The organism is Nostoc sp. NMS8, assembly GCF_017115045.1.
In the GTDB taxonomy this organism is placed as follows: Bacteria; Cyanobacteriota; Cyanobacteriia; order Cyanobacteriales; family Nostocaceae; genus Nostoc.
Genome location: NZ_JABXKK010000096.1, coordinates 57,672 through 115,342 on the forward strand (window position 1 = coordinate 57,672; position 57,671 = coordinate 115,342).

Here is a 57,671-nt window from a genome sequence, read left to right on the forward strand (position 1 = left end):
GCAGCTTGTGTAGTCACGGCTCCTTGCTTTTGAAGTAATTGCCAACGTTGCCAAGTTTGACGTGCTAGTTCTAGGTTAGTACGTGCTTCGGCTAATTCTGCCTGTCTAGCTTTTAAGTTAGCTTTTGTTTGAGAAAGATTACTTTGCTTTTGTGCTAAATCTGCCTGAACTTGAGCCAGATTTGCCTCAGATTTTGCCAATTCTGCACGAGCTTGCTGTATATCTTGGTCAGTTTCCGGGGCATCAATTATAGCGAGTAGCTGTCCCCTATTTACACGTTCGCCAATATCCACTAATTTTTTTTGTAAATATCCACTGGTACGGGCATAAATTGTGGTTTCTTGGCTGGCTTGAATACTGCTAGGTAGAACTAGTTCGGTGAAATTAGCAGCAACTTTTGGTTTAACTACATTGACTGAAGAGACTTTTTTTATTGTAGATTTAGCGAAAGCATTTAATTCTGATTGCTTTTGTAAGCGAGGTATAATACCAAGTGCTAAAAGTCCAGTAACAATTAAAGTAGTCGTAGCAATAATTGTGATAGAAGTGAAACGACTTTTTTTAGTCGTTGCTGCGATATCAGAATTATCAACTTGGGTATTTTCTTGAGTATCCATATTATAGAATTCTATTTGATTTGTTGATTTATCAAAATTCTTTCAAATCCCCGACTTCTTAGAAAAGTCAGGGATCTAATTATTCACGAATTATTTACCGATTAGCTACAGTTAATTTGATAGTAGAGGATAGTTCTTCCTCCAACTCTAAATTTTGGGGTTGTTTTCGGCGCAAAATACTATAAATTACAGGTACAAAAATTAAAGTTGCCACTGTTGCTGCTAATAATCCACCAATTACAGCACGTCCTAAAGGAGCATTTTGTTCACCACCTTCTCCTAAACCAAGAGACATTGGTAACATCCCCATAATCATGGCCGCAGCAGTCATCAATACTGGACGCAAACGAGTATAACCAGCAGCTAAAGCCGCTGAAACAGCTTTCTCCCCTATCAGACGTTGCTCATTAGCAAAGGTGACAAGCAAAATACTATTAGCAGTAGCAACCCCAATACTCATAATTGCACCCATCAAAGAAGGTACGCTAAAAGTCGTGTTAGTCACAAACAATATCCAGACAATTCCTGCTAAGGCATTTGGTAGTGCCATCATAATAATGAATGGATCAACCCAAGATTGAAAATTGACTACTATTAAGCAATAAACTAATCCAATAGCAAATATCAATCCTACTTCTAATCCTAGAAAAGATGAATTCATCGTTTCTACTTGACCTTTCACCATAATTGACGTTCCACGTGGTAACTTCTGCTGAAATTGTCCAACTATTTTATAAATATCGCTGGCTACACCACCTAAATCACGACCTTGAACATTGGCGTAAATGTTAAATACAGGCTGTACGTTGTAATGATTAACAACAGCAGGAGCTTTACCTCGTTTAGCAACAGCAATATTGCTCAAAAGTTGTGACGAGCTAGAACCGTTAGCAATAGGAGTATTCTGAATTTTTTCTAGTGAGTTAAGTTTGTATTGGGGAACTTGTACTGCTACTGGATAACTCACTCCTTTGATAGGATCAAGCCAAAAGTTGGGTGATGTTTGACCACTAGAACTTAATGATGTGAGTAGATTATTGGCAACATCTCGTTGAGTTAAACCGTTACGTTGTGCTTGATCGCGATCTACATTAATACGTAAGTCTGGGGCATCAACAACTTGATGTAAATGAACATCAACTGCTCCCGGAATTTGAGCTATTTGGGTTTTGATTTGTTTTGCAATCTTGTAATTATCCCGACGATTTTTAGCTGGGCCTATTACCTGAATATCAATAGGGGCTGGTAAACCGAAATTGAGAATTTGAGTCACTATATCCGCAGGTTGGAAAAAGAAGGTTAGTTCAGGAAATTGGGCGGTTAATGTTTGGCGTAGTTGTCTAACATATTGCCAAGTAGAATGATGTTTACCTTCTTTAAGACCGACAAGAATTTCTCCATCACCAGCGCCGATAGTTGCTGTGTCGCTAAAAGCTAGGTTGACTCCACCTACAGGTAAACCAATATTGTCAAGAATAATTTCTAATTCTTGCTCAGGAATAACCTGACGAATCTCATTTTCAACTTGAGTAAAAATCTGTTCTGTCTTTTCAAGTCGTGTTCCCGCAGGAGCGCGGACGTGCAGCCGAAACTGACCTGCATCTACTTGAGGAAAAAAGTCTTGACCAACAAAAGGTAGTAAAACTAAAGCGCTTACCCAAAAAGCACCAAACATCGCAAAAACTACACCCCGATGATTTAGAGCTTTAGCTAAAGTATTTCGATAGTTTTGCCGAAATTTCTCAAATTGGCGGTTAAACTGCTCATGAATCCGCCAGAAAATATCTTTTTTGGGAATGACATGACCATTACCGTTATTACTTAAATTTTCATGTTCAGTATAAAGATGTAGTTCCTTTCCAAGGAGAAACTTTGCCAACATTGGTACTACTGTCCGCGAGAGTAGATAGGAAGCAAGCATCGCAAAAACAACTGCCATCCCCAAAGGCATAAATAGCGATTGTGCTACTCCTGTTAAAAAGACAATTGGGATAAAAACAATACAGATTGCTAAGGTTGAAACGAAAGCCGGAACAGCTATTTGTTGTGCGCCATCTAAAATAGCTTGTTGCAGAGGTTTTCCTTGTCCCAAATTGCGGTGAATATTTTCAATTTCTACTGTGGCATCATCAACTAAAATCCCAACTGCTAGAGATAGACCTCCCAAGGTCATAATATTCAGAGTTTGTCCGATCAATCGCAGAGCAATGATAGAACAAAGAATTGATAAAGGAATGGAAATTGCCACAATTAAAGTGCTGCGCCAACTGCCTAAGAATAATAAAATCATGGCGGCAGTTAAACAAGCAGCAATCAATCCTTCGATTAATACTCCGTGGATGGAAGCTTTAACAAATATGGATTGATCGAATAAGATTTCTAAATCTAATTCTTTGGGTAATGTAGCTTGAATTTTTGGTAGTCTTTCTTTGACTCTAGCGACAACATCTAAAGTTGAAGCACTACCACTTTTGAGAATAGTTAATAAACTAGACCGTCGCCCATCTCGACGAACAATATTATTCTGTACTGCAAAGCCATCATGGACTTGGGCAACATCACGTATATAAATTACAGTGCCGTTGATCTGTTTGATGGGTAAATTGTTTAAGGCGTCTAAGACTTGGGGACTGCTATTGAGTCGAACACTGTACTCGCGATCGCCTAATTTGGCATTTCCCCCAGGTAAGATCAGATTTTGGGCGTTGATTGCGGTTGTGACATCTGTAGCTGAAAGACCTTTGGCAAATAGTGCCTGCGGGTCAATGTCTACCATAATCTGCCGAGGTTTACCTCCATAAGGTAACGGTACAGATGCACCTTGAACAGTCGCTAGCTGAGTCCGCAGAAAATTATTGCCGTTATCGTAAAGTTCTTGCTCTGATAGTGATGTGCTGCTAACACTTAGCTGAAGAATTGGCACATTAGAGGCATTGTAGCGAACAATTAAAGGAGGTGTGATTCCTGGAGGTAAACCTCGAAGAATTGTTTGAGTATTAGAGGTAAGTTGAGCTACTGCTGCCTCAATTTTTGCTCCTGGTTGAAAGAAAACCTTAATGACGCTAAGACCATTGAGTGATTGCGATTCGATGTGTTCAATATCATTAACAGTGGTTGTAAAAGAGCGTTCGCTCGCTGTCACGATACGCTGTTCCATTTCTTCTGGTGAGACACCACTATAAGACCAAATTACACTGACAACGGGAATATTAATTTCTGGAAAAATGTCCGTTGCCATGCGTGTAATAGTAACTACTCCTAAAACAAAAATAAGTATGGAAGTAATTACAAATGTATAGGGGCGACGAAGAGCAAGTTTAACAATCCACATTGTTTTTTAGTCTAAATTATTCTTTCTTCTTCAGTTTGTTAGGTGATTTACACTAAAGTAAATTATTATTTAGATTTTAGTTATTCATTGCCAAATAAATACTCGCTGAATGCCTTCACTTGCAATCAGCTACATTTAAAAGCATTAAGCCCCAATTAATCCGGCAACTCGATAGATTTACAGTATTTTGTAAAATTATCTTTGCATACAGATGTGTAAAATGCAAGACTCTTGTACCTCACCAAGGCAAATGTGTAATATTTCATACGTAATTGCGGTAGTACATTTTCAGGGTTTGTAGTCAGCACTTTAGTGCTTAGAAAAGTCTTCTTAAACTTGACAAAAGCTGATTTCTAGAGGTGAATTATAAACTCAGCTGATAAAAGTAGAGCCAAGGATCAACCGAAATCAGCTAGATAGCTAACCCTGGTAGAGGATTTGGTCATGGTTCATCAGATATATACAGCTGATGTCTTAGTTGTTGGTGGAGGAACTGGAGGGACTGCGGCTGCTATCCAAGCGGCGCGACGGGGAGCCAAAACCATTTTAGTGAGTGAATTTCCTTGGTTAGGGGGAATGCTTACGTCGGCTGGAGTATCTGCACCCGATGGCAATGAATTAGAAGCCTTTCAAACGGGGTTATGGGGTGCGTTTTTGCAGGAATTGCGACAACGACAGCCAGGAGGATTAGATAACAGCTGGGTAAGCTTTTTTAGTTACGATCCCCGGATTGGGGCAGAGATTTTTGCTGATTGGGTGCAGGAATTGCCCAATTTGCACTGGATTTCGGGACAAGTACCTTTAGAAGTCTTCCGACAAGGTGATTCGATTACTGGTGTGCGCTTTGCTGATTTTGCTGTCACAGCCAAGGTTATTCTCGATGGCACAGAGTTAGGAGATTTATTGGCTTTAGCTGACATACCTTACCGTTGGGGTTGGGAATTGCAATCGCAGTGGGGAGAACCCAGCGCCCCAGTGACTTTTAACTCTTTAACCCAAAGATATCCTGTGCAAGCGCCCACTTATGTAGTCATTATGCAGGACTTTGGTGAAGCCGTTGCACCAGAAATTCCGGCTGCTCCTAACTATAATCCATCGCAGTTTACAGGTGCTTGGAATAGCTATGGAGCAGAGACATTTTTAAATTATGGACGTTTGCCTGGTGGCCTATTTATGATGAATTGGCCAATCTGTGGCAATGACTACGGCGAAGGAGTAGGGAGGTTGATAGAGTCAGATGTATCCAGAGGTGAATTCATCCAAGAATCTTGCTGGCACAGCCAAAATTTTGCCCATTTTATCCAAAAACAGCTTGGTAGTCGCTATGGTTTAGCAGAAAAAGTATTTCCTCACACTCCTACAGCTTTTGCACTGCATCCTTATTACCGGGAAAGCCGCCGCTTAGTGGGGCTAACTACTATCCGCGAACAGGATATTTTGCCGATCGCAAAAGGTAGAGTTGCATCTATATTTAATGATGCGTTCGCCCTACAGCCCTTCTCTACGAGACGCTCCGCGAACGGGCATCCTACGGCAGGCGTTTGCGAAGCAATCGCAGTTGGTAATTACGCCAATGACCATCATTATCCTGGTGTTCAATTCCCACTGCAACCTAAATCGATCCGTTGGGGGGGGCGTTGGACTGGAACTCCTTTTACAATTCCCTACAGTTGTTTAATTCCAGCTACAACAGATGGTTTCTTAGTCTGTGAGAAGAATATTTCTGTCTCTCACATTGCTAATGGTGCTACTAGATTACAACCTGTGGTTATGGGCATTGGTCAAGCAGCAGGGATGGCGGCGGCGATATGTGTTGAATTAAACTGCCAGCCGAGGGATTTACCTATTAAAAAGCTGCAAACGGCTTTATTAGAAGATAATCGCTCAAAAGCGCTAATTATTCCTTTGTTTAATCTTCCACCCAATCATTCGGATTGGCGGCACTGGCAACTGTATTACTTAGATAACCCACAAGCCTATCCAGTTAGTGGCGATTGCCCTGAATCTGCTTTTGGCAAGTCATTAATTCAGGAAAGTAACTGTTTCAAAGGGATTTTTTACCGCTTGGAACAGCAAGAATACAGATTCACTGTCACAGCACCAGCCACATATCAAGGGCAAAGCTGGCAGATCGTGACTTTGCGATCGCACATTGACGAGCAATTACGCGCTTATCCCGACGAACAATCAGTTACATTGTGGGGTCGTTACAATCACTCTGGCAATTGGTTATTAGTCGAACATTTAAATGGAGGGTAAGAAGAGTTTATTTTCAGTAAAACAGAATACTTTTTGATGAATTGTCCGGATATTAATCAAAAAGCTAAGTATCAGTGAAGTGGAGAGTTCCAAAATAGACATTTGCTATGCGTGCTGCCATTTCACTTTTAATATCGAGTCTGGTGTTCGGCCCCTTAGCTTTTAACCGCCAAGCAATGGTCAATCACTTATCAACAGGGCTGTCTTCCACGCCTGCTTCGGAACACTGGCTGGTAGCATCTGAACAAAGTACAGATGATGTGCCACGTCATCGCGGTAGTGGGCGTAGGGAAGTGACACAAAAACTCAGAAATATCTATGCTGTGGTTTGACTAATGTAGGTAATGCCTCTTTTCCCAAAGGAACAGAATTACCAGAAAACAGGACGTTATGCTAACATCTTTCACACAGCTTTTCTGGCAAAAATATATACAGTTGACACACGGAAATCTTCAGCGATCGCTTAGTATTTCAACTGCAAGCTTTATATAGTTGGCATCAATCCTGCCGATCAAAACGCAAATCAAATTCAGTGCCTTGATCAACAGCATTACCAACTCCTCAAAAGCTACACAACTGTTGCTCATATTTCTGGGAAGCTTTGCGTCTTAATCCTCAACGGTAGAAATAGATGTTACTAGGACTTACGCACTGTAAAAAAAACTATCTTGTGTATTAACGTAAATACGTTGTTTAAGGCTTTTGGCGGTCACTTTTGATTGCTGGCGATCGCCAAAATATGACTGAAAAACCTACCTAGAAGCCTTGAAAACTATACCTCTTATTTTGGCTTTTCTGTCAATGCGTAAGTCCTAGTTACTTAGGCTATCAGTTAATCTAAAGCACATCCAATTCAGACATTTTGCTTGTTGAGGAAACAGCCTTAAGGCAACTTCACTTTATTCCCTAATAGATTTTCTTCTCATACATTGAGTAGCCAATTATCTACATCAGCTAGAAATTGATCTTTGCTCCGACGCTTGTTTAGCGTCCTTTCCCGAAGCATAAAATCTCTTTCGTTTCATCTCTTGCTTGTCTATCGGATAGATTTGTAGATGTAGTATAGGTTTATTGCACTTGCTAACAAATCTTACTATTCTTGACTTATTCTTGCTCCCTGCTTCGTTCTCCTCGCAGATGGCTCGCGATGAAATAAATATTTAAGAAGTATTTGCCAGATTATCTTAGTCATTGTTATTATTCTACACCCAAGACCAGATGCAAAATTTTGCATCTGGTTTTTTTTGATGAATTTTACTTAAAGAAAACGTACTGGGGACTGGGGAAGAAGCAAGGGGGTACGGAGCAGGGAGCAGGGGGAAAATTCCTCTCCTCTGCACCCTTCCCCCTGCCCCTCTGCCTCTTTTCAATGCTCAATGCACTTTTAAACTTTTGTTTTCTTACGGTTATTTTCTCTTCCCTGAATGCCGTTGAGGAACATTGGCACAAACTTCTCGATAAACGTTTGTGGATCGCGCTGCCAAGCTCTTTGTGCAGCCTGAATCCTAGTAAATTGCAACTCAGGCGCTAGCAATGTTTGGGGTAAGCGTTCCATCAGGTATTGGGGACGTTGCCAAAAGGGCATGGTATTTGCCACTTCCACCAGGTTGGCAACTCGCCGTAGTTCTGCACCCAAGGTGATATCCATTCCTGATTCAAACGCCGCTTGTTCAATCGCGGTATATTTTTTCTTGGCTTGTTCTACCTTTTGCTGATGTTCTGGACTCTTACGCGCAAGTTCTCCTAACCAACGATTACCCCACCGGACGTGTCCCACTTCCTCTGGGAGAATTTTTTCAATGGTTTCCCGGATTTTGATGTTTTCTGCGGTTTGTGCCCCTTGCTTGAGTGCATAAATGTGAGCAGAAAAATACTCACAACCCCGTTTTTCGGTGACGTTAATTGCCGCAAGGGAAGAAATCACAAAATCATCAAGGTTTTCGACTGGATCTTGTTGTTCGCTGTCGAGTAGGCGTTCAAATTCATTGATATAGGAGGAACCGGGTGGTTTGCCAATATCTGTTTCCAGTTCTACCAACAAATCAGTTAGCCACATGGCATGACGAGCTTCATCTGAGATGTGATGAGACAAATCCCGCACTAGTTCTCGTGGCTGTCCATTCAGTTGTTCACTTAGCTCTGTGAGGTCTTTGCAACTGCGTTGTTCGCTGTAGCGGTAGCGATTGAGGGTAATAAGATGGATTTCGCGATCGCATACCACCCGTTTTAATACATCTCTAGCACTCAAAACATTCTGAAATCTACGTGGATAAGCAACTGTCATAGATTTTGTAAACTTGTGTAAATCTTTGTAAATCTTTATTTCATAGTAACTTAGTTTTTGCAACTGCTGTTTTTGTGCCGCTTCACGAAAAAGAGTAGAAGTTACAAAAATTAATCACTTGAGTTGAATATATTGTGAGCAGAAGCAAATATTAACTTTTGTAAAAAGTAGCTTATGTTACAGAATTTTTGTTATATTAGTCTAGTGGGAAAAAAATTATATATTCACCAAATAGAGAGGGCTATGGTTATGTCTATCGCAGATAAATCTCGTGCATTAATGGCGCGTGAACATCAACAAGTCAAGAATCGCCAACAATCAATACTGATGCGGGCTGCTCAAGAACTTGGTCTTCCTGAAGAAGCATCTCACAACTGGAACCCTATTCAAGGGAAGGTAGATGCTAACGCTCGGATGATTTATGGGCCTAGTCATGCTTCCATGAGTTAAGTTTTAAGGTTGATTTTTTGAGTGAATGTCTCAACTGACAGCTCTGGAAAAAAAAGCCACCCTCTACTCTAGGGTGGCAAAACTTATCAACTTAGTTAGATACGGTACTTAATTAAGCATCGTAGTAGAGGTAAAACTCGTAGGGATGAGGACGTAGCTGCAACTGCTTGACTTCGTTGCCCAGCTTGTAATCAATCCAATTTCCGATAAAGTCTTCTGTGAAGACGCCTGATTCTGTCAAGAAGGCGTGATCTTTTTCCAGTGCTTGCAACGCCAATTCTAAAGAACCTGGTGTTGAAGGAACCTTCGCTAGTTCTTCTGGAGAGAGTTCATAGATATTCTTATCTAAGGGTTCGCCAGGATGGATTTTGTTCTTGATGCCATCGATACCAGCACAAAGCATTGCAGCAAATGCCAAGTAGGGGTTAGATGTAGCATCTGGACAACGGAATTCTAAGCGCTTGGCTTTGGGGTTAGTACCAGATAGGGGAATACGAATAGAAGCAGAACGGTTACCTTGGGAGTAAGCCAAGTTAACGGGTGCTTCATAACCAGGCACTAGGCGCTTGTATGAGTTGGTACTAGGGTTGGTAATGGCCAACAGGGCTGGTGCGTGTTTGAGCAGACCACCAATGTAATACAATGCTGTTTCACTCAAACCAGCATACTTATCACCTGCAAATAGAGGTTGTCCGTCTCTCCAGATGGACTGGTGACAGTGCATTCCCGAACCGTTATCGCCAAAAATCGGTTTTGGCATGAAGGTGACGGTTTTGCCGTGTTTCTTGGCAACGTTCTTGATGACATATTTGTAAATCATCAACCAGTCAGCCGCTTCGATCAACTTGCCAAACTTGAAACCTAGTTCGCACTGACCACCAGTAGCAACTTCGTGGTGATGCTTTTCAATAGGCACACCTAATTCTGCCATCGTCAACAGCATCTCTGTACGGATATCTTGGAAAGAATCCGTCGGTGCGACTGGGAAGTAACCTTCTTTGAAGCGTGGTTTGTAACCTAAGTTTGGTTTGTCAGCTGTACCCGCTTTACCGGAATTCCAAGCACCTTCTTCGGAGTCTAAGAAGTAGTAGCCTTCGTTAGCGGTTTGGGCAAACCTAGCACTATCAAAGATAAAGAACTCAGCTTCAGGGCCAAAGAAGACTGTATCACCAATACCAGTGGAAACCAGGTAATCTACTGCTTTTTGAGCAATAACGCGTGGGCAACGGTTGTACCATTCGCCTGTACGGGGTTCCTTAATACTACAAATTATACTTAGTGTTGGCACTTCCATGAATGGGTCGATCCAAGCAGTGTTGGGGTCGAGTACCATCGTCATGTCCGATTCGTTGATCGCTTTCCAACCTCGGATACTAGAACCGTCAAAAGGTACGCCATCAGTGAATGCAGTCTCATCGATTTGGTTTTGGTACAGTGTGAGGTGCTGCCAAGTCCCTACTGTATCGATGAATTTGAGATCAATCAGTTGAATTTTTTCATCTTGAATTCTCTTCAAGAGTTCTTGCGGTGTTGTCATTGTTACTCCTTCTCTACCAGTTTCCTAAAGTAATACCAGAATCTTCCAAAGCATCCTAACCCTGCTGATCTCAATCCAGCCGTGACACACCTGAAATATCTTAAATACTAGACATTAGTGGATTTTGTAGTCTGTGCTACAGATATCTGGATTACAGGTTATATTAACCTTTCCGCGATCATCTGTACAAAACTGGAAAGTTCATCACATAGGGGTCAACTTTGGCATAAAATCCTTAAATAGTGGATAAATTGTTTTTGTGCCAAATCTATTTTAAATAGCACAAAAATTTACTGGTGCCCAAGTGCAGCCAAATAAATATCAAACCATAAATAGCAAGGATTGGGAGAAGAAGGAATGCGCGATGCGGTAACAAGTTTAATTAAGAATTATGACTTAGCAGGTCGGTATTTTGACCGGAATGCGATTGATAGCTTGAAGTCTTACTTTGACAGTGGTACTGCAAGAGTACAAGCAGCGGCAGCAATCAATTCTAATGCGGCTGCACTTGTCAAGCAAGCTGGTTTGAAGTTATATGAAGAACTACCAGAATTAATTCGTCCTGGTGGAAATTCTTATACGACTCGTCGTTATGCCGCTTGTCTGCGAGATTTAGACTACTACTTGCGCTACGCCACCTATGCGCTGGTTGCAGGTAACACAAACGTATTGGATGAGCGTGTGTTGCAAGGGCTGCGGGAAACTTACAATTCTCTAGGAGTACCTATTGGGCCTACGGTTCGCGGTGTCCAAATTCTCAAGGATTTGATTAAGGAACAAGTAGCAGCAGCAGGTGTGCTTAATACTGCTTTTGTAGATGAACCATTCGATCACATCACACGCGAGTTGAGCGAGACAGATATTTAGCATCTAGTCCTGATGACTACAAATCGTAGAACTATACAAACAAAGTTCGCGTAAATAGACTTAATATATATCGCACTTTGGCTTGATTGGCAAGGTGCGTTTATTTTTATTAATGTTTAATTATGATGAGGATGAATAGGCAATATTTTGAATTTGCGATCGCGCCTCTGTAAAATAACTTTGCTAAATTAAAGCTGTGTTTTTGGAGCTATCTTTATTTAGCAGTTCCTAAGCAGGTTTACGAAGGTATATTTTCCGAACGCTTTGGTCAGCTAATTCTTAATAGTAAACGCATTAGCCTATCTTATCTGGACTAGAACCGCTATAAGCCATAATAGAAGTTGCTGATGCTTGAAGCGCTAATTATGGAAGAATTATTAACCCTGAAAAACTTACTTGTTAAGGGCGATGTTCAAGGAGCGTTAACTATAGTTGAAGAATTAACAGAAATGAGTCGAAATGACATCATCAAGACGATTCGTAGCTATGCAGTGATTTTGCTGTTGCATCTGATTAAACAACAAGCTGAAAATCGCACGACTCGCTTTTGGGAAGTCTCAATTCGGAATTCGGTTCGGGAAATTCAACGAGAAAATAAGCGGCGTAAAGCTGGGGACTATTATCTCACGCCAGAAGAATTGTTAGAAACCTTAGCAGAAGCCTATTTAAATGCCATTGATGAGGCTTCCTTAGAAGTAGAAGAAGGTCATTATGAAGCCCAAGAATTAGAAAAGCTGGTTAACCGAGAAGAAATTATCAATCGTGCTTTGGCTTTAATCTTACCAGGAGAATCTAATTAATTGGCTAAACAGCGACTCGACACACTATTAGTAGAGTTAAATTTATGTGCTTCTCGCGCCTTAGCACAGAGGTTAATTCAGGCGGGGGAAGTTACTGTTAATCAGCAGTTAGTTGATAAGCCTGGTACTGAAGTTGATATTGCAGCTCAAATAAATATTAAAGAGCGATCGCCTTTTGTTTCTAGAGGTGGCGAAAAACTCTCCAAAGCTTTGTCAGTATTTGCCATTCCCGTAGTCGAGCGCATTTGTTTAGATGGTGGAATTTCTACTGGTGGTTTTACTGATTGTCTGTTGCAAGCTGGAGCAAAAAAAGTTTACGGTATTGATGTCGGTTACGGACAAGTTGACTGGCGGTTGCGAAATGATCTACGAGTGATTTTGCGGGAACGCACCAATCTACGCCAACTACAACCAGATAATTTATATGGCGAGGATGACGCGATTCCTGATTTGGCGGTAGTTGATGTATCGTTTATTTCTTTAACTAAGATTCTGCCTGCTTTGTGGCAACTCACTCAAGCTAACCGAGAAGCTGTGCTGTTAGTCAAGCCACAGTTTGAAGTTGGCAGATCCCGTGTGGGTAAAAAAGGTGTTGTGCGCGATCCAAACGACCAAGCTGATGCCATTTTCCAGGTGTTGCAAACAGCCTACGAATTAGGATGGAAATACAAAGGCTTAACTTGGTCGCCGATCACTGGCCCTGCTGGGAATATCGAATATCTTTTGTGGTTGGGAATGGAAAGTGAAACACTACCACTTGATCTAGAGGCAATTAAGCAGATAACGCAATCAGCAACAACTGATTTACGGAAGAGTTAAAGAAGAATTCAGAATGCAGAATCAATTAGTGGGAGACTTCAACCCAGATATTCATCTGCACTCGGACTCAAATTCATACTGAATTCTGACTCCTGAATTCTTTCTTGTTAAACGTCGTAGATTAGACATTCTACAGATTCTGGATGGCGATCGCAGTAATTTTCCAAAGAGGTTTTCTTTGATTTTGCTTGCTGTTGATCGGCTTTTTCAGCTTGTAATTCTTCTACAATGTCCCAGGCTACGGCACAACCAGCCGAATTACTGCCATCTAGCTCACAAGTTGTCCGCGCTTCAGTAATGGCTTCAATAATAGCTTCTTCAAGATTTGCTGCTCCAGCAGTTTCAAATGAATTTAGGGTTGTTGTCATGATACTTTCACCTTTAATTTACAGAGATAGATATTGACTGTGAGCTTTTAATGACCCCAGGAAGCTTACTTACCCTCCGAGTGACGCTCCTGCGTCGCTAACGCTAGTCCCTCTTTGTTGGAGCAACAAGACCGGGCTGGCTCACATTTCCAGTTTAGATAGGCTTCCCACAAGAGGTGGTGGTAAACACCGTCATCTTTTTAGCTAATTTGAGTGGGAATTACCCTCTAGTCATCTTTGATTCAAAAAGCTAAGGGAATTCCACTAGTTGTAATCACTAGTAGAGGTGGTCATGTTTTCAATCTTGCATCCCAAATTAGAAATGTCAGTCAATTGTCAGAGGAGCTTGATAGAAGTTGATAAACACTTATAAACGGTAACAATGCAGTAACAATTCTTATTTATTCTCAATATTTTATGCCTAACTCTTGTCGCAGACGATACAGAATTGTATTTTGGTCAACTTGAGAGAGAATTTCTTGAATGACACTGCTAGCGCCCAACTGTCCCCAAGTGCAGCCTTTTTCGAGATAGACTTGGGCGGCTTTGCCAACAGAGTATGCGCCATAACCGGCAATACCAGCTTGAGCGATCGCACTGCCAGCAAAAGCAGTAATATTGCTGGGATTGTCACCACTGGTGATTGCAGCCGTACTTTTACTTAAACCCAAAAGAAAACTACTACCTAATTCCCCCAGTAGTAAACCACCAGAACTAAATAAAATTGTTTTTAAAATTTTCCCGGCTTCATAGCTAGTCATCGGTAAACCATACAATCTAGCTAGAGCGCGAATTAAAGCCAAATCGGCAACAGTTCCGCCCAGGATATCTAAGAAGGCGATGGGATTGAGCATTACTGCCAAAGCTTTGTATTTGGTAAATTGCCAGATGATATCTTCGGCTTCTTTTTCGCGTAAATCGATAGTTTTTTGAGCGATAGCGGCTTCTGCATCTCGTGCTTGGATGAGTGCATTTAACGCCAGAAGCGATCGCCCTTCCCGATTCAAAATATTCAGAATTGTCTCTTTGAGTTCGTCTACTTGCGGTGGTGGTGTCTCCCATTCATAACTGACACGCCCATCAGGCCACTCAACCCGCACTTCCATTGCTGCTGGTTCGGCTGCCACCATGACAATTTCATCAGGTAGTAGAGGCTTTGCTTCAGGATGTCCAGCACCCAGTTGTTGCAAATTTTGGTAAATTGCTCCTTGGTCGGTATCTGGGTAAAGGTCTATTTTGTTAAACACTAAAATCAGGGGTTTTTGCGATCGCCGCAATTCCAGCAATGCTTGATACTCAGTGCGTGTGATATCACCAGACACGACAAACAAAATCAAATCCGCCTGATGCACTACTTCTCGTGCCATATCCGCCCGTGACTCACCTGCAATTTCATCTAATCCTGGGGTATCAATTAACTCTACTAGTACCTTGCCGCCAGGCTGCCAACGCACGGAACGGGGCCATTGAGTGACACCATTCAGGGGCCCAGTTTGCAAAATCTTGTCACCCAGCAAGGCATTTAAAACTGCTGACTTTCCCCGACTCACCAAACCAAAGACAGCAATTCTAATCACGTTAGAATCCAACTTGTTGAGTGTGGCATTCATTGCTTCCAATTCCGGTTTCACCAACCCTAACAATTGTGGGTTAGATGATAACTGTCCTGACTTGCGGAGATATCCATACCAAGAAAGCGCTTGTCTGAGACTGGCGCGGGCACGATTCAAATGAGTTTCTTGCAGATTACGATAAACCGACATAATAGCAGCACTTTCAGCTTTGACTCTCTCAGATGCTCATCTAATGCTCAAAACTCTGTTTTTCAGCATTTGAGTATAAAATATTAGTATATTTTCATACCCCAAATTATGCTCAACAAATGCCGACTTTCTCAACTCTGTTACCAGAATTGAGAAAGTGAACATACCTCTATCTTATATCTCTAAAGTTCTTAGGGACTAGGTGCATTAGTGGTTTAGAACATTTCCAGGATCTCTAACGCTGTATCCAGATGCCATTTAACCCGATAGAGTCCAAATAACTTCTCTTGACTGTATCGTGCGGGGTACTCTAGCTTCCTTCCCTCCATCGTCACCTTAAGCAATGCTGACTGTTCTGGTGTTGGTGTTCCCATAGCTTCTAGTATCGCTTCTAGCGCTTCTACTTGCGAAAGCATAGGAGACTTCAATCCTTTATTTTCTGATACTTGCTTGCAGGCGATAACAGGAAAAGTCAGAAGTGCATTAATGTACGATGCCTTATCAGCAGGGTTCCCTATTGCTTAGATGCCATACTGTATCAAGCATAAATCGCGTAACGCTCTTAAGCTTTTAACTTCTAATTCTGTGCGCGTGAACATAAAATAGTAGTGTCCACTGAAAAGTGGATATTGGTGGTGTACTAGTTTGCAAGACCGCGTATCACCACCAATCATCCATTAAACAATTGTACACTAATGTTTCGACTATTATTTGTATTTCTCAACAATGCCTAATCCCAAAGGTAATCCAGAAAGCCTAGAACCAATTAAATCTCATAGAGAAGAACCATTAACAACTACTATCAGCTTTCGCGCTACTGAAAAGATGAAGGAAGAAGTGAAAGCTAAAGACGACCCGCCAGAATTTTGTAGAGAGGCTATTCAAGAGAAGCTAGATAGAGAGAAGTAGCCTGTTTTGTCAGAAGAGTTTGCAGACTAAAACAGGGGATTGTGTTTATCATCCCAACATTTGCGATCGCTCCAATTTCTGCCAGTATGTTCACATTCAGATGCATTATCTATCCAAGGAATCGATGTAGAGTGATACGAGTTTCCAGTGACAGCGAATAAGCTAGCAGTGAATAAGGGCAATAATAAGGATAAAGTTATCAGTGTACAAATCGGTAGAATTATTAAATATCCAGTGAGCAGGATAATGTTACTATTAGTCCAAAACACTGCACCTATCTTATTATTTTTTGGACGAGTTTTTAAGCTGGTTCTTGAATTCGAGAAAAGCATAATGCAACCCTATTAATACCAGTTTATATAAAAATCTCATTTGATTTGTAAAAGCCAAACAGACTGAGAGCTAACCGGATCGGGTTTTGGATCTGAGTATATTCAGCAAAAAAATAAAATTTTTATACAAGTATGGATTTTTACATAAGAATATTATTGAAGCTGTATACTCTCATGTCAAATGTGCAAGTGGCGACTTCTTGGAACCTTTAATATTTGGACGCTAAAAAATATTTTTCATGAAAATATGTTGAAGCTGTGGCGATCGCTATTACGTAAATCCTGGTAAATTTAACTTACATCCTTCTTGGAACAATGCAGCAAAAATACTGATATGACGCTGAATTATTCTGTAACTAATACCAAAAGTTAGTGTAATGCTGGCAGAATAAAAGTAGCGTTAATTCTTTTTTATGCCTAAAGATGATAAATCTGAAGTTTTACAAAGGCGCATCTGAGATTATCGGTTATGAAGATTTTTTAACTGAACTAAAAACACAAATTTCTAGCGCTTAATTACGTGCTGTAGTTGCAGTCAATAAAGAATTAGTATTACTCTACTGGCAAATTGGGCAAGATATTCTGAATCGCCAACAGCAGCAGGGTTGGGGCGCAAAAGTTATTAATAGTCTGGCGGCTGACTTGCAGAAAGCTTTTCTAGAGATGAAAGGCTTTTCGCTTCGGAACCTCAAGTATATGCGGGCATTTTCCGAAGCTTATCCAGATGAGCAATTAGTGCAACAAGTTGTTGCACTAATTCCCTGGGGTCATAATGTTCGGATTTTGGATACTTTAGACTACAGACAAAAAGAATTGAGTTCTCACCAGAAGAAATAAGAAACGAAGTTGCAAAGATTCGGAGCGAAATAAATACTAATACAACTAAAGATTCTGATTTAATTTAGAGTGTATTCCAATCCAGAGGAAAATATCTTCAATCTGCTGTCAGCGCGAGACTCAGGGATACAGAGAGTATTTGATAACTTCTCTGTATCCCTGCGTCTTCCATAAACACTACTACCAAATTCGATTTCCATTTTCATCAAGTCGTGCCTGCCGAATTACGTCAGAGATTTCTTCAGCATCTTTAACGTGATGGAGTGCCTTCTTTTCGCCGTTGGGTTCATCCACAACAAAGTAAGTCGGGACTGTGATTCTGTCGCCTGTAATGTCTGGAACATCATCGATAGCTTTCTGTTTAGCCTTTTCTTCAATTGATTGAGGCTGATCAGAAATTCTATCTCCTGGATTCGCAGTTAAGTTTCTTTCGTTCACATCTGGCTTTTCACGAGAATCCCGATCTTCGCTTACTGGTTGATTAATTTGGTTTTCTTGATTTTTATCACTCATGGCACTTTCAGCTATTAAAACATGTTGATTTACTAACAACAGCTTAAAAAATCAAAGGCATAAATAGTTCTTTCTCTGGAGAGAGTTTGAAAAGAAATTTTGTGAGTGAACATATCTTAGGTTAGATTTTAGCTCTCAGGTTTAGAAACAACCTCTTACTTCAGAAATAAATAAAAATTAAAGTTGCCTGAACAACTCTAAAAAAAGCAAAACACAAATGTACATTAATCCTGGTGCGATCGCGCCGTAGTATACTTGTAGACCTTTGTTGATAGATTTAATTATGAGAAAAAATTCTTCTACTAGTGGCGAAATTCCAACTAGAATAAAAACGCGCCGGGATTTCTTAACCTACATGCTAGGTACTACAGTTGCATCTGTAGCAATAGGATATCTGTTTCCCAAAGTCAGCCAAAGTCGTGAGCTAGACTTAGAAACCCTTTGCTCACTTTATCCCAAGAATTCGCGCTGTCAAAATTATCTTCCCGGATCGGTAGCATTGGCTCAAGATGGTAACAAAATTGACGCCAACGCATTATTAGCAACTGCAAAGCTAGGAATTCCGATTCTCGTTAAAGGCTTGCCAGATAGCAGCGTTGATTATCTGATTATCCAAGATGGGCCAAAGATTGCTGAGTACGCTATCAATCCAATCTGTACCCATTTAGGATGTACAGTCTCATGGGATCTTGAAAAGAATCACTTTATTTGTCCTTGTCATGGATCTCAATACGATTCTCAGGGTAGAGTTGTTCAGGGCCCAGCTAAACGCTCATTACCACTAATTACTATAGTAGTCAAGCAAAATCAAATTCGTTTAGTAGATCGCAAACCTGGTGTAGATCCTCGTTAACCTAGTCAATATCAAATTAGATTGGACAATGCCACCATACTTTTTAAGCAAGTCATAAATCATAAAAGACTAACAAAAATTACTGCATGATTTGAATTTGTCGGGTAAGCTGACAACAGCAGTTTTAATCCTCAAAACAATGACCGCAAGTAGTCCCACGATTTTAGCCCTGGACTTTGATGGAGTGATTTGCGACGGACTAATTGAATATTTTGAGGTAGCATGGCGTACCTATTCTGAAATTTGGTCGTCTGCTAACGATACACCACCAGATGATTTAGCTTTGAGATTCTATCGTTTACGCCCTGTAATTGAAACTGGTTGGGAAATGCCTGTTTTAATCAAAGCCTTGATAGATGGAATTCCTGATGAAAATATTTTTCATCAATGGACAAGCATCGCCCCACAACTTTTGTTAGATGACAAGCTACAAGCAAGAGAAATTGCTGCGAAACTAGATCAGCAGCGAGATGAATGGATTACTACAGATTTAAGTGGTTGGCTGAGTCTACATAAATTTTATCCGGGTGTAGGAGAAAAAATAAAGTTAACTCTTGACAGTGGAGTTAAGCTATACATTGTGACAACTAAAGAAGGGCGTTTTGTGCAGCAATTATTGCAGCAAGAAGGGGTAAATTTACCACCGGAAGCAATTTTTGGTAAAGAAGTCAAGCGTCCTAAATATGAAATTTTGCGACAACTAATCCAGTCAGCAGATGACAAGCCAGTTAGTCTCTGGTTTGTAGAAGATAGACTCAAGGCATTACAGTTAGTCCAACAGCAAGCAGACCTTGAGGATGTGAAACTTTTCCTTGCAGACTGGGGCTATAATACCCAAGCAGAACGGGAATTTGCCCAAAATGATCCGCGAATTCAGTTGTTATCACTTTCTCAGTTTACTAAGGATTTCTCAGCTTGGCTTTAATCTATTAAACATCTAGTAAAAAAGAGACGTAGCAGTGCTACGTCTCTACAAAAGTTCTGGATAATGCATATTTAATTTCTGGTTATGTCTATTAAACCTTTTGCATAAATCACAAAATTTGAATCTTACCTCGCCAAAGCTATGCTTTGTCTCCCCTCCGCTTACTAAGGGGTAAGTGTTATGGACTTTTGCCACATATCTATTAAATAAAACTATGTGTTTTGTAAATTTAGGTGAAATAATAACTCATAACTATTCATTCCTCACTTAGCACTTAACTTTTATGCTTGACCTAACAAAACTAGCGCGACAAATGCAGGGTTTAAGTCAGCATCTTACTTTAGAAGCTGCTGCCAGTCGTCAGCGTTTAGAATTGGCGCAACAACATTTAAAAAATGCTTACGAGTCTCAACAAGATTTAATCGATCGCCAGGAAAAATGGCGCGATCGCATTCTCTTTGCTAATGCTACCCCAATCGAGCCGCTAGAAACCTGCATCGATATTCCAGTTCCCCCAAAAATTCATACTGTCATCGCTACCGATGGTTCTCAAATTGCCCCCAACCATCACGAAATTGCTTATTGTTATCTCCTAAATATCGGCAGAGTCGTCTTGCACTACGGACAAAATCGCCATCCGCTACTCGATAGTTTACCAGAGGTATTTTACCGTCCAGAAGATTTATATATGTCTCGGCAGTGGGGAATTAGAACTGAGGAATGGATGAGTTTTCGCCGCACAGCTTCCGAAGCAACAGTGTTAGCAGAACTGGCGTGTGATGCAGCGCAAAAGGAAACCCCAGCACTAGCAATGGTAGATGGTTCGCTAATTTACTGGTTTTTAGAACAGTTGCCGATGGATGCACGCGATCGCATTTTACCCCCCATTCTCGAAGCTTGGCAGCAAATGCGTGATGCTCAGATTCCGTTAATGGGCTATCTTAGCGCCTCTCGCAGCATCGAAACAATGAACTTTTTACGCTTGTTGGCTTGTCCTCATCCAGCACCAGACTGTAAAAGTCATTGCCCAAATCAGCTAGAAAAAGTACCTTGTAAAATTTTTGAACAGTTGCGAGATACTTCTGTTTGGGCAACTCGACTCAAGCCAGGACAACGCAGTACCTTATGGCGCAGTAATTCTCCCATTCTCGAACTTTACGGCGATCAAACAATTTACTTTTGCTACGTCCACGTTGGCACCGAAATCGCCCGCATCGAAATCCCGGCATGGGTGGCAGAGAATGCCACTATGTTAGATCAAGCACTGGGACTGATGTTAGCACAAGTGCAAAAAGGATACGGCTACCCTGTAGCGATCGCTGAAGCCCATAATCAAGCAGTAGTAAAAGGTGGCGATCGAGCGCGTTTCTTTGCCCTACTCGAACAACAAATGATTAAAGCTGGTTTAAAAAATGTGGGAACTTCCTACAAAGAAGCCAGAAAGCGCGGGAGTATTGCGTAGCCTTAATAATTGTTACATTTATTAAGCGAGTACTTCGCTGTTTAAGAACAATAACAGATAATTTTATCCACAGCGAATAATAGAGCATACAGTCCTCAATCTCTTGATCCGATATTTGCCTCAGAACCCTAACTTAAAATACCTCTTAATCTTGCCTGTTTCATCCAACCAGGAAATTCATTCAGGAGTCTTTCATACAACTGCTCATCAGTTATTTTTCCTAAATCATCTACATGAAAAAAATCAGCATTATCAACGATACGATCGCCCATTGTGTCTAATCTTTCTAAAATTCCATAGTTAGAACCACCCAAACCAACAAATTGCCAAAATATAGGAGATTTTGCTGCGTCAATAACACTATTTTTAATCCCTTGCTCATCAGTCACACCTCCATCGCTGAGAAACACAATCAATGTAGGCAGTTTACTAGGTTCTTCTTGAGTATACTTCTTGATTACATCTTTTATTACTAAAAGCTACAGGAACTATTCTTTCAAGAAATGCTTGGACTGCACCAGAATTATATTGATGGTTCATAGAGCCAGAAATATCTAAAACTAAAGCAACTCTTGCTACATTTTTACTAATTCCTTTCTTTTCTAGGACAATATCAACTTTGGCTTTTAACAGATTGATCTCAGCTTTTTTTGTGATGTCAATATAAGAAATTACTACAGGAATCTCGACTTTAGGCTTTACTTTGTTTTCTTCCTGTTTAGTTTCGACAATATATTTATCTACAAAACTTTGTAGTCCAGAACTATAGCCTTCTCCTACCGCTTGAAATCTCCATTCATTCTCCTTTTTATATAAGCGTCCAAATTCCAAAGCTGTCTCTTGAGAAAAAGCCTCTCTTAAGTTGTACCGAGCCAGAGAATTTCTATTTTCGTAATTGTAAATCTTGATGAAAGCATTTTTGATTTGGCTAAAGTTTTGATTTTTTTCTTGCCCTTGATGAATAGTGACAACAAAAACTATCTCCTGAATAGCTGGATTGATTTTTGCTAAATCAACATAAATCGTCTCATCATCTCCGTTACCTTCTCCAGTTCTATTATCTCCTGAGTGTCTTAAAGAACCATCGAGTGATTCCAAGTTATTGTAGAAGATAAAATATTTTTCATCGGGTATTTTACCATTTGCACCTAACATAAATACGGAAGCATCAATATCACAGATTTGACCAGCTTTATTTATTTGCCAACCTAAGCCAATAGCTACTTTCTTTAAATTTGGAGCTTCTTTAGAAAGATTAAACCTGCCACCTTTGCTTAATTCAATTTCCATTTCAGATACATCCTAATAAATTAAATTTTTGTTAACTAATTTATGAAAAAAAGGGGGTAATACTAATGAATACCCCCTTTTTATTACCTTCTGATATAGCTACTAAGCAGCGTATCGGTCTACAAAACTTTGTAGCCCTGATTTATAACCAGCCCCAACAGCTTGGAATCTCCATTCTCCATCTTTTCGATAAAGTTTACCAAACTCAATTGCGGTTTCTGTGGAGGCATCTTCATCTAATTCATACTTAGCAATCTGCTTTTCTGTGGCGTTGTCATAAATTCTGATAAACGAGTTTCTGACTTGCCCAAAGTTTTGCTTTCTTTGCTCTGCTTCATGAATAGTGACGACAAAAACTATTTCTTGAACTGAAATATCAACTTTGCTCAAATTAATTTGAGAATTAAGGGCTACTGGCAACAATTTTGGGTTTTCGAGATGCGATAAATCGCCGTCTCTATAAGTGTTTTGGGCTTATCTGAACTGTATTGTGATATAACCACCTTTTACCTACTACATAAAAAGGAGGCGGGAATCTTAAGCGAACTGTATTGGAGCTTATTCTCTCCACAGTGTCACTTGCTGTTTAAGTTCGCTCATATCCAAATAATCGTTAGCAAAAGCTTTCCATAAAAGTGGATGAGGAATAAAACTATCATATTTTTGAAGTTCTGGTGCTTCTGAAGTACTAACTAAATCTTCTGAAGTAATTCTTTGTTCACACAAGGAAGCAATTTCACGATAAATATATTTAAATTTATCCTTGCCTAATTTAAGTGTCAAATAATAGGGGTTTACTCCGTTTATACTTGTAATTTCCAATGATTCCCGGCAGTATGAATTGAGTAATCTTTCTAAGGTGCGATAAGCAATTGTACCCATCCAAGGAAAAATACAGCATTTACCTTTTTCTAGTTGCAAAATATTGTGCTTATCTAATCCAACCTGCTGCACCAATTGGCGAACTTTATGTAAACGTTGTAAAGCATTTTTTTGCAAATAACTATATTCAACATTCTCAAATAAAACTTGCTGCATTCGCTGTAAAACTTTGGTATGAATAGTACCACCACCACCACGCCAATAAATACTAGCTTTACCCTCAGCTTGTTTAACAAAAATAGCCTTCTTCTTAAAGTCAACTTCTACGACTTCCCAAGTTCTGCCAGCTAAAGCAAATTGATTGCCAATAGGAAGCGGCGTGACTATACTGCCAATTTCTGTTGCACCTTGCTTAACAATATATTCTTGTTGTTCAGCAAAGACGGCATAAAACTGAAATTTTCTCACTACCTTTTCTCCTGCCAAACCCAGAATTAATTTACCTTGTTCAGTATGCTGAATATGACCAATATTAATTAAATAGCGTAGTAATATTTGTAAATCTTCTTTAGAAATTGCAGCAAAGGGGGGCAGACTAAGAATTTGTTTAGCTAGGGCATTAGCTGAAATTTCACCTGCTGCTGTTAAAATACTCATTGTTTGATGATAAAGCAGACTCAAAGGATATTTTATTGGTCTAATTGGTTCAATCCATTGTTCCTCTAAATAAAGTTGAATTATCGCAATACACTGTAAAAGTTGCCAGGGGATTTGTTCTGGTAGAGAAGCTTCTGTTAATGGCTTATCTTCAGCGCAGACAAAGCGCATATCAGCAGCTTCACCTCTTCTACCACTGCGTCCCAAGCGCTGTAAAAAGCTAGCTACCGACAAGGGTGACTCTAACTGAATCACTCGCTCTAAATGACCGATATCTATGCCTAATTCTAGAGTCAAAGTGGCGGCAGTAACAGCTGGATTGTTAGGTTCACGCATGGCATTTTCAGCAGCTTGCCGCAAACTAGCAGAGATACTCCCATGATGCACATGATATATATCTGGTAGTCCTTGTTTTGTGGCAATTTTTCGCAAAGATGCGATTACAGATTCGGTACGTGTGCGATTATTAGCAAATATTAGACATTTGCGAGACTTGCTGAGGTTGAAAATATATTGTTCATCATCTGTTACCTCAGATTCATCAACTTCATCAGTAATATAAAAATGTTCTACAGCTAGTTTTATTTGGCGTTTTATACCATCAATTTTGGGTGTAATCACTGGCTTATCTGTTCCCGAACGCAACCACGCTTCAGCTATTGAGTAATCACCAAGAGTTGCCGACAAACCAATACGACGCGGTTGGGTTTGTGTCAACTTTGCTAAACGTTGTAATTGGCAAATGATTTGACAACCGCGTTCTGAACCCATAAAAGCATGAATTTCATCAATGATGACAAACCTTAAATCACCAAATAACCGAAGTAGGTCGTTATTTTTATTAATTAACAAACTTTCTAGAGATTCTGGGGTAATTTGAAGAATGCCTTGAGGATTCTTTAAAAGTTTGTTTTTTCTAGTTTGCGAAACATCGCCGTGCCAGTGCCAAACTGGAATATCTGCTTCTTTGAGTAAGTCGTTGAGACGCTCAAATTGATCGTTAATTAAAGCTTTGATTGGACTAATATATAATGCGCCAATTGTGGCAGAAGAGTTGGCATGTAATAGAGTCAAAACTGGTAGAAAAGCTGCTTCTGTTTTACCAGCAGCAGTTGCAGCAGTAACTAGTAAGTGAGCATTTGTGTCAAAGATAACTTGACAAGCGGCAATTTGAACTGGACGTAATTCAGTCCACTGGTGATGATAAATATATTCTTGGATGAAGGGTGCAAGTCGGCTAAAGGCATTGCTCATATTTTTTATGAATAAAGTGTTAATAACAGGTAATTAAGAATCGCTAGTATGACAGATGATAAATCAAACAACATCCTGATTTAATGAGAAGACATCTCCAGAAATTAAATATGCGTTACCCATAACCCTTGTAGAGACGTAGCAGTGCTACGTCTCTACATTCTTTTTCGGAGATGTTTAGAGTATTTTCAGTTTTTACTCCTATTGGCTCAAGGCAGATTAACATCTGTCAGTCAAACTGAAGTAATAAGGGCAAGTATATAATGAGGCAAAAACCATGAAGAAATATAAGGAAATATTACGAGTCATACTTGCTATATCTATTATTGTGGTTGGAGTGACACATTTTGTGATTCCAGAACCTTATGTCAAAATTATGCCACCACAGCTTCCTTACCCTTTAGGATTAGTTTATCTCAGTGGCTTTTATGAAATTTTGGGTGGTATTGGGTTATTAGTTCCGCCTGTAAGTCAAGCTGCTGCTTGGGGACTTATTGCTCTTTTTATTGCGGTTTTCCCTGCCAATATCAATATGGCGGTTAATCACATTCAGCTAGAACATATACCAAACTCTCCTTGGGTACACGTAGTTAGACTTCCCTTTCAAGCTGTTTTAATTGCTTGGGCTTGGTGGTATACGAAATCTTCGGTTGGGGAAAAACAAGCTTCTATCATTCCTAAGTCACTGATTCCTAAAGAACTAAAATCGAAATAAGTGCGTTTTTTATATTTGAATTATGCGCGTTGCAAATTTGTTTGGAATAACACTCTCATTAGCAATAGGCATCGGAGGAGTTACGCTTCCGGTGACTCAAGCTGTGCAGCTTAGAGATGGCCTAGTCTATTTTGTCCAACCGCCAAAACTTGTTAATGCGACAACTACTTATAAAGAGGTGAATGTTTGGGGCGCAACTTACTATTTCACCATTAATGTGCCGGAAAATGCTGGAGAATCGCTCCAGAAGGTAACGATCGCACAAAAAGAAGGATCGGAAAACATCCGCTACAATCTTGATGATACCCGCGCATTTGTCGGCACACGCGAGCGCAAAGAAACGCAACTGAAACTAGGTCCAGTCACAAACGACCGCGACACACGCACGGTTTCTGTAAACTTTGACCCGCCTGTAGCTCCAGGACAGACAATTACCATCGCCCTCCGCCCTTTAAGTAATCCCAGCTTTTCTGGTGTCTACTTATTAGGTGTTACAGCATTCCCTGTGGGTGAAAAATCTCACGGTCAATTTCTTGGCTTTGGACGGTTTCAGTTCTACAGCAATGGTAGAGGCTGGTGGTTTCCATAGAGAGAATGGGGAATAGACATCTCCAGAAATTAAATATGCGTTATCCAGAATCTTTGTAGAGACGTAGCACTGCTACGTCTCTACATTCTTTTTCGGAGATGTCTAATATTTTCTAAAAGTTGTGCTATAAAAACGGGCAAGAGTCTTAAACAATACGAAAGGTCTTAATATTAAGCTTTTTCGTTAAATACTTATGAGGATTCAGGAAAGATTAGCTGTATTTTTCCTGAGACGCTGGCGTATACTCTCATTTTTCGGTAAATGCGTAATTCTTACAGCAATGGAATCAAATGTTACTGTAAGCAATCAATACTTTAGCGTTTAATCATCAGTAATCTTTAAAAACCCCGAAAAAAATATGTTAAGTATTCCTATTAATCTAAATTTACCTCGTATACCCCATTTAATAACTGCTTTACCTGGGCCTCGCGCTCAAGCTATTGTACAACGCGATCGCGCTGTAACTTCTCCTTCTTATACCCGCGATTACCCGTTAGTTGTATCTCGCGGTCAGGGCTGTATGGTAGAAGATGTAGATGGCAATGTATTTTTAGATATGACCGCAGGTATTGCCGTTACCGCCACCGGACACGCTCACCCAGAAGTTGTCAAGGCAATTCAAGAACAATCGGCGCGGCTATTGCACATGTCAGGGACAGATTTTTATTATGAGCCGATGGTGGAACTAGCGGAACAATTAGCTATGCGCGCTCCTTTTCCCCAGCCACAGAGTAATGCTGTGTTTCCCGCAAAGATATTTTTTAGCAATTCTGGGGCAGAATCCAACGAAGGAGCAATTAAGCTAGCTCGATATTACACCAAGCGATCGCTAATTGTGGCATTTTTAGGTGCATTTCACGGACGCACTTATGGGGCAATGTCTCTCACGGGTTCCAAAGCAGTGCAGCGAGCTAATTTTGGGCCTTTAGTTTCTGGGGTAACTCATATTCCCTACGGCACTCACGCTAGCTTAGATTATCTGGAACAACAGCTATTTACGACGATTTTACCACCGCAAGAAGTAGCAGCGATCATCGTCGAACCGATTCAAGGAGAAGGTGGATATATCGTCCCCGAAGATGGTTTTTTGCAGCGGATTCGGGAGATATGCGATCGCCACGGTATTCTGATGGTAGTGGATGAAGTACAAGCGGGGATGGGGCGGACTGGTCGCTTATTTGCGATCGAGCATTGGGGCGTGATGCCTGATATCATTACCACAGCTAAAGGTATCGCCAGTGGTATGCCCTTGGGAGCGATACTTGCCAGACCAGAGTTAATGGCTTGGCCTCCAGGTTCTCACGCTACTACATTTGGCGGTAATCCCGTAGCTTGTGCTGCTGGTATTGCCACACTGCGACTCTTGGAAAGTGGTTTGATGACAAACGCTACCCAGATGGGCGAATTATTACAAGCTAGTCTTACCAAGTTGCATCAAAGATTTCCGAGAGTATCGCCGCCACGAGGTAAGGGTTTGATGGTAGCGGTGGATTTATTGGATAAAGTGGGTAATCTCGATCATAAATTACGCGATCGCATTATCCAAGAAGCTTTTTTACACGGTTTATTATTGCTAGGTTGCGGTAAAGCCGCAATTCGTTTCTGTCCCCCTCTAGTTATCGACAGCGACCAAATTCAGATAGCCCTTGAGATTATCAGCGAGATTTTAAGTTCTTAAAAAATTATAGGGACTGGGGATTGAGGACTGAAAAAAATTAGTTGAACCTTAATACTTAATTCAATCTCTAATTCCTAATCCCCAATCCCCAATCTCCAATCCCCAATTCATTATGAAACCCGAAATAACCCTGAATCTATGGAAATTACTTTGGCAAGAATACAGCGCCAGAGTAAATCATGCCCGTACTTACCAACAAATGATTACTGCTGCGGGTGGGACTGTCGCCAATGACCACATTGCCTTTCGGTCTTTGCGTTTATTAGTAGATACTCCACAGGGTCAATTTAACTTGGGAATTGACTACCTTGGACAACTTGCAGAAGCTTTGGGTTACGTGGCGGCTGGAGAGTATACTTTTGCTCAAACTCATTTGTACGCTCGTCATTATCGTCATCCGCAGCAAGAGGAATTTAACTTACCCAAGCTGTTTATCAGCGAGTTGATTGTCGATGAATTGCCTGCTAATATTGCCCAACTCATCTCTAAAACAGTATCTTCAATCCCAAAGGAACTGACCTCACCCCTGATTATTCTACAAAAACACAGGAATATTGAAACCATCGCCAAAGAACTCCAGCAAGTTTTTACCCGCCCTTGGCAACTTCCCCAGCGTTCTATTGTCGAAGAGGTGAATGAGGTTACTCAATATGGCGCTTGGGTGTTGCTGCACGGATATGCTGTCAACCATTTCACAGGCTACGTCAACGGCCAGAATACTCCAAAATATCCAGACATTGATACTACCGCCAGCGCTTTGGCTAACCTGGGCGTACCAATGAAAGCAGAGATAGAGGGAAATATTACTTGTGGTTTGCGGCAAACTGCAACTCAAGCAGTCACAGAAATGGTGACGGTATTAGATGATAACAGTGGTGCAGAAATTCAGATTCCTTGGACTTACGCCTATTATGAAATTGCCCAGCGCTATCTAGTAGAAGTGGAATCTGGAAAGCAGGTACTTTTTGATGCTTTTTTAGGAAGTAATGCCCAGCAATTGTTTGAAATGACTCGTCAAAGTAGGTAGGAAAGAAAAGTCACGTCGCAACTCTTGGAGACGTTACCCCGTAGCAAGATCCCCTACGGGGTACGCTGCATTCGCAATGACATTGTGTAATTAATTTTGTTTATCTACTTATCCGCATTACGAATTAAGCGCAGCACCACCAGCCTTAAACTTGGGATAAGCAATACGTTTGTGATGAAATTGCTGCCAAACTTCCACAAATATTTCAGCAATTTGTGACATTTCTTCCCGTGTTAGTCCTGAATCTACGAGTTGATTGTCTTGCCATTTGGCACGCAGGATGTTATTCAACATTGCTAAAGCTTGTTCGGTGGAGACATCTTTAAGTAATGGCTTCTTTCCCGGAGGTTTAGCTGATACTTGGAGCGATCGCAGCGCGGCTTCACAAGAATCTGCTAACATAACAATTCCTGTTTCCCGTGATTGCGGAATCGGCCCATCATAGCGAAAATCTGCGTCGTCTACTATTAAACTCGCATCTTCCTGAGCCATTTGCTGCGCTTGGTGATGAAAATAGGCAATCAGCATCGTTCCCTGATGCTCTGGAATAAAAGCTTGAATCGCTGTCGGTAAAAGGTGTTTACGCGCCATCACCAACCCTTCAGTTACGTGTTTTTTAATAATTTCTGCACTCTTCCAAGGGTCTTTAACCTCAGTATCATGTTTATTCGGCCCCCCCATTTGATTTTCAATAAAGCCAAGGGGGTCGTGCATTTTCCCAATATCATGATATAGTGTTCCAGCCCTAACCAGTTCAACATTGCATCCTAGTTCTTTCGCAGCAGCTTCGGCAAGGGTAGCCACAAGCAGCGTATGTTGAAAAGTTCCCGGAGTTTCAGTAGCAAGTCGTTTTAATAAAGGGCGGTTAGGGTTCGCTAACTCTGCTAGGCGGATTGGGGTAACTAAATCAAAAACTTTTTCAAGATAAGGACTCAAGCCCAAGGCGACAATACTCCAGCCTAAGCCGGATAAAGCAAACAATCCGGCTTCTTGGAGGACTATATACCAGGTTGAACCAAATGCTTGACCAATTAAGATTTTAACAACCAGATAAATACCACCTTGAGTTAAAGCGATCGCCACACCTAATAAGGCCAATTCTTCACGCGATCGCAATTGTTGGGCGACGTAACTACCTAATATTCCTCCCCCAACACCAGCTAAAAGGGCAGCCTTGCTCATCTCCAAACTAATGCCTAAGATCGGCAACAACAGTCCGACAACTGTTAACCCCAAAGTAGAGCCGTAGAAGCTTCCCAACAACAAACCAAGGGCACTCCAGGTAGTGTAAGGCAATCCGATCGCGATTACTCCGGGCACACTCAGAGTTAGCAGTAACACTAACAAGCGATCGCGTTGTCGCAATTCGTAATCGATATGCCGTTCTACCCAGACAAAAATGCCGATGGCGATCGCAATCACGCCTCCTAACTTCAGCAAATCCTGCCATTTTATCTGCCGATGAATCAGGTGATAATACTCCAGCACCTCAAAGTCCCATGCAGTAATCTGCGCTCCTTTTTTGACAATCACCTCACCATAACGTACCTTCTCCATCACAGGTGGTACACCAGCAGCAGCCTTTTGAGCGTTTTCTCTTGTTTGTTCTTCATCATTTTGCAGATTCGGCTTGAGTACAGCTAACAACAAGTTTTTGGCCAAAATTTCGGCGTCTTCTGGTACAAAGGTCTGCAATTGTAAACTCACCGCATCTTGTAAAATATTTTTTGGCAGTCCTTGTGGGATGCCTTGGGCAAGAATCCGCTCTGTAATTTGATGGATTCCCGTTTGGGTTTTTTCCCACTCCACATCTAACAAATCTAAAAGCAGGGATTCTTCGTATACTGCTTCTGGGTTAACAGTCTCTAACTGTAAAAGTTTGGCAGTGGCTTGGGTGTATCTTTGGCGTGCTTGGGAAATTAAGGCAATCAGTAAGGATAAGTTTTTCTCAGAAGTTGTGAGGCGGTAAGATTCTAGTTCTGCTACAGCTTGAGTAAAGTCAGTATTTTGAGACAAATCAACTGGTTCTGTCTTTTTTGAACTCTGTGAATCAGATTTGGGCGTTGTGCGCGCCTGGCGTTTCTGATTGGATGAAGTGGTAATTTGTCTTTTTGGTTTCTTCTGCTGATTTTTACTATTTTCTACAGTCAATAGTAGTGCTTGCCATTCCGATTCAGAACAAGAGCGGAGATAACGCTGGGTAGAAATGGATAAAACGACAGAATCAAAAAAAGGAAAAGCTCCAGCAACGGCGCGAATTTCGTTGCCATCATCTAAGAGTTGTTGCAAATTTTTATTGATTTCTTCATTCATTCGCGCATCAAGCATCAACACCTGTAAAGAGCTTTCACTAACGGCTTTGCGCTTGGCTTCTGTTTTTTTCTGATTTTCGATACTAGCTGTGTAAGGGGCTGTAATTGTCTGAGGCGCGGGATTTCCGACTTGGAGTTGCGTCTGATTGTATAATTTATTTCCAATAACGCCTGTTAGAGATACTATCGCGATCGCTAAAATTACCGAGTAACGCTGTTGATATGCCCAATCTAAACCGACTGCATAAATACTGCTCTGAGTTTTGACCGATTTTGCCTTTGGTTTTAGCCCTCTTTCTTGTTTTCGACGCTCGCTTTTGTGATTGGTTTTTGATAAAAACAGGACTATATTCTTGAGCATAGTCCTTAGAAGTTCCCTTCTATGGGTTTTACCTTTGGGACTTCTCATTAACTTTCCCTTACGGCGTAGTGCTGTATACTGTCGCCGCCAGTGAGTCAATTGCTGGTTCAAGAACTGCAAAAATTGCTGCATTTTCATTATCTCTGCCTGCAATTGCCGACTTTGATGGCTCAAAAAAAGACAATCATCAGGAAAGTTTACTCTGCGGCTACTGCAACTACGGTGGCGGGGCTTTTTTACTGCGGATTTGCCACAATAGCTAGCTACAGAATCAGTCTGAGGTTTGCTGAAAAATTATAGTATATGAGACTAATACACTGTGGCATCAGTTTGCTTACTTTTAAGAAGGGATTTAACCCCTTATCTCATTAATTGAGATTAACGCAATCGAATAACGCGAGGAGCTGCGTAAACTGAAAGCAGAGCCACCTCACATCCCTCCTCTGGATTTAAGGTAAAATTATACACTCCCGACCACACCGCCACAAATGCATCAGTCAATTCTAACATTTGGGAAAAACTATTTAGTCCCCATACTGGAGAATTACTCTGCAAGAGCAAGACTTGCCAATTTACAGGAATTCCACCGATACCGTTATATGCTCCTGATAAAGCACCAGTAATTGCGCCTGTAGCCTTTGAGCTTAGAGGCGTAGCATCTTGCACTTGAGAATTATCATTGTAAGTTGCCTGCAAAACTGCAAGGCGAAAGTCTTCTAAGGTACTCAAAAAGCAGTAAAATGCCATTGCAATAGTGTTACTGAGTTCTTCTTCCCTCGCAAACTCAGCTTGCACCCTTGACAATCCAACCCCTTGTTCTAATAAATTCTGGACTCTTAATAATTTTTTTGGTATTGATGTCGGTGTTTCTCCGATAAAAGCAATTGTTTGTGGTATTAGGGTTAAGGGGTCGAGTTTTTCAGTTAGGGCAAGAGCGATCGCATAAGCAACTGCGAGTGTTCCATCTCTTACTACTGGGTTATCTTCCCAGATATTTAGCACACATAGCAAGTTTTGCCTTAGCTTAATTGGATTTTCGTGAAAAAAGAGTGCTACTGGTAGTGTGGCAATAATTATTTTTACCGATATCTCATCAGTTGTAGCTAAATGAAGCGATTCTTCTTGCTGACGCCTTATCCAATCATCTAAATCTAATCTACCCAATGCAATCAAACTCTGAGTACCCGTAACCGCCATTTTGCCCAAATCTAGGCAATTCTGAAATTGGATTCCACCACAAGTTAAACTTTCCCCTAGAAACCCTCCGAGTAAAGTACCTTTAAACCGACTAATAGGAGAGTAACGCATACGATTTTGGATTTTAGATTCTAGAACTTAATCTAAAGTCTAAAATCTATAACTGATTTATCTTTCATCCTTTCTTAAATGATTAACTAATGCTTGTAATCCCAACAAATAACTTTGAATGCCAAAACCACTTATTTGTCCGATCGCAACTGGGGCGATGTACGAATGATGGCGAAAATCTTCCCGGCGGTAAATGTTACTCAGATGCACTTCTACTGTGGGTAAGTTAACACCAGCGATCGCATCTCGCAAGGCGACACTTGTGTGAGTATATGCGCCTGCATTAATCAGAATTCCCTGATACTCTCCTAATGCGCCATGAATAGTATCTACCAAAATTCCTTCATGATTTGACTGCACAGAAAAAACCTTCGCCTGTAACTTGAATGCTTCTTCTTCTAACAGGCGGTTAATTTCAGCTAGCGTCAAAGAACCATAAATTCCTGGTTCTCGCTGTCCTAGCAAATTTAAGTTTGGGCCATGCAGTACTAGAATGTTTAAGGATTGCAAAGTCGAGTTCAGCACTTTGGGGTTAGTAGCGACGCCGTGAGCGATTGTTCACAGGAATCGGAATCAGTTCCGGTTCCGGTTCCGCCTCTGGCCCTAACAGGCTCTCAATTAGCCTACGACCTAATTCCTTAAGCTTTTCCAGCACCTTTTCTATATAGTCCATGAACAGACCGCTCCTGAGATACTACCTCAATTTTTGATTAACAGGTACGCAGAAAATGGCATATTTCCGCACCTCTGGCTTCCAATCGGGCTGATACACAATCCCGCATTTGGGACATAAGCCACTTCTAAAATTTGGCGTTGTGTTTTCCCTTACCTTTTAGACTATCACACTTGCAACCTATCGAACTGTATCCTATCAAGGATGGATCTCAAGGGTCAAGAGTTCAGGATCGGACTTGAGACTCTTGACTACGAATTTTAGATTTTAGATTAAAAGAATTTTGGGGTTTATCCCCCGCCCCTTGCAGGCGAAATAAATCTAAAATCTAAAAGACGCTCCTCCCGCTATCGTCAATCTACAATCCCAAATCAGCTGACTTGCAACTAGCCTTCGGTGGCCTTTTTCTTTGCAGCCGTCGTTGATGACTTAGTAGTTGACTTAGTAGTTGACTTAGATTTGGAACTCGTTGATTTACTCGTTTTGCGAGTCGAGTTCCCAGTCGATGCCTTAGCTGCCAGCAAGTTCAACGCCGCCGTCAAAGTTATATCTTCTACCGTTTGACCTTCTGGGATACTTACATTAGTTTTGCCATGCTTAATGTAAGGCCCATAAGGGCCATCGTAGATATTGATTGCTTCCCCGTCCTCTGGATGCGTACCCAGTTCGCGTAAGGCTGCCTTGGACTTGCTGTTGGTGGAACTGCGCCCCTTTTTGGGTTCGGATAACAATTCCAATGCACGTTCTAGGCTAATTGCCAATACATTATCAGCAGCTTTTAGGGAGCGGTAGTCTTTCCCTTCTTTACCTTGGTCATGAACCACATAAGGGCCAAAGCGTCCCAAACTTGCTTGGATTTTGCCACCAGTTACGGGATGAACTCCCAATGTTCGGGGTAGTGCCAACAGACCAACAGCCATTTCCAGGGTAACGGTTTCTGGGGTGACACCTTTAAGTAAAGAGGCTTGTTTCGGTTTGGGGTTTTCGTCGGTTTTATCACCCAATTGGACGTAGGGCCCGTAAGCACCAATTTTCACATAAATCGGTTCGCCAGTTTCGGGATGCCGACCTACCTGGTCAGGGCCAGTGATTTTTTGCCGCAGCAGTACTTCTACCTGTTTGGGGTCGAGGTCAGCTGGTGTCAAGTCTTTGGGAATTGAGGCGGTGATCACCCCCTCACCATTGACGACTTCGATGTAGGGGCCATATTTTCCAATGCGGACTTTGGCATCTAGATTCTCCAGTTCTACAGTCCTAGCTTTGGTGGCATCAATTTGACTTTCCCGTTCTCTAACGAGGGTTTCCAGCCCTTTGTCTCCTAGATAGAATTGCTGCAAGTAGGGCAGCCATTTCGCTTCACCTGTAGCAATGTCATCAAGGGTTTGCTCCATCTTCGAGGTAAAACTAGGATCAACGATGTCTGGAAAATGTTTTTCCAGCAAGTCGGTGACGGCAAAAGCCGTGAAGGTGGGAATGAGGGCGTTAGTCACCAAATGGGCATAACCCTTATCGATGATAGTGCCAATGATGCTGGCGTAAGTACTGGGACGACCGATACCTTCGCTTTCTAATGTTTTCACTAAAGTTGCTTCGGTGTATCTAGCTGGCGGTTGAGTTTCGTGTCCAACGGCTTCTAGCTCTGTACAATTTGGATGATCCCCCACTTTCAGATTTGGCAAAATTACTTCCTGGTCTTCCAGTGCTGCTTCTGGGTCGTCTGAACCTTCGACGTAGGCGCGTAAGTATCCTGGAAATTCAATCCGTTTGCCAGAAGAACGGAATCCAGCATCCTCGACTTGTAATTGCACGGTAATTTGAGTTTGGCGAGAATCAGCCATTTGAGAGGCAACAGTCCGCTTCCAAATCAAATCGTAAATAGCAAGTTCTCGACCACCCAAAGCAGTTTCTTGGGGGGTGCGAAAGGTACTACCTGCTGGACGAATTGCTTCGTGTGCTTCTTGTGCGCCTTTGGATTTAGTGGTGTATTGCCGGGGTTGGGGACTAAGGTATTGTTGACCGTAGAGCTTTTCTACAGAACTCCGAGCAGCTGCGATCGCTTGATCTGACAAATGCACTGAATCTGTCCGCATATAGGTAATATACCCTTGCTCGTACAAATTCTGGGCAACCCGCATCGTGTCACGGGCTGAGAGGCGCAGTTTCCGGTTAGATTCTTGTTGCAACGTCGAAGTTGTGAACGGTGGCGACGGTTTGCGCGTCACTGGGCGTTCCTCGATGTCGTTAACATTCCAGGTTTTACCAGTTAGGCGTTCCTTGAGGGCTACCGCTTGGTCTTCGTTCAGCAACAAGACATTGCGACCTGCGGTAATTTCTCCGGTCGTTGCGTCAAAATCGCTACCATTAGCGATTTTGGTTCCTCCCAGTGTTACCAACTGGGCACCAAAGGGGGTTTTTTCCTTTGATAAACTAGCTTTCAAATCCCAGTATGTACCCTCATGGAAAGCGCGGCGTTGGCGTTCCCTAGTGACTAAAAGTCGCACAGCTACAGATTGCACTCGCCCAGCAGATAATCCCCAGGCGATTTTTTTCCATAACAGGGGGGACAGGGTATAGCCTACAAGTCGATCTAAAATCCGCCGCGTTTCTTGAGCGCGAACCAACTGCTCATCAATATTGCGGCAGTTTTTCAGAGCTTTTTTAATTGCCTCTTGGGTAATTTCGTGAAACACCATCCGCTTAGTGGGAACCTTCGGCTTCAGTAATTGGTATAAATGCCAACTAATGCTTTCACCTTCCCGGTCTTCGTCTGTTGCCAGAATTAGTTCATCTACATCCTTGAGGGCATCTTTCAACTGGGTAACAATTTTCTTTTTGTCTTTTGGGACAACATATACCGGTTCAAAGTCGGCGTCCACATTTACCCCTAGCTGCGCCCATGATTCCCCCTTGACGGCAGCAGGAATTTCACTAGCCGACTGGGGTAGGTCACGCACATGACCCATAGACGCCTCCACCCGATAGCCTGCTGGCAGATAGTTGCGAATGGTACGAGCTTTGGTTGGAGATTCGACGATGACGAGAGTTGACATGGAAATTTCAATAAAAAGAAGAGCTACTAAGCCAAACAGTCAAATTGAGGTAACTTTTGCAAATTGTCAAGATAAATGGTCACGCTTAGAGCGGTGATTTAATCCTCACATAAACTGCCTGCTTGGGATAAAATTCGCTGAACTTAGTGCCCAGTCTATCCCAGAGGATAAATGAGGGTACGCTGGGTCTGAATTTCCAGCTATTTTAATCTTTAACTTATCTAACGCATAATTGGCGACTACAGTTTTTAAAATATCTTTTAATTGGGCATGGGGCATAGGGCATAGAGTATGGGGAATGGGAGATGAGAAAGCAGGGGGAGCAAGGGAAGAATAATTATTGAATTTACCAATGCCCTACTTTAATAGAGCTTGTGCCAAAATTAAATCAAACTTGAGAGCAAAAGCGAAGTGGGATTTGTACCTATGTTAGGAAAGCAAAACTATGCAATCAATTCGTCAGGGTGATGTCATCTTACTACCTGTGCAGCTGGTTGAAGGACAAAAAATACCTCATTTAACTTTGGCAGAAGGCGAAGTTACGGGTCATAAGCATCGTATTACTGAAGGCGAGGCGGAATTATTGGAAAAAGATAGCACACTTTACTTACGTGTTTTTTCAGATTCGGCATTGTTAGCTCATGAGGAGCATAAAGCTATTTCTATTCCCCAAGGTGACTGGATGGTGAAAATTCAGCGAGAATACCAGCCTGAAGGTTGGCGTTATGTCGCTGATTGAAAAGTTAACGCCTGAGCAAGAGGCTTTAATTCCAGTTTATCGAGAGAAGTGGCAGAAAATTGCGCTTTTGACAGAGCGGATTGATCGTGAAAAAGCTGCTGAATTAGATACTTGGCAAAAATACACGTTATTAAAAATTGATGCTGATGTTGATGAAGAATCAATTTATTTATTAAAAATGACTTGCCCTAGCACAAGCTTTATTCATGCCTTGCGAGTTCCACCAAATATGAATTCAGCGCGTGAAGCAATTAGCTGGGTAAATTGGGGTGTAGATCCAGAAGAATTTGGTGTGCAAACATAATTACCTAAAGGACTTCCCTATTTAGAAATTGTTCAACGAGCGCTACCTAATTTCTTGATAAAATCTCCATGTTCGGCAGATTGCAAACCTGCTTGCAAAACCTTCAATACACCCTGCATATTACCTGCTAATAACTCTGTCGCAGCTAACCACAACCCTGGAAATACCCGACTTTGCAAAACGCCTTCATTATCAGGTATTAATTCCAAATATTCACCCTGTTCAAGAGAAAACCAAGTCAATTTTTGATCTAAAACTTGCCAAACTATATATTCTTTGACACCGTTACGACGATAAGCCTGTTTTTTGCCATGAAGATCGATAGCCGCACTACTAGCAGTAATTTCCACAACTAACTCTGGCGCACCTTCAATATAATCATCTTCACTCAGCCGCGTTTGACCACCTGCTTCCGGTTCAATCAACAAAACAGCATCGGGTTGAGGTTCGTTATCTAAGTCTAAGCGGACGGTAGGTTCAACTCCCAATGCTACACCAGGAGTTGCAGCTTCGTAAGCAACTAACCAACCAATAATCCAACCATGCGGTTGACCGTGACTTCGGAAACGCAGAGCAGCTGGCATAATATAGACAATCCCTTCGATTAATTCAGCTTTTTTCAGGTTAGGGGTGGCATTATAGCGACGCTCAAATTCGTAGCGGGTGAGTTTGTCGCCATTTTCCAAAGGAGGAATTGTCAAAGGTTGGGAGGGTGTTTTCACCATAATTGTTGTACTGAAAATGAGCTTGTGTACATCCTAGCGCTGCGAACCGCTATAAATATTCTATCTAGTACTTGTAAATAGCCAGATTGAAATAGTTTGCAATAATAGCCAAGCATTTAAACTACCAATCACAATCGCTACTAACCATGATAAAATTTTCAGCCACCAAGGATTGACAAATTCACCCATTAAGTGACGATTACTCGTAAACATCACCAAAGGCACTACCGCAAACGATAGCTGTAAACTCAAGATTACTTGACTGAAAATTAGTAAGCCACCTGTACTCTTTTCTCCCAAAAGAATAATTGAAATTAATGCTGGGATAATGGCAATTATTCTAGTTAATAATCTACGTAGCCAAGGTTTTAGACGCAGATTTAAAAATCCTTCCATGACAATTTGCCCTGCTAAGGTGGCAGTCAGGGTTGAACTTTGTCCAGAAGCAAGTAATGCCAAGCCAAAAATCGCGCTGGCGGCATTTACACCCAATAAGGGAGAGAGTAATTTATAAGCATCTTGAATTTCTGCAACATCCTGATAACCAGAAAAATGAAAAGTTGCCGCAGCAATAATCAAAATTGCTGAGTTGATAAACAAGGCGAAACATAAAGCAAGTGTAGAATCGATTGTGCCAAACTTAATCGCTTCCCATTTCTTTTCGGATGTTGATTCCCAATCTCGCGTCTGCACGATTGATGAGTGTAGATACAAGTTGTGTGGCATTACTGTTGCCCCCAAAATGCCAATAGCAATGTAGAGCATTTCTGGATTTTGTACAATTTCTATTTTGGGAACATATCCTAGTAAAACTCCGCCCAAATCAGGACGTGAAAAGATGATTTCTGCTATGAAACAGACGCCTACAGTTGCTACGAACAAGATTACCAAAGCTTCTGTATAGCGAAAGCCTTTGTTTTGTAGCAGCAATAATACAATTACATCTAGTGCTGTGATACACACGCCCCAACCTAAGGGAATACCAAAAAGCAGTTGCAGCGCGATCGCACTTCCCAAAACTTCTGCTAAGTCACAGGCTGCGATCGCTATTTCACAAAGCACCCATAACCCGAAATTGACACGGGGGCCGAAATTATCTCGACAAGCCTGTGCTAAATCTCGCCCCGTTGCTACTCCCAACCGCACACACAGAGATTGCATTAAAATCGCCATCAAGTTGGAAAGCATAATCACCGTTAGCAACGCATAACCAAATTTAGCCCCGCCTGCTAAGTCAGTTGCCCAGTTACCAGGGTCCATATACCCTACAGATACCAAATATCCTGGCCCTCCATAAGCCAACATCTTGCGCCAGAAGCTTTTGGTGTTAGGAATTTTAATGCTGCGATGAACTTCAGGTAGGCTGGGCTTTCTAGCTGGTTTTTCTGGGAAGGGCATTTGTTTACGCTCTCAAATTTTCATAATTGTCTCATAATTATAGGAAACACTTACAAGAATAACTACCGTCGCCAGACTATAAATTTTAATCTCCATTAAATATTAGTAGAAAGATTTAACAAGCAACCTAAATATTGTATTGATATAGATTCTCGTTCTTAAATTATCAACTTGTAAAAACTTCTTTTTTTAATTACATTTGAATAAAGGCTAATATATCCAATAAGTTGCTAGCCTCCATAGAAAAAATGAAGCAGAAAGTACATTCAGAATCTTCAGATTGTTGCAGTTGTGAACATGACCATCACGAGAATCATAACCATGTTCATAATCACAATCATGATGAGAATCATAACCATGACCACAATCACGACCACGGTGGAGAATTCAATCTTAAAAATGAGGTATTGCCTTTAGTTGTGATTTTAAGTTTATATGCAGCTGGTGTAATTTTTGAAACTCAATTACACAATACGTTTTATTCAATAGGAGAATATCTGCTTTTTATCCCTGCCTATTTATTAAGTGGATGGAGTGTGTTAAAAACTGCTGGACGTAATATCCTCAAAGGCAGAGTATTTGATGAAACATTTTTGATGACAGTAGCAACATTAGGTGCGATCGCAATTCATAAATTACCCGAAGCTGTCGGAGTAATGTTATTTTATAAAATTGGAGAATTGTTCCAAGATATTGCCGTCAGTCGTTCCCGTAATTCGATCAAATCATTATTGGAAGTCCGCCCAGATTATGCCAACATCCAAATAGGAGGAGAACTCAAAAGAGTATCGCCAGAAACAGTAAATATTGGAGATATCATCGTTGTTAAACCTGGAGAAAAGATTCCCTTAGATGGCGAAATTATCGATGGTAGTTCGCAGATTGATACATCCGCATTAACTGGAGAATCTGTACCACGAACGGTTAGATTGGGAGAGACAGTTTTAGCTGGGACGATCAATAAAATAGGTGTTCTCAGCATTAAAGTCACAAAGCTATTTGATGAATCTTCCATTGCCAAGATTTTAGACTTGGTGCAAAATGCCAAAAGTAAAAAAGCAGAGACAGAAAAGTTTATTACTAAATTTGCCCGATATTATACACCAATAGTAGTTTTTACATCTCTAGCAGTTGCAATATTACCTCCTTTATTTATTTCGGGTGCAACTTCTTCCGAATGGGTTTATCGTGCCCTAATTTTACTAGTTATTTCCTGTCCTTGTGGACTCATTATCAGTATTCCACTAGGTTACTTTGGAGGCGTGGGAGGTGCGGCTAGACGTGGTATTTTGGTTAAAGGTTCTACTTTTTTAGATACTTTAAATGCAGTCAATACAGTTGTTTTTGATAAAACTGGAACGTTAACTAAAGGGGTATTCAAAGTAGTCAAAATAGTACCATTAAATGGCTGGAATGAACAAGAATTACTGCAATTAGCTGCCAAAGTAGAATCCCACTCAAATCATCCCATTGCTCAATCTATCTGCAAAGCCTATGGTGAAAAAATTGATGAATTTGAGGTGAGAGATTATGAAGAAATCGCAGGTTATGGAATTAGAGCCAAGGTTGAAAATAGGGTAGTGATAGCGGGAAGCGATCGCCTACTCCACAGAGAGAAGATTGTGCATGATAATTGCCAGTTAGAGGGAACAGTTATTCATCTTGCAGTGGATGATATTTACGCTGGATATATTGTCATTGCTGATGAACTCAAAGAAGATGCGAGACTTGCTATTCAAGCACTAAAACGAATGGGTGTAGAAAGAACAGTAATGTTGACAGGAGATAATGAAGCGATCGCTTCTCGGATTGCTGAACAGCTTGGCATAGATACATATCAAGCAGAGTTATTACCAGAAGAAAAAGTTAATGCCATTGAAAAATTACTCAGCACTGCTGGCAAGCATGGTAAAGTTGCCTTTATTGGCGATGGTATTAATGATGCACCTGTGATTGCTAGAGCGGATGTTGGTATGGCAATGGGTGGGTTAGGTTCAGATGCAGCCATAGAAACTGCCGATATTGTGATTATGACAGATGCACCGTTAAAAGTGGTAGAAGCAATACAAATCGCCAGAAAAACTCGCACAATTGTTTGGCAAAATATTGGCTTTGCTTTAGCAATTAAAGCTGTATTTATTGGATTGGGTATTTTCGGTATAGCGACAATGTGGGAAGCTGTGTTTGCTGATGTCGGAGTAGCTTTACTTGCAATTTTAAACGCAACTAGAGCGATGAAATAAAATTTTTGGGAAATCGGGAATATGTAATTGAGAAATTGTAGTAATTAAATTATGAATGCTTCTCACTCATAAACCGCTACCCAAAATAGAACTTATGAATTCATCAATCAAAGGCATTGCTACAGCTACTTTAGCTTTACTGATTAACTATTCAGCAAACCCAGCCTTTGCACTACCCCAGAAAATCAATCATCCAAGTACTGTTGCTACGCAAGCATCAAAAGATATCTTAATTGTTCCTGGCGAACGAGTGGGGCCGATAACACGCACAACCACCAAGCAAGATTTAGTAAAGCTGTTTGGTGCATCCCGTCTCGTTGATAAAACCATTTCTGGTGCTGAAGGAATAGGTAGTTTTGCAGCTACTCAGGTAAATCTGAATCAAGGGCGATCACTCTTGGTAGTCTGGAGTAATAATACTCGTACCAAACCTCTAGATGTGCGTAACTTGGGTTCAGCTTGGAAAACCCGCGAAGGTATTGGAGTAGGAACACCGTTAAGTGAGTTACGCAAGAAATTAGGTAACTTTAAACTCTATGGATTGGAGTGGGATTACGGCGGTACTATCTTGCTGGATAGTAGCAAATTATCCCGCTATCAAGGCAAACTCATTTTACGAGTAGATGCTGCTCCCAATGCTTCTGAAAACTTTCCCAATGATTACCAATCAGTGTTAGGAGATAGTACTTTTTCCTCCACCAATCCCCATTGGAAACCTTTGGGAATTAAGCTAGCAGAAATCATCGTTGTATTGAATCCAAGTGAGCAATAATCGACTGCTAAACATCTAATTTGCTGGTTTAGGGATAGAGTGACTATCATGAATTAGCATTAGATATTTTGAGAATAGCTCATCAAGATACAATATAACAGCATTAAAGTCACCTCTAAGTTTAGCAACCTGTGCCATCTCTGCCAAATCCATTGCCTCTTGATGGAACTCTTGAATTTGACTCATTTTTTCACGATGAATGCTAAGGGGTTACTGAACTCCAGAACCACGATATATGCTGGGAGTGTACCATCTGTAGGACTTACCTGCTCAAGTTTCTGTTTAACTCTAGCTTTGACGCGGCTGTTGTCACCCTTACGTATACCTGAAACTTCCAACCGAACTGCATTTTGAAATCATAAGACTTATGTAAATATACAGTTATTTGGCGTATTTGGCGCATATAAATTAAGATTTACCCACCCAGAAAACAAGGAAAATAGAGATATTCAGCTAATTGGTGTTGGTTTATACTATTTCAAGTTTTTGTAGTCGTTATACTCATAACTTAGGTTCTACCTGGGAATTAGGAAGTGGCTTTGCCACTTCTTTTTATTTATTTAGTAGCCCAGTAAAAAATCAATTAAAAGTCAAAAATAACTTTATTGAGCCTTTAAACTTTATTGTTATATTATTTTACAAAATACCTGCTAAACATACATTGGTAAGGGCATACATCTGTACACCCCTACAAACGATTAATTGTTACAAAGATTGTTGACAATGGTATGAAAGCGTGTCTGTTTAATTTAGCCAGACGGAATTCTGGCCAATTAAACATGATGTTAGTCATTACTCATTGTATCTTGCCATCTCTCACGCTTAGGCTTGCTCTCAATATCGTGCGATCGCGCTTCTTTCCAAGTCCCCCACATTAGGGATTGCTGTTTGTCAACATGGTTAATAAACTGCATAATTGAGTGATCTGCTTTGATGGGAGTTTTCAAATCAAACTGAATTGTTTGGAGAATCTTGATGTCACCCATGAGAAAGTACTTAGCTGTAATCTTAGTCAGCCATAGCACAACTCGATTGTATAGCCAACCAAAAATTCCTTTACGTTTTTTAGTCATCAACAGAACTTGACCTTCAGTTTTTCCGCCTTTGTAGAGGCGAACTGCAACCATCATGTGGACATGGAAGAAATCAGGGCCAAGTGTCACAATGCCAATACTACCGTACCAATAGCAAATACTGTAAGTTATGACATTTTTGTAGAAAAGACGGATGAGCTTAATCAACGAGAAATTGTCTTTGATGGGTGTAGTATTACTAAAGATAATTGCATTTTCGTTCAGTTCGTGTTTTTCAAAAATAATTTCTAGTGGCAATTTGTGAACTGTATTGAGGTGTTGAGCATCAATCGCATTAATCATCACCACGTTGGGGTGACAGTTCAGTGAGAAGTGAGAATGGATGGCGACATCACACTCTTTTTGTTCTAACTCTGGAACAAAAGGTAGAGGTTGTTGTGGTATTTCTCCAGTCCAAACCCAAATCATCCCGTATTTTTCAGCAGTGGGCCAAGTTTGTAATTGTAGAGAAGGTGGTGTATCTAAACATGGGATATTAATACACATCCCCTCAGCATCAAACTTCCAGTGGTGGAAAAAACAACGTAGTGCATTACCTTCAACTTTACCCTCAGCAAGGTGAGCGCCCATGTGTGGACAGTAGGCATCAAAAGTAACTACCTTTTTGTCTTTACCACGGTAAATTACTAATTCTTTACCCAAAATCGTGACAGGTTTTACTTCACCCACCCGCAGATTTTGAGAGGGTATTACCCAATACCATCCCTCAATAAAACGCTCTGGATTATTGAAAATTTTAGGTTTACGGATTGAGCTAAAAGTCTGCGAGTTGAGATTCATTTTTATGGTTTCACTTGAAGTGAAGCAGTTAATCTAGAAGTAACATGGGAACTCTAAAAAAACAGTTACTTTCAGTACCATGAGCAACAGCTACCCAATAAATGAATAAAGCTTATCAGGTAAAATCTTGAAAAAATATGATTAAAAATGTCAAAATTATGCCATTCTAAGATCAGCTAAATTTAAAAAATATATTTAGACTAGATATTTGAACATTTAAAACTTAGTAAAATCTCTAATTAGATAAAAAGTTGCAATACTGATGATAATATTTTGATTAACTCTCAAACAACTTAACGTTTATAAAAATATGTAATAATAATTACAAGAGTTGGGGAAGTCTACCATGTTAACTCAAGATAAAAAACTGCTTTTAATTGGTCAGGTAACAGATTTAACTGGAATACCCATCAGGACAATTCGTTATTACGAGAGTTTAGGCTTAATCAATTCATTCAGACGAACAGAAGGAGGCTTTCGCCAGTTTTCATTGGATGTGCTAACTCGTCTGGCATTCATTAAAAGGGCACAAAATCTCGGTCTTAGCCTAGAGGAGATTGGAAATATTCTTCAGGTTTACGATCAAGGGCAAACTCCTTGCGGTGAAATTAAAGAAAAACTTGAAGAGAAGGTTTTGCAGATCGATCGCCAAATCGATCAACTGTTAACTTTACGTTCTGAAATCAAGGGATTACTTTCAGGCTGGAAGAATATCAGCAACCAGCATGAGGACACAATTTGTCCGATAATTCAAAACACTAGTACAGGTCGGCGGAAATAAGCGTATATGGAGAGTAATGACTATCAAAGTGAACAAGCTTCCAATAGCTGTCAACTAAAAGCTTGGTTTGATGCTCAACAAAACGAGATTGAAGTTACCTATCTATCTTCAAAAAACTTTTATCAACAATCGGGTTGGGGAAGTACACCCGAACGCTGGCAATTTGCGCGAAAGCTGATTCTAAAGGCAGTCAATAAAAGTGGTACTTTTCTCGATTTGGGCTGTGCTAATGGGCTATTGTTGGAGTGTTTGATGCAATGGGCAGGTGAGCAAGGGTTTTATCTAACTCCGTATGGTGTAGATATTTCACTCCAGCTTGTTGAACTAGCACGTATGAGATTACCTGCGTTTGCAACTAACTTAGTAGTTGCGAATGCGTTCACTTTGCAAACACCGATGCAGTATGACTTTGTACACACATTACTGGAATATGTCCCCGAAAACTTACACCTAGAGTACTTGAGGCGACTGCTTAAACAACTGGTTGCACCAGCAGGACGATTAATTGTCAGCAGCTACAGTAGTCGCAGCCGAGGAATAATTCCTGTGGACATTGAAATGTATTTACAACAGCTTGGATTTCAAGTACAGGAGAGTACCATCGCTCAAGAAGTAGATGGTTGGATACTCACTCGTGTTGCTTGGATTGAAAAAGCGCTTTAATAGTGCGCTGTCAATCTATCGTTTCAGTAACCTGACATTGGCTAAAAGTTTCAGCCTCAAAGACTCAAGTTATTATATTTAATTGCAACTCAGTATTACAATCTAGGGGTTCCCACTCGCTAGGGAAACTATATGGATACCAAACAGGTAGCAAGCTAGAGAAGCACCAAATGTACGTAGCGGGACTCAAAGAAAAAGAGGAGACAATTTGTCCGATTATTCAAAACACCTCTCAGGATTGACACCAATCAAGAATCAAAATTTTTATAGAGAAGAAACCACCACAACTCTAATCCAATCAAGGCTAAACCTGCGATCGCAACACCAATTTTCAAGCCCAAAGGTTGCTCAATGCGCTGGAATTGGCTGGTTTGCTCTGATGAATGGGCTGGCATTTCTGCGAATGCTACACTTGATGTTCCAGTGAGAAGCACTAAAGCTATAAGGCTTCCCCAAAGCGTTTTTTGACTGAACATTTGCTAAATTACCCTGAATTTATGAGTTAATTTTTGGTCGAAAGTTACGCAATCTGAGGGCGTTGCTAACAACAGAGAGCGAAGAAAGAGCCATTGCAGCACCGGCAATAATTGGGTTGAGTAACCAACCAAAAATGGGGAACAAAATTCCTGCCGCAATGGGAATACCAATGACGTTGTAAATAAAGGCAAAGAAGAGATTTTGCTTAATATTGTTGATGGTGGCACGGCTGAGTTGAATTGCTGTGACAATTCCTTGTAAATCTCCAGAAATTAAGGTGATATCGCTAGCTGCGATCGCTACATCTGTTCCCGTACCAATGGCAATTCCCACGTCAGCCTGTGCTAAGGCTGGCGCATCATTTATGCCATCACCTACCATTGCAACAATGGATTGGGGATTGGGTACTAGGGATTGGGTATTGAGAAGAAATTTCCCTAGTCCCCATTCCCTAGTCCCTAGTCCCCCTTTCTGAAGAGATTGGATAATCGCCGCTTTTTGATCTGGCCGCACTTCGGCAAAGATTCGCTGGATGCCAACTTGTCTTGCGATCGCATCAGCAGTTTTACGATTGTCTCCAGTAAGCATTACTACTTCTAAACCTAATTTCTGTAAGGCTTTCACCACTGCTGCTGACGAAGGTTTGAGGGCATCGGCAATACCCATTATTCCTTGTAATTCGCCTTCTACAGCAATCAAAATAACTGTTTTACCTGCGGCTTCCCAGGCATCTTTATACTGCTGGAGACTTATGGTATTAATTCCAAGTGCTGTTAACCAGCGTTGTGTACCAATTTGCACAAGCTGATTTGCCACAACTGCTTGCACACCACTACCTGCATTAGCCACGAAGTTCTTTGCATCTATTAAATTCACTTCTTGAGACTGAGCATATTTTACAACCGCTTCAGCTAAAGGATGCTCAGAATTACGTTCTACCGTTGCTGCTAACTGTAAAAGTTGGAGTTCATTACCATTAACTGTGCCGTTGACAGTTACAAAGTCTGTAACCGTGGGTTTCCCTTGAGTCAAAGTGCCAGTTTTATCTAGAACAATGGTTTGAATTTTGTGTGCTAGTTCTAAGCTGTCAGCACCCTTAATCAAGATGCCATTTTCTGCACCTTTGCCTGTCCCTACCATTACAGATGTGGGAGTAGCTAAACCCAAAGCGCAAGGACAAGCGATAATCAGTACACCTACCGTTGTCATTGTGGCTAGGGTGAGGTTGCCAGTGAAATTAAACCAAATGACGAAAGTGGCGATCGCAACGGCAATTACAGCTGCTACAAACCATCCTGTCACTTGATCTGCCAAGCGCTGAATTGGTGCTTTAGAACCTTGCGCTTGTTGCACTAGTTTGACAATTTGAGCCAAAAATGTATCATTTCCGACTCGTGTCACCCGAAACTGAAATGCACCCGCACCGTTAATCGTCGCCCCAATTACCTCATTTCCTGGCTGCTTTTTGACTGGTAAACTTTCACCAGTTACCATCGCTTCATCTACCGTCGAAGCGCCTGCAATCACTTCGCCATCTACCGGAACCTTTTCACCAGGACGCACTAAAATCACATCGTTGATTCTGACTTCGGCAATGGGAACATCAATTTCTCTACCATCACGGATAACTCTGGCATCTCTAGCTTGCAATCCAATGAGTTTGCGGATAGCTTCAGAAGTTTGTCCTCTAGCACGATTTTCCAACAATCGCCCCAGCAAAATTAAGGTAATTACAAAAGCGGCAACTTCATAATAAACATGAGGTATCAAGCCTTGAGCAATCAAAAATTTCGGAAAAACAGTGACAAACAAAGAATATAGATACGCTGCACTTGTACCCAAAGCAATCAGCGTGTCCATCGTCGCCGTATGACGCTTGAGGGATTTCCAGCCATTGCGGTAAAAAGATCCACCACACCACAACACGACTGGTGTTGTCAGCACTAACTGTAGCCAAGGATTTTGCAGGAAGTTTGGGATTAAAGGTAAATTTAGCCCCGTCATCATGGGCAATGACCCCAAAAGTAGAAAAATGCTGATTACGCCTCCCATCGCTACTTTGAGGGAAAGTTGGCGTTGTAATGCTTGCCTACTCGCTTTTTCAGCATCATCTTCTTGGGAAAGTAATTCTTCTTGGAGTGAGTCAGAAGAGTATCCCGCAGCTGCGATCGCACCTTGGATTTTCTCTAAATTTGCTAAAGAGCGATCGTACTTGATAGTGGCTTGCTCTGCTCCAAAATTAACATTGCAGTCAATTACCCCAGAAACAGAGCGAATCGCCTTTTCGATGTTATTGGCGCAAGCGGCACAACTCATGCCTCGAAGTTTGAGCGTGAGAGTATCCATGTTGGGGATTGGGGATTGGGGATTAGGGATTGGGAATTAGGGATTAGGGATTGGGGATTGGAGATTGATCATTCTCCCAGTACCCAGTCCCCAATTCCCTTAAGCAACTGGATAACCAGCAGCAGCCAACGCTTCCTTAATTGCTGTTTCTGATGCTTGAGTTTCTACATTGACCAGCTTGGTTGTTGGATCAGCCTGAACGCTAGCATTGGCATCGACTGCCTGAAGTGCTTTGGTGATCTTGCTTGCACAAACAGAACAAGACATGCTGGGAACTGTGAGTTGGAGAGTCATAGATTTACGGGATAAAATGAACAACCTTGCCAGACCAAGCTGGATGACTGAGACGTATCCCTCACACATCAGAAATTTCTGGTTGAGGGTCGTCTTAAATTCATCCTAGACTCTCTAGCCGGCTGGAGAGTCTAGAGATTTTTAAAACTTTTTCGCTAAACTTCAAATTTCTTTACAAGTTTGGTTTAACTGAGTAACCGTTCTCCATCAAAAATACAACGTACTACAAAACGCTTGTCATCAGATGAAAGTGTGTGTTATTAAGGCTATATAACCACATTAGTCAGAATTAACCTGTTGTTTTCCCCACAGTTCTGGGAAAATGACCTGCTGCACTACTTGAGACGCGGCTGCTGAACCCAAGTCTCCCTATCTCTTCACAACCAAGGGTCTTATTTAAGACTCTATTTGGAGTTTTCATGCAGCCAAAAAATCTCAAACGTCTCTTGCGTGCTTTAGAGCGGCAAGGTTTAGATGTAACTTATAACAATCGTACTTATTCAGTTCGTTTAGTTAATTCTCCTGATGCCCCTGTAGCAGAAGTGCTACTACCAGAAGATTTTCCAGTAGAAGCTAAGGCATTAAAGCAGTTAGCGAATTTAGCAAGCGTCCGCCACCCATCAGGTGGATGTGTTTGTCGTGCCTGTGCTACGCCTGACTTTCACCCAGGTGATGCTGGTGTTGCTATCGGTTCAGTCATAGCAACTGTGGGTCAAGTCATCCCTGGTGCTGTCGGTTCTGACATCAATTGTGGGATGCGCCTGCATGTTGTTGATTTGACAATCGATGAATTCCTGGCAAAGCGTAACCAATTCGTAGAACGGATGAAGGGCGATTACTTCTTCGGTACGCGTGATGTAACGATGACTGCTCAAGCAATGCGATCGCTATTTCAATACGGTGTTCCTGGTTGGCTGGATGCCATGCTAGATAATCCTATGGGGAGTGTAGTCAAGTCTGATTTGCAGCAACTTGCCCAAGAGAGCGAACGCATCTTTTTAGGTGGTTCAATGGATGGTGACTGGAAACTTGCGCCGGAAGAATTGGTTCCTGATGCTGGACTAGTACGCGATGGCGGACTGGCAACCATTGGCGGTGGTAATCATTTTGTCGAAGTGCAGCGAGTTGATAAAGTCGAAAATCGCCCACTTGCCCACGCCTGGGGAGTGCGCGAGGGACAGCTAGCTTTTATGATTCACTCTGGTTCTCGAAATGTGGGTAAGTATATCGGCGGAATGTGGCGGGATAAAGCTAAGGCGACTTGGCAAAAAGGTCTAAAGTATCCTGATTCTCAGATTTTTCCTCTCTCTACCCATTCTCACCCGGGACTAGTTGCTAGTTACCTGCAAGCTGAGGCCACTGCTGCTAACTATGCTTTTGTCAATCGCTTGCTGTTAGCAGAATTGCTACGTCTGCGTTTACGAGAAGTATACAAAGATGTAGAAGCACCTCTAGTTTACGATTTGTCCCATAACATCACCTTGCCAGAAGGTGAAGGATGGGTGACACGCAAAGGCGCTTGTCCCGCCCATATAGGACAACCAGTGATTATCCCTGGTTCAATGGGTGCTTATTCTTATCTGATGGTGGGTAGAGGCAATCCAGCATTTTGTAATTCCGCGTCACATGGGGCGGGAAGAATTCGTTCTCGCTTCGATCTCAGTCGCAAAGGTGCATCTCAAAGTGAGTCTGAACTGGGATTAACTGGCGTAGACTGCATTACCCTGCGTGAAGAACGCCGAATTGAGGAAGCGCCAGCTGCTTACAAACCGATTCAGTCTGTGATTGATGTGCAAGTTGAGGCAGAAATGGTGGATATTGTAGCACGGTTGAGTCCAGTGTTGACTTTTAAGGCGTAGCTACTAAATAAAAAGCCCCTGGTTCACATCCAGGGGCATCCATCTTTATTCCCTTATTTAGGATCGCATTTGTGAAGCTATAATAAATCCGTAGTAATGCAATAACTACATCGCATTGATGATTATTTTGCAATTAACTAGTTGCGTGGGAATTTCCCCAACGTCATGAATGAGAACGATGTCTACTCGCATGGCAAGCTTAAATTTCTTCGCTTGATCCAAAAAAAGGTTTAACACTCAGCTAAATCTCTATATATAGCAACCGCCAGATTGGTTAGGACGCTAAATTGAGGACATGCTCTATGGCTTCTCGGAGTGTTTCAAAATGCTTTAGTTGTTTGCGAATGCGGCTTTTTAGCCACGACCAGCATTTTTCAATCCGGTTTAAGTCTGGTGAATAGGGTGGTAAGTACCACACCTCACAGCCTACAGCCCGAACCAGTTGCTGAATGCGTCCGCCTTTATGAAAGGTGGCATTGTCAATCACCAGTTTCTGCCCTGGTCTCAGGGTGGGAATCAAGCACGTTTCTAACCAAGTTTCAAATACCTCTCGATTGCAAGCTCCTTCAATCGTGAACGGTGCTAAAAGCTGTTGCCCACAAAGTGCAGCAATCATGTTGACTCGACCTGTTCTGCGACCGGACTTCAGGTCATGAAAGCGCTCTCCTTGAGGACTGTAACCATAGCCATAGTCGTCTCGATGATCCATACCTGACTCATCCGCGTAAACAATCTGTTCATTTTTAAGGGTGGCTAGCTGTTCGACAAAGGCTTGGCGTAATTGTTCATCTCTTTCACGGTAGCCGTAGGTCTTTTTTTTCGCGTAAACCCAATTTTCTTCAAGGCACGTGATATTGTGCGATCGCTGATCTCTTCATCCCACAACTCAGCCATTTCTACCTGGGTTTTATCGCCATAGGTTTCGGCAAAGGCTCGAAATTTCTCCCAGTCAGCGATCTTGTTATTCTTGCCCCGATGCTCACTTACTTTGGCTTGGAAGTCCCCCGTCTGAGCTTTACGTCGCAACCATAAATTAATGGTGTTGCGGAAGACAGTTAAAATGTTCGCTGGCTTCACAGCGCTTCATGCCATTGAGTTCGATCGCCTCAATAACTTTTTGGCGCAGGTCGTAGCTGTAGGGTTTGGGCATGACAGAAATAGGACGGAAAAGTTTAAGGGCTTTTCTATTCTATGTCCTAACTATGATGGCGGCTGCTATACTTGATACTTAGTGCTTAAGCAGATATCCCAGATTAATTTAGTTTTTATAAAAAAACACCCTGGGTATTATTCCAGGGTGCATACACATTTTTCAGGCATTAATTAAGCTGAATCATAACTTTGTAAAATAGTTATTTCTACTATCCATAGAATGATCTAAATATTGCTCCATATATGGTATGAATGATTTTTTGATGGTGTCCCATAAAACTAAATTTGCAGATTTTTATGATATTTTCTATTCCTTTAGTATCAGATAAAATATTCCATAGTCTGATATTAATATTTTTTTAAAGTAAAGAATAAACTTAAATTGAATGTAATTTCTGAGAGAATCCCCTCAAGCTAATCTCGCGATCGCTAATAAGTAGACTTAAGTGTTTTTAGGTAGTTGCACAGTAAATAAGCTACCTTTATCTACTTCCGAAACTACCTGCATACTTCCTGCGTGTCCTTCAACAATCCGGTGGGATAAATGTAGCCCTAAGCCACTACCTGAGCGTTTATTTTTACCCTGGCGAAATCGCTCAAAAATGGTTGCCTGATCTTCTGGCGCAATCCCATATCCTGTATCTTCTATCTCAATTGTTACCGAATCGGAATTTCCTGGCTGAGGTGGTGTTTCAAAAATGCGGATGGTTATGCCTCCCGTATCTGTAAATTTGATGGCATTTGCAACCAGATTGTTTAGTACTCGCCGTAGTTCTAAGCGATCGCCCATAATAATACCAGCGTTTGGACTCAGTGGATCTAATTTACTGGTATCTATTTTCAGAGCCAAGCCTTTTTCATTTGTTAAGGGGCTGAGTTCACTGACTACTTCTTGAGATATCTCACGTAAATCGCACTCTTCCCAATTCAACGTTTTTTTACCTGCCTCGAAGCGATAGACTTCTAACAGGGTATTCACCATTTCCATCAAATTTTGGTTACTGCGAATCATAACTGCGATCGCCTGTTTCATTTCCGGCGGAATTTTGCAGAATGTTTCCATTTCAAACAAGTTCAACATGCGATCGGCGGCTACTAGGGGAGTTCGCAAATCATGAGTCAGACGGGAAACAAAGTCTTCCCGTTGGCGGGCCATTTTTTGTTGTTCGTCTAGACTGTGCTTGAGACGCAATAGCGATCGCACTCTTGCCAGTAGTTCATCAGTATCAAATGGTTTACGAATAAAATCATCAGCACCAGCATCCAAACCTTCGACAACGCTGGATTGGTGAAACGCAGTAATCAACAAAATTGGAATATAAGATATTGCAGGGTTTTTCCGAATCCGACGTGTGACTTCATAACCATCTATCCCTGGCATCATCACATCTAACAGAATTAGATCGGGTGGAGATTGATCAATTTTCTGCAAAGCCTTTATTCCATCTGAAGCCAAATCAATTTCATAGCCCTCACTTTCTAAAATTACTTGAACTAAAATGAGATTATCTTGAGTGTCGTCAACTACAAGGATACGATAAATTTTATTATTTTCAACTACAGACATGATTTATCAGTTTTTTTGGAAGTAATTTATAGTTGTAAATTTAGGATATCCTATTTGATGGTTTCCTACCTCGATAAGATGACTGAGGAGGATTTTTAGCAGGGTCAAAAAAATTATCATCATGTAACTGCGAAGTTGGAGCATCAGCTTCTACAGTCGGTAATGTAATTCGACGTGGCAATTCAATTTTAAACATTGAACCAACCCCTACTTTGCTCTCAAGAAATATTTTGCCACCCATCATTCGCACCAGTGAATCGATAATTGCCAAACCCAGACCTGTACCTGGATATTTGCGAGTGATAGTTTGATCTACTTGCCGAAATGCTTCAAAAATATGTTTAAAATCTTTCGGTGCTATGCCAATACCTGTATCTTGAACAATAATTAATACTCGATTTGCAGGTAGTTCTTTAACTTCAACCCAAATTTCACCAGACTCGGTGAATTTAATGGCGTTAGAGAGTAGGTTAATTAAAATCTGTTTGATCCGAACTGGATCGTTAAATATCAAAGGATTTTGCAAATTAGTTTGCACTAACAATGAGAGATTTTTAGCCTTAGCTAGGGAGCGTATTTCACCAACAGCGAGATTTATTACATTTGATATATCAAATATTTCTGCCTTTAAGTCTAATCCTCCTCCCTCCAGCTTGGAAAAGTCGAGGACTTCATTGAGTAACATTAGCAAATGCTTTCCATTATTTAATATCCGCTCAACCATATCTCTTTGCTGGTGCGTTAGTTGACCGAACTTAGGACGCAATAAAATTTGTGAAAAACCAATAATCGCATTCATCGGCGTTCTAAATTCATGAGACATAGTTGCTAAAAAGAGTGATTTTAGACGTGATGCCTCCAATAACTTAAAGTTTTGCATTTGAATGTGTTGCTGTTGTCTCTCCAGTTCTTGGTTCTTAGAAATAAGTTCTTCATGAGTTTCTCTAAGCTGCTGGCTGGCCAAATCTGTTTGCATTTCTGCTTGATAAATGCGAATCGCACTTCGCAAAACCTGCGACAAACTTTCTGGAGATATTCTAGACTTAGAGAGATAGTCTGTAGCACCAGCTTTCAATAATTGGAGAGTAATTTGTTCATCTCCTTGACCAGTTAGGACTACTAAAGGAATTTTAATTTCTGAAGAACGTAGCTGTTGAATCAAGGTCAGTCCATCTTGGTCTGGTAAGCGATAGTCGAGAAAAACACAATGATATGCAGTAGTGCTTAATGCAGAAAATGCTTCATTTCCATCGCCTATTTCAGACAGTTCAACCGGGACGCCTGCTTGAGTTAAAGCCGAACGAATGGCTATCCGGTCTACTTCATTATCGTCTACAACCAAAATTTTCAGCGTCTCTTCCATCGGTTTTTATTTTTGCCGCCAAACATAGGTTGATGTATAATATTTCTATTTTCAGATTATCCAACTAAAGAATATAATATTTTCGTACATCTAAAATTTGTAACTTGATTGATTAAGACATTTTGTATAGTGTCTGAAACGTTGAGCGTTGCAATAATCTCAACATTTTGGACATTGCCTTGGTTTGAATTCAGTCTGTTGTATTTTCAATTGGATTAACTTAGCAGAGTTTGGGAATAAAACTCTTAGTAAACTGATCGATAGCTCTCAAAAAATTAGCAATTAACAAACTTAAAACTATTGAACTGAAGACAGCAGATAGAACTGATATAAAGTAAAATAGAATACTTTATCAAGCTTAATACCAATTGTAATTGAGTGAGTAAGTGACCGTCGTCAGTCATTGGTGAGAGTTGCATAGTATTATCCTGTACTATAAGCTTGAACAGTTTTACCCTTTAGATTGATTAAATTAGGTAAATAACAAAATACTGTCTATACCTATTGATGAATCTGAAGTCATTTTACCTGCTGCAATTTCGACAATTTTCTTAGCGATCGCTAGCCAACTTACTAGTATTTTTACAGACATATCGTAATTACAGTGTTTGAAAAAATACTAATATTTAAGCCTCTAACAAAGCTTCCTGACAAAGGCTCCATCAATCGAATGAATCCAAAGGTTTGGTTAAAAACCGCTTGAAACCATCATTTACTTTCTCGTAAAGCAACTTCGACACGTTGTAATTTTTTCACTTTCGTAATCTTTTTTTAAAGTTGTATACAAAATAATACTATATGGAACATAGCAACTCAAAGCTGAATTATAAGTAGGGAGTAGCAATTTGGCATTCGTTTCAATATTTCATACTTTTTATGTAAGTATCTATATATCTTCAGCTAGATTTGTCCTCTATCTAAATGTAAAATTTTCGGGTATTTATTATTTCTATCGGTGGATGCAGACGGGTTGAAATATCATCTATCTTTAGTTTGGGATAATAAGAGAGAGAAGTTACAAAAGGTAATATTTTGAAAGGTTGCAAACAACACAATAGTGAGTGTAGCGATGAATGAAATTAGTATTATTTTAATTGAAGATCATGATTTAACACGAATGGGACTACGAGCAGCATTACAGTCTCACAGTGCATTAAAAGTAATTGGCGAAGCGGCAAATGCTACCCAAGGATTAAAACTTTTAGAAACGGCAAAGCCAGACGTAGCGGTTGTAGATATTGGCTTGCCTGATATGGATGGCATCGAACTCACTCGTAAATTCAGACGCTATCAGACGGAAACTGGGCAATCAAATACGAAGATTCTTATCTTGACAATGGATCATACAGAGGATGCTGTACTAGCAGCCTTTGCCGCTGGTGCTGATTCTTATTACATGAAAGAAACCAGCATCAGTAAATTAACTGAGGCGATCCAAGCAACTCACGGCGGGAACTCTTGGATTGATCCGGCAATTGCCAACGTGGTACTGCGGAAGATGCGCCAAGGTATTCCTGGAGAAAGTCAAGGTTCTGACAAGCCGAAAACTGTAAAAATTGAGGCACTGGCATCAGAATATGAGCAAGTTTTAGAAACATATCCCCTAACTCAACGGGAATTGGAAATACTAGAGTTGATTGTAGGTGGGTGTAGCAATGGGCAAATTGCCGAGAAACTCTACATTACAGTTGGTACTGTAAAAACCCATGTTCGCAATATTCTAAATAAACTGTGTGCTGACGATCGTACACAAGCTGCTGTGAGAGCCTTACGTTCTGGGTTGGTAGCATGAGGAGTGGTGAGTACTGAGTTAAGAGTTAGGAATTTTATTTCCCCTTTCTCCAATTCCCATTCAAAATCGTTCCTGTAAACATTCTGCAATACGTAGTGCGGCTCCTGGTTTACCCATGCGTCGCCCACCATTTTCGGCAATAATTTGTAAAATATCAGGATCTTTGAAGAGAGACTGTACAACCTTGGCAATTTCTGCTGGGTGATCAATTAAAATCAAGGATGAGCCGAGAAGACGACTTTGAGCTTCAGCAAAGGCAGGGTTATACTGCGGCCCATTACCGGGAATCGCGATCGCAGGTTTCCCTAAACCGATAAACTGTTCTGTGGCTGTACCTGCCATTGCGATCGCTATATCTCCCAAATGCAAGCAATCATTATAGGCTTGTTGTGTCAAGAATAAATAAGCATTTCTTTGTTTAAATGTCAAGGCATTTGGATCGGAGATTTGGATCGGAGATGCTGATTCAGTGCGCCAGCCTTGAGATTGCACACTTTGGGATAAAATATTAGAGTCTAACCCAGGAGCGATCGCACCTAAAAATACCACTATTTTAGAAGTATAAAAGATCGAATCTCTCTCCTGAAAACTTGCCATCAATGCAGATACGGCAATCATAATAGTTTCCCAGTTAGTATATGCCTCTGGCGGGCGAGAACC

The 57,671-nt window shown here is 41.1% G+C and carries 48 protein-coding genes and 3 pseudogenes (2 of these 51 cut by a window edge); 23 read left to right on the forward strand and 28 right to left on the reverse strand.

The window, feature by feature from the left end; all coding sequences use genetic code 11:
• Together HWQ39_RS22260 and HWQ39_RS22265 are read right to left on the reverse strand one after the other, a co-directional pair.
• Positions 1-617, reverse strand: the beginning of a protein-coding gene (locus tag HWQ39_RS22260; protein ID WP_292849655.1) for an efflux RND transporter periplasmic adaptor subunit. It extends 808 nt beyond the left edge of the window; only the first 617 of its 1,425 coding nucleotides appear in the window; its start codon is at positions 615-617; the stop codon falls past the left edge of the window.
• 94 nt (positions 618-711) lie between these two features.
• Positions 712-3,948 carry an efflux RND transporter permease subunit gene (locus tag HWQ39_RS22265; protein WP_292849657.1) on the reverse strand — a complete coding sequence of 1,079 codons (3,237 nt, stop codon included), beginning with the start codon at positions 3,946-3,948 and terminating at the stop codon, positions 712-714.
• 444 nt (positions 3,949-4,392) lie between these two features.
• On the opposite strand from HWQ39_RS22265, the gene HWQ39_RS22270 reads away from it, so the two are divergent.
• Together HWQ39_RS22270 and HWQ39_RS22275 are read left to right on the forward strand one after the other, a co-directional pair.
• Positions 4,393-6,207 carry an FAD-dependent oxidoreductase gene (locus HWQ39_RS22270; protein WP_292849659.1) on the forward strand — a complete coding sequence of 605 codons (1,815 nt, stop codon included), beginning with the start codon at positions 4,393-4,395 and terminating at the stop codon, positions 6,205-6,207.
• Positions 6,208-6,314: 107 nt separating this feature from the next.
• A complete protein-coding gene (locus tag HWQ39_RS22275; protein ID WP_292849661.1) occupies positions 6,315-6,539 on the forward strand; it encodes a hypothetical protein in 225 nt (74 codons plus the stop codon).
• Between the two features lie 1,052 nt (positions 6,540-7,591).
• On the opposite strand, the gene HWQ39_RS22280 is transcribed toward HWQ39_RS22275, so the two are convergent.
• Complete coding sequence (locus HWQ39_RS22280) at positions 7,592-8,491, reverse strand: ferritin-like domain-containing protein (protein WP_292849663.1); 900 nt, start codon at positions 8,489-8,491, stop codon at positions 7,592-7,594.
• Between the two features lie 249 nt (positions 8,492-8,740).
• Here HWQ39_RS22280 and HWQ39_RS22285 point away from each other — a divergent pair, with 249 nt between their 5' ends.
• The gene (locus HWQ39_RS22285; RefSeq protein WP_179065504.1) at positions 8,741-8,941 is read left to right on the forward strand and encodes a hypothetical protein; all 201 of its coding nucleotides are present in this window, start codon (positions 8,741-8,743) and stop codon (positions 8,939-8,941) included.
• A 112-nt stretch (positions 8,942-9,053) separates the two neighbouring features.
• On the opposite strand, the gene glnA is transcribed toward HWQ39_RS22285, so the two are convergent.
• Positions 9,054-10,478, reverse strand: coding sequence for a type I glutamate--ammonia ligase (gene glnA / locus HWQ39_RS22290; RefSeq protein ID WP_292849665.1), 1,425 nt, complete (start codon positions 10,476-10,478; stop codon positions 9,054-9,056).
• A gap of 357 nt (positions 10,479-10,835) precedes the next feature.
• Here glnA and apcB point away from each other — a divergent pair, with 357 nt between their 5' ends.
• The 3 genes from apcB to HWQ39_RS22305 all read left to right on the forward strand — a co-directional run bounded on the left by apcB (position 10,836) and on the right by HWQ39_RS22305 (position 12,964).
• Positions 10,836-11,345: an allophycocyanin subunit beta gene (gene apcB / locus HWQ39_RS22295; protein WP_292849667.1), complete on the forward strand. Its 510-nt coding sequence runs from the start codon at positions 10,836-10,838 to the stop codon at positions 11,343-11,345.
• A gap of 365 nt (positions 11,346-11,710) precedes the next feature.
• Complete coding sequence (locus tag HWQ39_RS22300) at positions 11,711-12,145, forward strand: DUF29 family protein (protein ID WP_292849781.1); 435 nt, start codon at positions 11,711-11,713, stop codon at positions 12,143-12,145.
• Positions 12,146-12,964 carry a TlyA family RNA methyltransferase gene (locus HWQ39_RS22305; RefSeq protein WP_292849669.1) on the forward strand — a complete coding sequence of 273 codons (819 nt, stop codon included), beginning with the start codon at positions 12,146-12,148 and terminating at the stop codon, positions 12,962-12,964. It begins immediately after the preceding gene.
• A gap of 107 nt (positions 12,965-13,071) precedes the next feature.
• Here the strand turns inward: HWQ39_RS22305 and HWQ39_RS22310 are convergent, their stop codons facing one another.
• The 3 genes from HWQ39_RS22310 to HWQ39_RS22320 all read right to left on the reverse strand — a co-directional run bounded on the left by HWQ39_RS22310 (position 13,072) and on the right by HWQ39_RS22320 (position 15,511).
• Positions 13,072-13,332 (reverse strand): Calvin cycle protein CP12, encoded by a 261-nt coding sequence (locus tag HWQ39_RS22310; RefSeq protein ID WP_292849671.1) that lies wholly within the window; start codon positions 13,330-13,332, stop codon positions 13,072-13,074.
• 407 nt (positions 13,333-13,739) lie between these two features.
• Positions 13,740-15,095, reverse strand: coding sequence for a GTP-binding protein (locus HWQ39_RS22315; RefSeq protein WP_292849673.1), 1,356 nt, complete (start codon positions 15,093-15,095; stop codon positions 13,740-13,742).
• Between the two features lie 215 nt (positions 15,096-15,310).
• Positions 15,311-15,511 (reverse strand): hypothetical protein, encoded by a 201-nt coding sequence (locus HWQ39_RS22320; protein WP_292849675.1) that lies wholly within the window; start codon positions 15,509-15,511, stop codon positions 15,311-15,313.
• Positions 15,512-15,821: 310 nt separating this feature from the next.
• Between HWQ39_RS22320 and HWQ39_RS22325 the strand changes: the two genes are divergently transcribed.
• Positions 15,822-16,004: a hypothetical protein gene (locus HWQ39_RS22325; RefSeq protein WP_292849677.1), complete on the forward strand. Its 183-nt coding sequence runs from the start codon at positions 15,822-15,824 to the stop codon at positions 16,002-16,004.
• Between the two features lie 863 nt (positions 16,005-16,867).
• Positions 16,868-17,173 (forward strand): annotated as a pseudogene (locus HWQ39_RS22330) (DUF1016 N-terminal domain-containing protein); the annotation flags it as partial.
• Positions 17,174-17,353: 180 nt separating this feature from the next.
• Here HWQ39_RS22330 and HWQ39_RS22335 read toward each other — a convergent pair.
• Entirely contained in the window at positions 17,354-17,686 is a 333-nt protein-coding gene (locus tag HWQ39_RS22335; RefSeq protein WP_292849679.1) for a hypothetical protein, read from the reverse strand.
• Between the two features lie 283 nt (positions 17,687-17,969).
• On the opposite strand from HWQ39_RS22335, the gene HWQ39_RS22340 reads away from it, so the two are divergent.
• The 3 genes from HWQ39_RS22340 to HWQ39_RS22350 all read left to right on the forward strand — a co-directional run bounded on the left by HWQ39_RS22340 (position 17,970) and on the right by HWQ39_RS22350 (position 20,926).
• Positions 17,970-18,539, forward strand: a complete 570-nt coding sequence (locus HWQ39_RS22340; protein WP_292849681.1) for a Rieske 2Fe-2S domain-containing protein — start codon at positions 17,970-17,972, stop codon at positions 18,537-18,539.
• 139 nt (positions 18,540-18,678) lie between these two features.
• The gene (locus HWQ39_RS22345) at positions 18,679-19,464 is read left to right on the forward strand and encodes an HAD family hydrolase (RefSeq protein ID WP_292849683.1); all 786 of its coding nucleotides are present in this window, start codon (positions 18,679-18,681) and stop codon (positions 19,462-19,464) included.
• Positions 19,465-19,747: 283 nt separating this feature from the next.
• Positions 19,748-20,926, forward strand: a complete 1,179-nt coding sequence (locus HWQ39_RS22350) for a DNA double-strand break repair nuclease NurA (protein WP_292849685.1) — start codon at positions 19,748-19,750, stop codon at positions 20,924-20,926.
• A 128-nt stretch (positions 20,927-21,054) separates the two neighbouring features.
• Here the strand turns inward: HWQ39_RS22350 and HWQ39_RS22355 are convergent, their stop codons facing one another.
• From HWQ39_RS22355 to HWQ39_RS22370, 4 genes are all read right to left on the reverse strand, one after another.
• The gene (locus HWQ39_RS22355; RefSeq protein WP_292849687.1) at positions 21,055-21,342 is read right to left on the reverse strand and encodes a VWA domain-containing protein; all 288 of its coding nucleotides are present in this window, start codon (positions 21,340-21,342) and stop codon (positions 21,055-21,057) included.
• A 13-nt stretch (positions 21,343-21,355) separates the two neighbouring features.
• Positions 21,356-22,216, reverse strand: coding sequence for a TerD family protein (locus HWQ39_RS22360; RefSeq protein ID WP_292849689.1), 861 nt, complete (start codon positions 22,214-22,216; stop codon positions 21,356-21,358).
• A 102-nt stretch (positions 22,217-22,318) separates the two neighbouring features.
• The gene (locus HWQ39_RS22365; RefSeq protein WP_292849691.1) at positions 22,319-22,636 is read right to left on the reverse strand and encodes a TerD family protein; all 318 of its coding nucleotides are present in this window, start codon (positions 22,634-22,636) and stop codon (positions 22,319-22,321) included.
• 138 nt (positions 22,637-22,774) lie between these two features.
• A complete protein-coding gene (locus HWQ39_RS22370; protein ID WP_292849693.1) occupies positions 22,775-24,949 on the reverse strand; it encodes a DEAD/DEAH box helicase in 2,175 nt (724 codons plus the stop codon).
• Between the two features lie 277 nt (positions 24,950-25,226).
• Between HWQ39_RS22370 and HWQ39_RS22375 the strand changes: the two genes are divergently transcribed.
• The 4 genes from HWQ39_RS22375 (at position 25,227) to HWQ39_RS22390 (ending at position 28,958) form a co-directional block, all read left to right on the forward strand.
• Positions 25,227-25,664 carry a DoxX family protein gene (locus HWQ39_RS22375; RefSeq protein WP_292849695.1) on the forward strand — a complete coding sequence of 146 codons (438 nt, stop codon included), beginning with the start codon at positions 25,227-25,229 and terminating at the stop codon, positions 25,662-25,664.
• A 22-nt stretch (positions 25,665-25,686) separates the two neighbouring features.
• Entirely contained in the window at positions 25,687-26,253 is a 567-nt protein-coding gene (locus HWQ39_RS22380) for a DUF2808 domain-containing protein (protein ID WP_292849697.1), read from the forward strand.
• Between the two features lie 358 nt (positions 26,254-26,611).
• Positions 26,612-27,931 (forward strand): acetyl ornithine aminotransferase family protein, encoded by a 1,320-nt coding sequence (locus HWQ39_RS22385; protein ID WP_292849699.1) that lies wholly within the window; start codon positions 26,612-26,614, stop codon positions 27,929-27,931.
• A 112-nt stretch (positions 27,932-28,043) separates the two neighbouring features.
• Entirely contained in the window at positions 28,044-28,958 is a 915-nt protein-coding gene (locus tag HWQ39_RS22390) for a DUF1338 domain-containing protein (protein WP_292849701.1), read from the forward strand.
• A gap of 117 nt (positions 28,959-29,075) precedes the next feature.
• Here HWQ39_RS22390 and HWQ39_RS22395 read toward each other — a convergent pair whose 3' ends face one another.
• The 5 genes from HWQ39_RS22395 to topA form a co-directional block, all read right to left on the reverse strand.
• The gene (locus HWQ39_RS22395) at positions 29,076-31,769 is read right to left on the reverse strand and encodes an HD family phosphohydrolase (RefSeq protein WP_292849783.1); all 2,694 of its coding nucleotides are present in this window, start codon (positions 31,767-31,769) and stop codon (positions 29,076-29,078) included.
• A gap of 240 nt (positions 31,770-32,009) precedes the next feature.
• Entirely contained in the window at positions 32,010-32,939 is a 930-nt protein-coding gene (locus HWQ39_RS22400) for an ADP-ribosylglycohydrolase family protein (RefSeq protein ID WP_292849703.1), read from the reverse strand.
• A gap of 57 nt (positions 32,940-32,996) precedes the next feature.
• Positions 32,997-33,449 carry a type II 3-dehydroquinate dehydratase gene (aroQ, locus tag HWQ39_RS22405; protein WP_292849705.1) on the reverse strand — a complete coding sequence of 151 codons (453 nt, stop codon included), beginning with the start codon at positions 33,447-33,449 and terminating at the stop codon, positions 32,997-32,999.
• Between the two features lie 22 nt (positions 33,450-33,471).
• Positions 33,472-33,612 (reverse strand): hypothetical protein, encoded by a 141-nt coding sequence (locus HWQ39_RS22410; RefSeq protein ID WP_292849707.1) that lies wholly within the window; start codon positions 33,610-33,612, stop codon positions 33,472-33,474.
• A 386-nt stretch (positions 33,613-33,998) separates the two neighbouring features.
• Positions 33,999-36,662, reverse strand: coding sequence for a type I DNA topoisomerase (gene topA, locus HWQ39_RS22415; RefSeq protein WP_292849709.1), 2,664 nt, complete (start codon positions 36,660-36,662; stop codon positions 33,999-34,001).
• Positions 36,663-37,107: 445 nt separating this feature from the next.
• Here topA and HWQ39_RS22420 point away from each other — a divergent pair, with 445 nt between their 5' ends.
• Together HWQ39_RS22420 and HWQ39_RS22425 are read left to right on the forward strand one after the other, a co-directional pair.
• Positions 37,108-37,401 carry a hypothetical protein gene (locus tag HWQ39_RS22420; RefSeq protein ID WP_292849711.1) on the forward strand — a complete coding sequence of 98 codons (294 nt, stop codon included), beginning with the start codon at positions 37,108-37,110 and terminating at the stop codon, positions 37,399-37,401.
• 79 nt (positions 37,402-37,480) lie between these two features.
• Positions 37,481-37,705: pseudogene (locus HWQ39_RS22425) on the forward strand (hypothetical protein); the annotation flags it as partial.
• Between the two features lie 32 nt (positions 37,706-37,737).
• Here the strand turns inward: HWQ39_RS22425 and HWQ39_RS22430 are convergent.
• Positions 37,738-38,430, reverse strand: a complete 693-nt coding sequence (locus HWQ39_RS22430) for a Uma2 family endonuclease (protein WP_292849713.1) — start codon at positions 38,428-38,430, stop codon at positions 37,738-37,740.
• Positions 38,431-38,490: 60 nt separating this feature from the next.
• Positions 38,491-39,828 (reverse strand): Nramp family divalent metal transporter, encoded by a 1,338-nt coding sequence (locus HWQ39_RS22435; RefSeq protein WP_292849715.1) that lies wholly within the window; start codon positions 39,826-39,828, stop codon positions 38,491-38,493.
• Positions 39,829-40,076: 248 nt separating this feature from the next.
• Here HWQ39_RS22435 and HWQ39_RS22440 point away from each other — a divergent pair, with 248 nt between their 5' ends.
• Positions 40,077-42,071, forward strand: a complete 1,995-nt coding sequence (locus HWQ39_RS22440) for a heavy metal translocating P-type ATPase (protein WP_292849717.1) — start codon at positions 40,077-40,079, stop codon at positions 42,069-42,071.
• Between the two features lie 94 nt (positions 42,072-42,165).
• Positions 42,166-42,843 carry a hypothetical protein gene (locus HWQ39_RS22445; protein ID WP_292849719.1) on the forward strand — a complete coding sequence of 226 codons (678 nt, stop codon included), beginning with the start codon at positions 42,166-42,168 and terminating at the stop codon, positions 42,841-42,843.
• A 15-nt stretch (positions 42,844-42,858) separates the two neighbouring features.
• Here HWQ39_RS22445 and HWQ39_RS22450 read toward each other — a convergent pair whose 3' ends face one another.
• On the reverse strand, positions 42,859-43,029 hold the full coding sequence (locus HWQ39_RS22450; RefSeq protein ID WP_292849721.1) for a hypothetical protein: 171 nt from the start codon (positions 43,027-43,029) through the stop codon (positions 42,859-42,861).
• A gap of 599 nt (positions 43,030-43,628) precedes the next feature.
• Positions 43,629-44,717, reverse strand: coding sequence for an aromatic ring-hydroxylating dioxygenase subunit alpha (locus tag HWQ39_RS22455; RefSeq protein ID WP_292849723.1), 1,089 nt, complete (start codon positions 44,715-44,717; stop codon positions 43,629-43,631).
• A 346-nt stretch (positions 44,718-45,063) separates the two neighbouring features.
• On the opposite strand from HWQ39_RS22455, the gene HWQ39_RS22460 reads away from it, so the two are divergent.
• Positions 45,064-45,498, forward strand: a complete 435-nt coding sequence (locus HWQ39_RS22460; protein WP_292849725.1) for a heavy metal-responsive transcriptional regulator — start codon at positions 45,064-45,066, stop codon at positions 45,496-45,498.
• Positions 45,499-45,504: 6 nt separating this feature from the next.
• A complete protein-coding gene (locus HWQ39_RS22465) occupies positions 45,505-46,161 on the forward strand; it encodes a methyltransferase domain-containing protein (RefSeq protein WP_292849727.1) in 657 nt (218 codons plus the stop codon).
• A gap of 248 nt (positions 46,162-46,409) precedes the next feature.
• On the opposite strand, the gene HWQ39_RS22470 is transcribed toward HWQ39_RS22465, so the two are convergent.
• From HWQ39_RS22470 to HWQ39_RS22480, 3 genes are all read right to left on the reverse strand, one after another.
• Complete coding sequence (locus HWQ39_RS22470; protein WP_292849729.1) at positions 46,410-46,637, reverse strand: hypothetical protein; 228 nt, start codon at positions 46,635-46,637, stop codon at positions 46,410-46,412.
• A gap of 19 nt (positions 46,638-46,656) precedes the next feature.
• The gene (locus tag HWQ39_RS22475) at positions 46,657-48,984 is read right to left on the reverse strand and encodes a heavy metal translocating P-type ATPase (RefSeq protein ID WP_292849731.1); all 2,328 of its coding nucleotides are present in this window, start codon (positions 48,982-48,984) and stop codon (positions 46,657-46,659) included.
• Between the two features lie 99 nt (positions 48,985-49,083).
• A complete protein-coding gene (locus tag HWQ39_RS22480; RefSeq protein ID WP_292720653.1) occupies positions 49,084-49,278 on the reverse strand; it encodes a heavy-metal-associated domain-containing protein in 195 nt (64 codons plus the stop codon).
• Positions 49,279-49,697: 419 nt separating this feature from the next.
• Here HWQ39_RS22480 and HWQ39_RS22485 point away from each other — a divergent pair, with 419 nt between their 5' ends.
• Complete coding sequence (locus tag HWQ39_RS22485; protein ID WP_292849733.1) at positions 49,698-51,137, forward strand: RtcB family protein; 1,440 nt, start codon at positions 49,698-49,700, stop codon at positions 51,135-51,137.
• Positions 51,138-51,411: 274 nt separating this feature from the next.
• Here the strand turns inward: HWQ39_RS22485 and HWQ39_RS22490 are convergent.
• The 3 genes and pseudogenes from HWQ39_RS22490 to HWQ39_RS22500 all read right to left on the reverse strand — a co-directional run bounded on the left by HWQ39_RS22490 (position 51,412) and on the right by HWQ39_RS22500 (position 55,219).
• Positions 51,412-52,287 (reverse strand): annotated as a pseudogene (locus HWQ39_RS22490) (IS630 family transposase).
• Positions 52,288-52,731: 444 nt separating this feature from the next.
• Positions 52,732-53,856, reverse strand: a complete 1,125-nt coding sequence (locus tag HWQ39_RS22495) for a hybrid sensor histidine kinase/response regulator (protein WP_292849735.1) — start codon at positions 53,854-53,856, stop codon at positions 52,732-52,734.
• 40 nt (positions 53,857-53,896) lie between these two features.
• The gene (locus HWQ39_RS22500) at positions 53,897-55,219 is read right to left on the reverse strand and encodes an ATP-binding protein (protein WP_292849737.1); all 1,323 of its coding nucleotides are present in this window, start codon (positions 55,217-55,219) and stop codon (positions 53,897-53,899) included.
• 1,069 nt (positions 55,220-56,288) lie between these two features.
• Here HWQ39_RS22500 and HWQ39_RS22505 point away from each other — a divergent pair.
• A complete protein-coding gene (locus HWQ39_RS22505) occupies positions 56,289-57,011 on the forward strand; it encodes a response regulator transcription factor (RefSeq protein WP_292849739.1) in 723 nt (240 codons plus the stop codon).
• Positions 57,012-57,071: 60 nt separating this feature from the next.
• Here HWQ39_RS22505 and HWQ39_RS22510 read toward each other — a convergent pair whose 3' ends face one another.
• On the reverse strand, positions 57,072-57,671 hold the end of the coding sequence (locus HWQ39_RS22510; protein WP_292849742.1) for a lipid-A-disaccharide synthase-related protein. 750 nt of this gene lie beyond the right edge of the window; only the last 600 of its 1,350 coding nucleotides appear in the window; the start codon falls outside the window, past its right edge; the stop codon is at positions 57,072-57,074.

Coding starts and splice junctions, on each gene's coding strand:
- HWQ39_RS22340 (WP_292849681.1), top strand. CDS start 17,970: ATGAGAAAAAATTCTTCTACTAGTGGCGAAATTCCAACTAGAATAAAA.
- HWQ39_RS22265 (WP_292849657.1), bottom strand. CDS start 3,948: ATGTGGATTGTTAAACTTGCTCTTCGTCGCCCCTATACATTTGTAATT.
- HWQ39_RS22300 (WP_292849781.1), top strand. CDS start 11,711: ATGGAAGAATTATTAACCCTGAAAAACTTACTTGTTAAGGGCGATGTT.
- HWQ39_RS22400 (WP_292849703.1), bottom strand. CDS start 32,939: ATGCGTTACTCTCCTATTAGTCGGTTTAAAGGTACTTTACTCGGAGGG.
- HWQ39_RS22460 (WP_292849725.1), top strand. CDS start 45,064: ATGTTAACTCAAGATAAAAAACTGCTTTTAATTGGTCAGGTAACAGAT.
- HWQ39_RS22420 (WP_292849711.1), top strand. CDS start 37,108: ATGCAATCAATTCGTCAGGGTGATGTCATCTTACTACCTGTGCAGCTG.
- HWQ39_RS22390 (WP_292849701.1), top strand. CDS start 28,044: ATGAAACCCGAAATAACCCTGAATCTATGGAAATTACTTTGGCAAGAA.
- topA (WP_292849709.1), bottom strand. CDS start 36,662: ATGTCAACTCTCGTCATCGTCGAATCTCCAACCAAAGCTCGTACCATT.
- HWQ39_RS22385 (WP_292849699.1), top strand. CDS start 26,612: ATGTTAAGTATTCCTATTAATCTAAATTTACCTCGTATACCCCATTTA.
- HWQ39_RS22450 (WP_292849721.1), bottom strand. CDS start 43,029: ATGAGTCAAATTCAAGAGTTCCATCAAGAGGCAATGGATTTGGCAGAG.
- HWQ39_RS22270 (WP_292849659.1), top strand. CDS start 4,393: ATGGTTCATCAGATATATACAGCTGATGTCTTAGTTGTTGGTGGAGGA.
- HWQ39_RS22335 (WP_292849679.1), bottom strand. CDS start 17,686: ATGAGTGATAAAAATCAAGAAAACCAAATTAATCAACCAGTAAGCGAA.
- HWQ39_RS22325 (WP_292849677.1), top strand. CDS start 15,822: ATGCCTAATCCCAAAGGTAATCCAGAAAGCCTAGAACCAATTAAATCT.
- HWQ39_RS22475 (WP_292849731.1), bottom strand. CDS start 48,984: ATGGATACTCTCACGCTCAAACTTCGAGGCATGAGTTGTGCCGCTTGC.
- HWQ39_RS22275 (WP_292849661.1), top strand. CDS start 6,315: ATGCGTGCTGCCATTTCACTTTTAATATCGAGTCTGGTGTTCGGCCCC.
- HWQ39_RS22280 (WP_292849663.1), bottom strand. CDS start 8,491: ATGACAGTTGCTTATCCACGTAGATTTCAGAATGTTTTGAGTGCTAGA.
- HWQ39_RS22500 (WP_292849737.1), bottom strand. CDS start 55,219: ATGGAAGAGACGCTGAAAATTTTGGTTGTAGACGATAATGAAGTAGAC.
- glnA (WP_292849665.1), bottom strand. CDS start 10,478: ATGACAACACCGCAAGAACTCTTGAAGAGAATTCAAGATGAAAAAATT.
- HWQ39_RS22430 (WP_292849713.1), bottom strand. CDS start 38,430: ATGGTGAAAACACCCTCCCAACCTTTGACAATTCCTCCTTTGGAAAAT.
- HWQ39_RS22495 (WP_292849735.1), bottom strand. CDS start 53,856: ATGTCTGTAGTTGAAAATAATAAAATTTATCGTATCCTTGTAGTTGAC.
- HWQ39_RS22410 (WP_292849707.1), bottom strand. CDS start 33,612: ATGGACTATATAGAAAAGGTGCTGGAAAAGCTTAAGGAATTAGGTCGT.
- apcB (WP_292849667.1), top strand. CDS start 10,836: ATGCGCGATGCGGTAACAAGTTTAATTAAGAATTATGACTTAGCAGGT.
- HWQ39_RS22345 (WP_292849683.1), top strand. CDS start 18,679: ATGACCGCAAGTAGTCCCACGATTTTAGCCCTGGACTTTGATGGAGTG.
- HWQ39_RS22375 (WP_292849695.1), top strand. CDS start 25,227: ATGAAGAAATATAAGGAAATATTACGAGTCATACTTGCTATATCTATT.
- HWQ39_RS22485 (WP_292849733.1), top strand. CDS start 49,698: ATGCAGCCAAAAAATCTCAAACGTCTCTTGCGTGCTTTAGAGCGGCAA.
- HWQ39_RS22320 (WP_292849675.1), bottom strand. CDS start 15,511: ATGCTTTCGCAAGTAGAAGCGCTAGAAGCGATACTAGAAGCTATGGGA.
- HWQ39_RS22285 (WP_179065504.1), top strand. CDS start 8,741: ATGTCTATCGCAGATAAATCTCGTGCATTAATGGCGCGTGAACATCAA.
- HWQ39_RS22505 (WP_292849739.1), top strand. CDS start 56,289: ATGAATGAAATTAGTATTATTTTAATTGAAGATCATGATTTAACACGA.
- HWQ39_RS22455 (WP_292849723.1), bottom strand. CDS start 44,717: ATGAATCTCAACTCGCAGACTTTTAGCTCAATCCGTAAACCTAAAATT.
- HWQ39_RS22370 (WP_292849693.1), bottom strand. CDS start 24,949: ATGAGCAATGCCTTTAGCCGACTTGCACCCTTCATCCAAGAATATATT.
- HWQ39_RS22440 (WP_292849717.1), top strand. CDS start 40,077: ATGAAGCAGAAAGTACATTCAGAATCTTCAGATTGTTGCAGTTGTGAA.
- HWQ39_RS22360 (WP_292849689.1), bottom strand. CDS start 22,216: ATGGAAATTGAATTAAGCAAAGGTGGCAGGTTTAATCTTTCTAAAGAA.
- HWQ39_RS22470 (WP_292849729.1), bottom strand. CDS start 46,637: ATGTTCAGTCAAAAAACGCTTTGGGGAAGCCTTATAGCTTTAGTGCTT.
- HWQ39_RS22435 (WP_292849715.1), bottom strand. CDS start 39,828: ATGCCCTTCCCAGAAAAACCAGCTAGAAAGCCCAGCCTACCTGAAGTT.
- HWQ39_RS22350 (WP_292849685.1), top strand. CDS start 19,748: ATGCTTGACCTAACAAAACTAGCGCGACAAATGCAGGGTTTAAGTCAG.
- HWQ39_RS22310 (WP_292849671.1), bottom strand. CDS start 13,332: ATGACAACAACCCTAAATTCATTTGAAACTGCTGGAGCAGCAAATCTT.
- HWQ39_RS22395 (WP_292849783.1), bottom strand. CDS start 31,769: ATGAAAATGCAGCAATTTTTGCAGTTCTTGAACCAGCAATTGACTCAC.
- HWQ39_RS22480 (WP_292720653.1), bottom strand. CDS start 49,278: ATGACTCTCCAACTCACAGTTCCCAGCATGTCTTGTTCTGTTTGTGCA.
- HWQ39_RS22315 (WP_292849673.1), bottom strand. CDS start 15,095: ATGTCGGTTTATCGTAATCTGCAAGAAACTCATTTGAATCGTGCCCGC.
- HWQ39_RS22380 (WP_292849697.1), top strand. CDS start 25,687: ATGCGCGTTGCAAATTTGTTTGGAATAACACTCTCATTAGCAATAGGC.
- HWQ39_RS22465 (WP_292849727.1), top strand. CDS start 45,505: ATGGAGAGTAATGACTATCAAAGTGAACAAGCTTCCAATAGCTGTCAA.
- HWQ39_RS22445 (WP_292849719.1), top strand. CDS start 42,166: ATGAATTCATCAATCAAAGGCATTGCTACAGCTACTTTAGCTTTACTG.